Here is a 48,000-nt window from a genome sequence, read left to right as displayed (position 1 = left end):
CGCGCCGATGCGGTGCAGGGCCGAACCTGGGGCGTCAAAGGTGTCACCCCGGTGGTCCCGGTTCCCGGTCAGCGCCAGAGCATCAGCGCGGCTTCGGCGGTGAACAGCAAGGGCGGATTCTGGTTTGCTGTCTACAGCGGCGGCTTGAACGGTGGGAAGTTCGTGGAGTTGCTGCGGCAGATGATGAAAGGTCGTCGTCGGCCGGTCCATCTGGTGCTTGATGGTCTGCCTGCGCACAAGGCACGCGATGTGCGTGATTACGTTGACAGCCTGAAGGGCAAGCTGACGCTGCACTTCCTTCCCGGCTACGCGCCGGACTTGAATCCGGACGAGCTTGTCTGGAGCTACACCAAGCGAACCGGGGTCGCGCGAAGCCCGCTGCGTAGTGGCGAGAAGCTGGCCGATCGGGTCCATGCGCAACTGTCCGACATCAAGCTCCGGCCCGACCTGGTGCGCTCGTTCTTCGGGCATCCAAGTGTCGCCTATATTTCTGACTGATCAGTAATGGCCCCGGCGGCCGCTACATTTCATCGGCGGGCGTGGGCGTCCAACACGATTGCTATGTGTGGGAGAGGGGCTGTGTGCGTGCCGGGTCCAAAGACGACAGGGAATTGCCAAATTGGCTCATCCGTAAATGAGTGAATCACTGCATGTTTCTTATGTTGTCCTGGCTGGCGCCCAACGTTTGCCGAAGTGGCGGGGTTGTGGTCAGGGAAGTTCGGCTGGCGATGGGCAGAGGCCAGCGTTATGGTGGGCCGCTGGACAGCGAGGCAAGGCGCCGGCATGCACAAAGTCACTGGAATCGGTGGGTTCTTCTTCCGCGCCCACAGCCCGCAAGCGCTTGTGGCGTGGTACACACAACACCTCGGCATCGATATCGTCGAGGCGGTCTGGGAGCAGCGCGCCGGCCCTACGGTGTTCCATCCATTCAAGGCAGACACCGACTATTTCGGTCGGCCGGAACAGCAATGGATGATCAATTTCCGCGTCGACGATCTGGACGCGATGATCGCGCAGCTGCAGGCCGCCGGCATCGCCGTGGAGACCCGGCCGGACGAATGGGACTCGGAAGTCGGACGTTTTGCGCGCATCCATGATCCCGAAGGCAATCCCATCGAGTTGTGGGAACCGTCGCCGGGCAACGCATCCGGGGATCGCCCGCGCTGACCGCTTGCGCGCCGGGCGGGAGCGGGCCGGCCCAGGTCCAACAGGCGACCGGGAATCACGCAGGTCGATGTAGCGTCCATGGTCCTAGAATGCATGCCGACCAGGCGCCGGGATTGTGCTGGCTGGAAGCCGGCGCAGGCAGCCCATCGCGGTCGCCCTCCTTCCGGCCGGCAGGGCGGGCCGGCGTCTGCATCACACACCGCCCGTATCAGGAGAAGCAGGGATGTCCACGTTGCCCGATCACCTCAGGCTGTTCTTCCGCGACGAATCGATGCAGTCGGTGCTGTTGCCGCTGACCCGCGACGAGGAATCCGGCCTTTGTACGGTCGGTGACCGGGAAGTGGCTGTCGACCTGCCCAATGGCGAAACCATCAACGTCTACGCCGAAGTCGCCGAGCACGAGGGCGTCGCCGATATCAGCCTGTCGATCATCCAGGATGGCCGCGATTTCGACGTGCGCTGCCTGGGCGGCCTGATCGTCAACTACACCAGCGCCGGGGGCATGGACGTGCTGTGCCAGATCGGCACCGGGCCCTGGGATTAGGGCGGGATCCGGCCGGCGTTATCCGGGCAGGTCCAGGACCAGGCTGGCGATGCCGAAGTAGATGACGATGCCGCTGATGTCGGCGATGCAGGTGATCAGCGGCGTGCTGGCCGTGGCCGGGTCCAGCTTCAGCTTCGAGAACGCGAACGGCAGGCTCATGCCGATCAGGCTGCCGGCCATGACGGCGACGACCATGGTCAGCGCAACGGTAATGCCGATGGCGACGCCGCCGCGCAGCACGCCGAGGCCGGCAACAGCCAGTCCGAGCGCGATGCCCAGCGCCAGCGCGACACCGAATTCCTTGAGCAGCAGGCTGAACCAGTCACGCATCGACACGTCGCCGGTCGCCAGCGCGCGCACCATCAGCGTCGAGGATTGCGAGCCGGCGTTGCCGGCCGAACCGATCAACAGCGGCAGGAAGAACAGCAGCACGATGGCCGACGAAATCGTGCTCTCGTAATGCGCAAGCGCAGCGCCGCTGAAGATGTTGGCGAACACCAGCATCACCAGCCAGGGCACGCGCTTGCGGAACAGATAGAAGACGCTGGCGTCGCGCATGCTCAGTTCGACCGCGCCGACCGAGGCCAGGCGATGGAAGTCCTCGGTCGTTTCCTCTTCGGCGACGTCCATGACGTCGTCGACGGTGACGGTGCCGAGCAGCACGCCATCCTCGTCCACCACCGGCAGTGCTTCGAGGTCGTAATGCTGGATCAGGCGCACCGCTTCCTCGCGGTGTTCCTCGGGGCGCACGGAGATCGCCTCGCGTCGCATCAGCGTGCGCACCGGCTCGTCGAGCTTGCCGAGGATGAAGGCGCGCAGCGGCAGGTTGTCGAGCAGTTTGCCTTCCAGCTGCGTGACGTAGATGCGGTTGACCGACTCGCCGTTCTCGTTGGCGGCACGGATGTGGTCCAGCGCTTCGGCGATGGTCCAGTACGGGCGCACCGACACGAAGTCGGTGTTCATCAAACGGCCGACGCTGGATTCGTCGTAGGCAAGCAGCTCGCGGGTGTCTTCGCGTTCCTCGGCCGGCAGGTTGGCGATCAGTTCCTCGGCCTGCGGCGGCTCCAGTTCGTCGATCAGCGCGGCGCGGTCGTCGCTGTCCAGTTCGCCGACGATGGCCCGACGGCGTTCCGGACTGAAGGCGGCGAGGATCTGCGGCTGCAGGTTGAGGTCGATGTACGCGAACGTGCGGACCTGGCGGTTGTGGTCGAGCAGGCCGAACAGGACGTCGAACGGCGCGTCGCTGTCGAGCTCGCTGAACAGCTCGGCGACGTCCTGCACGCGCAGCGGTTCCAGCAGCGCGGCGAGGCCTTGCCGGTCGTCGGCCTCGATCAGGCCTTGCAGGTCTTCAAGCAGGTTGCGGATATCGTCCATGACGCGGTTCCTCGCGACGCGACCACTGGCAGGTCGCCGGGGCAGGCGAGGACAGGCGACACGCCATCACCGTGTGGCGGGGCCACAGGTGGCGGGTTCAGTCGAGCGGACGGAGGCCGGGTCGTGCGGAGGAGGCGCTCAGCGCATCAGGGCCCGCACGGACCAGGCGTTCGTTCGACACGAGTCGCTACTGTCCAAAGCGGGCCTCTGCGGCGGCGAAAACGGCGGCAAGTGTACTCAGCCGGCCGCCGCTTCGACAAGCAGCCCTCAGTTGCCACGCGAAGGCCGCTGCACCACTTCGATGTTGACGGTGAAGGGCACGCCGGCGCGCAGGCCGTCGACGCGTGCGCTCGAGCCGGGCACCAGGGCCGCTTCGAGCTGGCGCAGCACGTTCTGGCCGTCGAGGGCCTGGCCATCCAGATGCAGCAGCACGTCACCCGGCGCCAGCCCGGCTTCGGCGCCCGGGAAGTCGCGATAGACGCTGGTGACCTGGACGCCTCGCGGGGCGGTGCTCTGCGCGCCATCCTCGCTGGCGGTGGGCGTCGGCGGATCGCGGTAGTCCAGGCCCAGCCAGCCACGGGTGACGTAGCCCTGGGCGAGGATCTGGTCGAGCACGGCGCGCGCCGCCTGGGCCGGGATGGCGAAACCGATGCCCTCGCCGAAGCGGAACACCGCGGTATTGATCCCGACCAGCTGGCCATTGGCGTTCACCAGGGCGCCGCCGGAGTTGCCGTCGTTGATCGCCGCGTCGGTCTGGATGAAGTCGTCGTAGGTCAGCAGGTTGAGGTGGTCGTTGCCGATCGCGCTGACGATGCCCATGGTGACGCGCTGGCCGATGCCGAACGGGTTGCCGATCGCCAGCACCACGTCGCCGACCTGCAGCGTGCCCGGCTCGGCGAACTGGGCCGACGGCAGCTGGCTGCCCTCGATCTTGAGGACGGCCAGGTCGGTGTCGCGGTCGCTGCCGATGACCTGGGCGCGGGTGACGCGGCCGTCGTGCAGGGCGACCTGGATGTCGCTGGCCTGCGCGACCACGTGGTAGGTGGTCAGGACATGGCCGTCCGGGCTGACGATGACCCCGGAGCCCAGGCTCTGGTTGATGCGCTGGCGGGGCGCGCCGAGGCCGAAGGCGCCCGGGAACAGGTGGCGCATGTTCTCCGGTACCACCAGCGGGCGCTCGGTGACGATGCTGTTCGCATAGATATTGACCACCGCCGGGGTCGCCGCCCGCACCGCCGTGGCATAGGAGGCGGGACCGGTCGGGGCGACCGGGCTGTTCTGCGCGCCATTCGGCGCCGTTCCGCGTGCCGGGAAAAGTTGCGTGAGGACGAACGCTGCCGCCAGTCCGACCACGACGAACTGCAACAGAAACAAGACACTGCGGAGCACGCGGTTCAAGTGGAAGAGGCACTCGGGACGGTGGAGGACGAGCGTGGCACCAGGATCGGGCACGCCACCTGGTGTCCCGAAACTCTGTCTCCCCGCGACGGCTTTGGTTACACTAGCACGATTCAGGGGACACCCTTTCGCCCAGTAGCCACGTTGGAGCAGCAATGGCGGAACACAATGTGAATCAGGGCCGGCGACGGTTCCTGACGGCGACCACGGCCGTGGTAGGTGGAGTCGGGGCGGCCTTTCTGGCCGTGCCCTTTATCAAGTCCTGGCAGCCCAGCGCCAGGGCGCAGGCTGCGGGTGCGCCGGTCCGTGTCGACATCAGCAAGCTGGCCCCGGGCCAGCTGATGATCGAGAGCTGGCGTGGCCTCCCGGTGTGGGTCTATCGCCGTTCGCCGGAAATGCTCAGCGCACTGCCGACGCTGGCCAGCCACCTGCGCGACCCGGCCTCGGAGAACACCAGCCAGCAGCCCGCCTATGCCGCCAACGAATTCCGCGCCCAGCGTCCGGAAATCGGCATCTATGTCGGCATCTGCACCCACCTGGGCTGCTCGCCGACCTTCGTGCCGGAGCTGACCCCGCAGCCGTTCGATCCGGAATGGAAGGGCGGTTTCTTCTGCCCCTGCCACAAGTCGCGCTTCGACCTGGCCGGTCGCGTCTATTCGGGTGTGCCGGCGCCGACGAACCTGCAGGTTCCGCCGCATCGCTTCCTGTCCGACACGCTGATCGAGATCGGCGTTGATCCAGAAGGAGCTGCGTGATGGCCGGTTATCCGAATCCCAACGGCGCGCCGCAGAAGGGCCTGGTCGGCTGGATCGAGGAACGTCTGCCCGTCTTCAGTTTCATGAAGGCGCATACATCCGAGTACTACGCCCCGAAGAATTTCAACTTCTGGTACTACTTCGGTTCGCTGGCGCTGCTGGTGCTGGTGAACCAGATCGTCACCGGCATCTGGCTGACGATGCACTTCAAGCCGAGCGCCGCGGAGGCGTTCAACAGCGTCGAGTACATCATGCGTGATGTGCCCTGGGGCTGGCAGATCCGCTACATGCACGCGGTCGGCGCCTCGATGTTCTTCATCGTGGTGTACCTGCACATGTTCCGCGGCCTGATGTACGGCTCCTACAAGAAGCCGCGCGAGCTGCTGTGGGTCATCGGCATGTTCATCTACCTGGCGCTGATGGCCGAAGCCTTCATGGGCTACGTGCTGCCGTGGGGGCAGATGTCCGGCTGGGGCGCGCAGGTGATCATCTCGCTGTTCGGTGCCATTCCCGGCATCGGCGAAGGCCTGGTCGAGTTCATCCGAGGTGACTACCTGATCTCGGATGCGACGCTGAACCGCTTCTTCGCGCTGCACGTCATCGCGCTGCCGCTGGTGCTGCTGCTGCTGGTCGTGCTGCACCTGGGCGCACTGCACCAGGTCGGCTCCAACAACCCGGATGGCGTCGAGATCAAGAAGGGTCCGAAGGGCAACCGCTGGTCGCCGGAGGCGCCGGCCGACGGCATTCCGTTCCATCCGTACTACACGGTCAAGGACCTGCTGGGCGTCGGCTTCTTCCTGATGTTCGCCGCCTTCATCATCTTCTTCGAACCGACCTTCGGTGGCCTGTTCCTGGAGAAGGACAACTTCGTCCCCTACGACCCGCTGGTGACGCCGGAGCACATCGTGCCGGTGTGGTACTTCACGCCGTACTACGCGATGCTCCGCGTTGTGCCGGACAAGCTGCTGGGCGTGATCGTGATGTTCTCGGCGATCGCACTGCTGTTCCTGTTGCCCTGGCTGGACCGCAGCCCGGTCAAGTCCTGGCGCTACCGTGGAACCGCCTTCAAGGTCGCGCTCGGCATCTTCGCGCTGAGCTTCGTCTGGCTGGGCAAGATCGGCGGCGGCCCGGGTACCGACCCCGTCGAGACGCAGATCGGTCGCCTGCTGACCGTCCTGTACTTCGGTTATTTCGTATTCCTGTTCGTCTATACGCACTTCGGCTTCGAGAAGAGCAAGCCGGTGCCGGATAGGGTGACCACGCATGACTAAGGCACGTTTCCCGATGCGCCGTTTCACGTCCCTCCTGTTCGGCCTGGTGGTCAGCGCCTCGGTGTCCGCCGCGGGTGGCCATGAAGGCCTGGCGCCAGCCAATACGCAGGTCGCCAACAAGGCCATGTTGCAGCGTGGCGCCGCCATGTACATGAACTACTGTGCGGGCTGCCATTCGCTGAAGTACCTGCGCTATTCGCGCATGGCCGAGGACCTGGGCCTCACCGAGGAACAGGTGATGGAGAATCTCGCGTTCTCCGACACCGCGAAGTTCGGTGAGACCATCAACGCCGCCATGACGCCGAAGGATGGCGCGGCCTTCTTCGGCAAGGCGCCGCCGGACCTGTCGCTGAGCGCGCGGTCGCGGGGCGTGGACTGGGTGTACAACTACCTGAAGTCGTTCTACGTCGACCCGACGTCGGCGACCGGGTGGAACAACACCATCCTCGCCAACGCCAGCATGCCGCACGTGCTGTGGGAGCTGCAGGGCAGCCAGTCGGCGCATTACGGTGAAGCCAAGGAAGCCGGCGCGAGCCCGGCGGTGGAAAGCCTCGAGCTGACCACGCCCGGCCTGCTCAGCCCGGCCGAGTACGATGCCGCCGTGCGCGACCTCGTCACCTTCCTCGAATACGCGGCCGAGCCGGCAATCCTCCAGCGCCAGGCCATCGGCGTGTGGGTGCTGCTCTACCTTGCACTGTTCACCCTGATCGCCTGGCTGCTCAAGCAGGAGTACTGGAAGGACGTGCATTGACGCGTCGTGACCGGGCTTTCCCTGGGCAGGGCCTCGGCCCTAAGCTAGGCAACCGTTCGCCCCGGCGCCAACAAGGCGCCGGTGGCTCGACTTCAGCGCAAGGATTGATCGAGCAAGGAGGGTCGATGATGGCGAGCACCGCCCGTTCCCGAAATGTACTGACCTTGTATTCCGGCAAGGCCTGCCTGCGTTCCCACCAGGTGCGGCTCGTGCTGGCAGCGAAGGGCGTGAGCTACGACCTGATCCTCGTCGACCCGGCGAAGCCGCCGGAAGACCTCATCGATCTGAATCCCTACCAGTCCGTTCCGACACTCGTCGATCGCGACCTGGTGCTGCACGACGTCGACGTCATCTGCGACTACCTCGACGAACGCTACCCGCATCCGCCGCTGATGCCCGTCGATCCGAACTCGCGTGCGCGCCTGCGCATGGCCGAGCGTCGCGTCGAGTGGGAATGGCTGCCGCTGGTCGAGGAAATCCAGTCCGGCAACAAGGCCACCGCCGACAAGGCGCGCAAGCACCTGCGCGAAGCCATGCTGTCCAGCGCGCCGGTATTCAAGGCCGCGAAGTTCTTCCTCAACAACGAAATGAGCATCGCCGACTGCCTGCTTGCGCCGCTGGTGTGGCGCCTGCCGGCGCTGGGGCTGAACCTGGGCCGCGAAGGCCAGGCCATCCTCGATTATGGCGAGCGCATCTTCCGCAATCCCGGTTTTGCACGCAGCCTGACGCCCGACGAGCGCCAGATGCGCGAACTGCCGACCGGCTGACCTTCGAAAGCGCCCTCCGGTCATGGCCGAGATGACATCCAACCGGCCGTACCTGGTGCGGGCCCTGCATCAATGGATCTGTGACAACGGCCTGACGCCCTACCTGCTGGTGGATGCGCGGCGCCTGGGCGTGCGCGTGCCGCCGCATACTGTCAAGGACGGCAAGGTGGTGCTCAACATCGGGCCGAACGCGGTGGATCGCCTCGACCTGGCCGACGACACCATCAGTTTCCAGGCCCGATTCAACGGCGTCGCGACGCTGGTGCTGGTGCCGCTGGAAGCGGTACTGGCGATCTACGCGATGGAGAACGGGCAGGGCATGGTGTTTCCGCCGGAACCCTCGCTGTCGTCCGACGACGAGGGGCGCGACCAGGACCCGCACGCCGAAGGCAGCGACGGCGAAGGCGACGGTCCCTCCGGAGATCCACCGCCATCGCCTCCGCCGCGCGGTCGCGGCGGCCTGCGCGTCGTGAAGTAACCGCCTCACGCTTCCTCACCGATGTGGTGCCTGCGCCGCATCCATGTTCCCCAAGATTCCGCAGTCACGACCATGACCGTCCGTACCCGTTTCGCTCCCAGTCCCACCGGCTACCTGCATATCGGTGGCGCCCGTACCGCGCTGTACTGCTATCTGGAAGCGCGCCATCGCGGTGGCCAGTTCATCCTGCGCGTGGAGGACACCGATCGCGAGCGTTCGACCGACGAGGCGGTGCAGGCCATCCTGCAGGGCATGGAATGGCTGGGTCTTGAACACGACGAGGGCCCGTTCTACCAGACGCAGCGCATGGAGCGTTACCACGAGGTCGCGCAGGGCCTGGTCGCCGCCGGCAAGGCGTACTACGCCTACGAAAGTCGCGAGGAACTGGACGCCATGCGGGCGGCGCAGATGGAGCAGGGCCTGAAGCCGCGTTACAACGGCCGCTACCGCGACGATTCCTCGCCGCCTCGCGACGATCCCAACCGCGTCATCCGCTTCAAGAACCCGAAGACCGGGTCGGTCGTGTTCGAGGACCGCGTCAAGGGCCGCATCGAGTGGAGCAACGAGGAGCTGGACGACCTGATCATCTGGCGCTCCGACGGCTTCCCGACCTACAACTTCGCCGTTGTCGTCGACGACATCGACATGGGCATCACCGACGTCATCCGCGGTGACGACCATGTCAACAACACGCCACGCCAGATCAATCTCTACGAAGCGCTGGGCGCGAAGGTGCCGGCATTCTCGCACCTGCCGATGATCCTCGGCCCGGACGGGCAGAAGCTGTCGAAGCGGCACGGCGCGGTGAGCGTGCTGGCCTACCGCGAGGACGGCTTCCTGCCGGACGCGCTGCTGAATTACCTCGTCCGCCTGGGCTGGTCGCACGGCGACAAGGAAGTCTTCAGTCGCGAGGAAATGGTCGAGCTGTTCTCGGTCGCCGACGTCAATGTCGCGGCGGCACGCTTCGACCTCGACAAGCTGAAATGGCTGAACCAGCAGTACCTGATGAAGGCCGAACCGGACACCATCGCGCCGTTGCTGGAGAAACACCTGCGCGCCATCGGCGTCGATCCGGCGGCCGGGCCGGCAACCACCGATGTGGTGGTGGCGATGCGCGAGCGTGCGCAGACGCTGGCCGAGATGGCCGGGAAGTCCCGGCACTGGTATGCGCCGCTGCAGGGCTTCGACGAAGCGGCCGCCGGCAAGCACCTGGTCGCCGCCGCCGCCGCACCGCTGCGCGCCGTACACGCGAAGCTGGCGGCAGTTGACGACTGGCGCATCGACACCGTGCATGCCGCGCTTGTCGATGCCGCGGCCGAACTGCAGGTCGGCATGGGCAAGGTCGCGCAGCCGCTGCGCGTGGCCATCACCGGTTCGGCGGCCTCGCCGTCCATTGACGTCACCGTGTACCTGGCCGGCCGCGATCGGGCGCTGCAACGCATCGACGACGCGCTGGCGCGGATTTCCGGCTCGGACTGAGCGGGTCACGCCCGTCCGTATTACCATCCGGGCATGGTGCATCTTCACGAGCGGCCGACGCTGGCCGAGCAAATGGCGCAGGTCGAACAGGCCTGCGCGCGCCGCGGCCTGCGGCTAACGGCGCTGCGACGGCGCGTGCTGGAGCTCGTCATTGGACACGAAACGCCGGTGAAGGCCTACGACCTGCTCGACCTGATCCGCCAGGAGCGTGGCGGCGCCGCACCGCCGACCGTGTATCGCGCCCTGGATTTCCTGCTCGAACACGGCTTCATCCACAAGCTGGAATCGATCAACGCCTTCATCGGTTGCGATCACCTGCATGATGATCCGCCCGGACACCAGCCGCCGTTCCTGATCTGCGACGGCTGCGCGCAGACCGTCGAGCTGGAAGACAGTCGAGCCGCCGCGGCATTGGCGGGCGAGGCGCGCCGGCTCGGCTTCACGCCGCAGGCGCAGACCCTCGAGATCCACGGTCTCTGCTCGCGCTGCGGCAACACATGAAGATCCGCGTCCGACCGTTGTACTGGCTGGCTTTCGCCCTTGTATGGCAGGTGGCGCCGGCGCAGGTGTGGCCGCTGCCCGAGATGCCGGTCCAGGATCCGGTGCCGCTGTCGCAGCAGCCGGAACAGCAGCCGGAACAGCAGCCGGAGCTGCAGTCGGAGCTGCAGGCACCACCGCCGCCGGTCGTCGACCTGCCGGAGGACGCAGGGGAACCCCCGGCCGAAATGGCGGCATCGCCTGTTGGCGAGGGCGGGGACACGGTCCCCGACCGTGCCACGCTGCCGCAGGAGGCGGCGATCGAGGGCCAGGCCGTGCCGGCAACGCCCCTTACGCCGCCCGATCCGGAACAGTTCGTCGGGCCGCCACCGCCGGATCCCGAAGCCAACGAGTTCGGCGTTTCGCCGATGAAGATCCTCGGTGGCAAGGTCCTGCCCGGCACGCGCCAGCGCCTGAGCTGGACAACCGGCCAGTCGTTCTCCGGCAGTGTGATGGAAACGCCGGTCATCGTCGTCCACGGCGAGCGCACCGGTCCGCGGCTGTGTCTTACCGGCGGCGTACACGGCGACGAGCTGAACGGGGTCGAGGTCGTGCGCCGGCTGGCCTGGTCCATCGAGCCGGAAGAACTTTCCGGCACGATCATCGCGGTGCCGATCGTCAACCTGCTCGGTTTCTCCCGCGGCTCGCGCTACCTGCCGGATCGCCGCGACCTCAACCGCTTCTTCCCGGGCAGCCGCAACGGCAGCTCCGCCTCACGCATCGCCTACAGCTTCTTCGAGGCGGTGATCCGCCACTGCGATGCCCTGGTCGATTTCCACACCGGTTCCTTCGAGCGCGCCAACCTGCCGCAGGTGCGCGGTGACCTGACCAATCCTGCCGTGGTGGCCTTTACGCGTGGGTTCGGCGCAACCGCCGTACTGCACTCGCCCGGTGAAGCCGGCATGTTGCGCTATGCAACCAGCCATCGCGGCATTCCCGCCGTGACCTTCGAGATCGGCGGTCCGATGCGGCTTGATCCCAAGGACATCGAGCACAGCGTGCAGGCCATCGAAACACTGATGCACGCCATGGGCATGAGCGACGACCGTCGCCGCTGGGCCGAGCCGCAGGCGGTGTTCTACGAGTCGCGCTGGATCCGGGTCGACCACGGCGGCATGCTGTTTTCCGAGGTCGAACTCGGCGATCGCGTGCGCAGGGGGGACGTGCTGGGACGGGTGATCGACCCGGTCAGCAACCACGCCTCGCAGGTGCTTGCGCCCGAGGACGGCCGCATCATCGGGATGGCCCTGAACCAGCTGGTGCTGCCTGGATTCGCCGCCTACCACCTCGGCATCGCCGCCAGCGAGGAGCGCGTCGTGACCGAAGCGACCATGCAGGCCGAGCCGGACGACGAGCGTTTCCTTGAATATGACCAGCTCGATCCGGAGCCGGAGGCGGAGGGCGAAGGTGGCGGCGACACGCTGCCCCGCCAGCCGTCGACGCCCGATCCCGAGCGCGACCTCGAACGTGAGGACGGCTGATGTCGGCAAGAACGGTTCTGGGTGTTGCCCTGCTGACCCTCACCCTGGCCATCGGCCGCGCGCAGGCTGCGCCACCGGTTGAAGCGCCCATCGCGATCGCCATCCACGGCGGCGCCGGCACGATCGAACGTGCGGCCCTCGGCCCGGACCAGCGCAAGGCGATAGAAGTCGACCTGGCGCGCGCGCTGGAAGCGGGCCACAGCATCCTGCGCGAAGGCGGCAGCAGCCTCGACGCCGTCACCGCGGCGGTGGTCGTGCTGGAGGACTCGCCGTACTTCAACGCCGGCAAGGGCGCCGTCTTCAACGCCGACGGCCGCATCGACCTCGACGCCGCCGTCATGGTCGGCAGCCAGCAGCGCGCCGGCGCGGTCGCCGCGCTGACGCGCGTGCGCAATCCCGTCCTGGCCGCGCGTGCCGTGATGGAACAGTCACCGCACGTTTTCATGATCGGCGCCGGCGCGCAGCGTTTCGCGCGCGAACAGGGGCTGGCGATGGTGAGCCCGTCCTATTTCCGCACCGAGGCGCGCTGGCAGCAGTATCTTTCCGCCAGACAACGCGGCCGGGAAGCCACCGCGCTGGTGCCGGGCGTGAATCCCAGGCCCTACGGCACGGTGGGGGCTGTCGCGGTGGACCGGCAGGGCGAAGTCGCCGCCGCGACGTCCACCGGCGGCATGACGATGAAGCGTTACGGCCGCGTCGGCGACGTCCCCGTGATCGGCGCCGGCACCTGGGCCGAACCGGGCTGCGCGGTGTCCGCGACGGGCTGGGGCGAGTTTTTCATCCGCAGCAACGCGGCGCACGAGATCTGCGCGCGGGTGCGCCTGGCCGGCACGCCCATGCCGGAGGCCGCCAGCCAGGTGGTCGAAGGCGCCATCCCCCGTCTCGGCGGTGACGGCGGCGTGATCGCCATCGACGCCCAGGGCAACATCGCCATGCCCTACAGCAGTGCCGGCATGTATCGCGGCCGCATCTCGGTGGACGGCGCACGCAGTATCGCGATCTGGGCCGAGGGCGAGTAACGCGTGCCGGGGCGCATTCCCGAGTACGGCCTCGCGCGCGTGCTGAGCAAGCGCGGCGTCTGCTCGCGCAGCCAGGCCGAACAGTGGATCCGCGCCGGTCGCGTGTCGGTCGCGGGTCGGCCGTGCCGGGATCCCGAGCGCCGCACGGCCCTGGGCGCGACCGACATCGCGGTCGATGGCCAGCCGGTCGGCGCGGCCGCGCCGGTCTACCTGATGCTCAACAAGCCGCGTGGCCTGGTGACCACGCGCAGCGACGAGCGCGGTCGCGGCACGGTCTACGAATGCCTGGCCGATGCCGGCGCGCCCTGGATCGCGCCGGTCGGCCGGCTCGATCAGGCCAGTGAGGGCCTGCTGCTTTTCAGCAACGACAGTGCATGGGCGGCGGCGGTCACGCGCCCCGGCAGCGGTGTGCCCAAGCACTACCACGTACAGATCGACCGCGTCGCCGACGATGGCCTGCTTGGGCGCCTGCGCGGCGGGATCGACGACCGTGGCGAGCACCTGCGCGCGGTCAGCGTCGAGGTGCTGCGCACGGGCACGCGGTCAAGCTGGCTGGCGTTCGTCCTCGCCGAAGGGCGCAACCGGCAGATCCGGCGCATGCTGGCCGCCTGTGACGCCAACGTGCAGCGGCTGGTCCGCGTCGCGATCGGAACACTGGAGCTGGGCGAGCTGGCGAAGGGCGCGTGGCGCCCGCTGGTTGCGGCGGAAGTGCGGGCGCTGGCACCGGCCAGCGCGGCGCCACCGGCGCGCCCGCGGTCCCGCCCGGGCGCGCCTGGCAGGCCGAAGGCGTGATTGGCAACTTGTTGTCCAGGCGAGCAGTTGGCATCATAGCCGGCCGTCCGAGCCTGCCTTCCGTCCCATGCCGATGCCCCGTGCGATCTCTGAGGCCCGCGAGCGACTGCGCGGGTGTGGCATCGCCAGCGGCCTGCCGATGAACCTCGCCGGCGCCTGATCCAATGGCCAGCACTTCACCACGAGGGCCACGGCACCTGTGGCGAGCGTTCGGCTGGTCGCTGAAGGGCCTGGGCGCGGCGATGCGCCATGAGCCGGCATTCCGGCTCGAAATCTACCTTTTCGTCCTGTTCGCACCCCTGGCGCTCTGGCTCGGCCGGAGCGGTGTCGAGCGCGCCATCCTGCTGGGCAGCCTGCTGCTGGTGCTGATCGTGGAAATGATCAATTCAGCCATCGAGGCGGTCGTCGATCGCGCCTCGCCGGAGCGGCACGAGCTGGCCGGACGCGCCAAGGACATGGGTTCAGCGGCGGTGCTGCTGGCTCTGGTCAATGTGCTCGCGTGCTGGCTGCTGATCCTCGGACCCCGGCTCTTCTAGGAACGCATTCACCATGTTCGACTGGATATTCGACCCCAACATCTGGATCGCGTTGTTCACGCTGTCGGCGCTGGAAATCGTGCTGGGCGTCGACAACCTCGTGTTCATCTCCATCGTCGTCGGTCGCCTGCCTGCCGACCAGCGCCCCTTCGCGCGCAAGTTCGGCCTCGCCCTGGCCTGTGTGACGCGCATCCTGCTGCTCATCAGCCTGGCGTTCCTGGCGAGGATGGAGTCGACGCTGTTCTCGGCCTTCGGACAGGAAATCTCGATCCGCGACCTGGTTCTCATCGCCGGCGGCCTGTTCCTGCTCATCAAGGGCACGATGGAGATCCACGCCGCGGTCGAGGGCGAGGAGGAACAGCACGATTCCGCCATCGGCAAGGCTGGTACCACCTTCGGCATGGTGATCGCGCAGATCGCCGTCATCGACATCGTGTTCTCGCTGGACAGCGTCATCACCGCCGTCGGCATGGTCGACCACATCCCGGTCATGGTCGCGGCCATCCTGCTGGCTGTGGCGATCATGATCTTCGCGGCCAATCCGCTGGGCGATTTCATCGACACCCATCCAACGGTGAAGATGCTGGCGCTGTCGTTCCTGATCCTGGTCGGCATGGCGCTGATCGCCGATGGTTTCGACGTGCATATCCCGCGCGGCTACCTGTATTTCGCCATGGCGTTCTCGGCCGGCGTGGAGGCGCTCAACCTGTGGTCGAAGCGCCGCCAGGAGCGCAAGAAACGCGAGCTGACAGTGCACCCGAACCTGGACATGCTGTCCGACGACGACTACGTCGTGCGCGGTCACGACGACGCCACCAGCGGCACGCGCCGCTGATCCGCCTGTTGCATCCGCGCGCGCGCTTTGCTGTCATGGCAACCATGGACGACGACAGCCAGTACCTTCTCGATATCCGGGTGCAGACCCGGTTCCTCGACGACCAGTCACAGCCAGCCGACAACCGCTACGTCTTCGCCTACACGATCACGATCCAGAACACCGGCAACGTGCCCGCGCGCCTGATCAGCCGCTTCTGGCGCATCACCGATGCGAATGGCAAGGTCGAGGAAGTTTCCGGCGAAGGCGTGGTCGGCGAGCAGCCGTGGATGCGGCCCGGCGACAGCTTTGAATACACCTCCGGTGCGGTGCTGGAAACCGCCGTCGGCACCATGTGCGGCAGCTACCAGCTGCTTGCCGACGACGGCACACGGTTCGAAGCGCCGATCCCGCAGTTCACGCTGTCCGTTCCACGCACCCTGCACTGAACCGCCGACACCATGGCGGTCTATGCGATCGGCGACATCCAGGGCTGCCACGACGAGCTGGCCCACCTGCTCGACACCCTGCGATTCGATCCGGCGCAGGATCGCGTCTGGTTCTGTGGCGACCTGGTCAACCGCGGCGGACAGTCGCTGGAAGTGCTGCGCCTGGTGCAGGGCCTGGGCGAATCCGCCACCGTAGTGCTCGGCAACCACGACCTGAGCCTGCTGGCGATCGCGCACCGGCGCGAGGACGAGCAGGCGCGCGTGAATCCGGACCTGCGCCGCGTGCTGTTCGCCGACGACCGCGACAGCCTCGTCGAGTGGCTGCGGCACTGCAAGCTCGCCCATCACGATCCCGGCCTCGATTTCCTGATGGTGCATGCCGGTGTGGCGCCGTCGTGGACCGTGCAGGACACCCTGCGCCACGCCGCCGAGGTCGAGCAGCGCTTGCGCGGCAAGGAACCGCAGCGCCTGCTGCGACAGATGTTCGGCAACCGGCCGGACCTCTGGCATCCGCGCCTGCGTGGCGTCGAACGCTGGCGCGCGACCATCAATGTGCTGACGCGCATGCGCTACGTGACCCCGCGCGGCCGCCTCGACTTCAGCGAGAAGGGGCCGCCGGGTACGCAGAAGCCCGGCCTGTACACCTGGTTCGCGGCACCGGGTCGCAAGCCCATCGGCAGCCGCGTGGTCTGCGGGCACTGGTCGGCGCTGGGCCTGTTCATGGGGCTGGGCGTCCATGCCATCGACACCGGCTGCGTCTGGGGCGGCTACCTCACCGCATTGCGCCTGGACAGCCCGGTACCGCAGGTGGTCCAGGTGCCTGCGCGCCCCGAGCGGTTCCGCAATGGCGCGGACGACTGATTCCGGAGCGGGCGCGTTACGGCACTCCATGGGCGTTCCGGCCGTCTGGACGGTTTTCCTGATGGCAGCTTGCACCGCCTGCGTGGCCCCCGCCCTGGCCGATGAGCGACCGGCGGGTCACCCCGACACCGGCGAGGCGGCCACCGCCTGGCGATTCGAGCCGGACGACAGCCGCATCGACTTCGAGCTGGCGGCGCTGGGCATGATCGGCATCCATGGCCGCTTCCCGCGTTTCGAAGGTGGATCGACGTGGGATCCGGTCGCGCGTGCCTGGCGGATCGAAACCCGCATCGATGCCACCTCGCTGGAGATCTCGCCGGAACGCTACCTGTCCTGGGCGCGCTCGTCGGAGTTCTTCAGTGTCACCCGCCACCCCCTGGTCGTGTTCCGCTCGGATCCGGCCCCGGAATCGCTGCTGCGTGAGGGAGGCGTGCTGACCGGACAGCTTGTCCTGCGCGGCGTCGAACGCGCCGTGCGTTTCCGGGTCGCGCCGGCCCGGTGCCAGCCGGACCAGTCGGCGTGCATGATCGACGTCAGTGGCGAGATCAACCGGCGGCAGTTCGGCATGGAGAGCCGCCGCCTGACGCTGTCCTCGCAGGTGGCGCTGCGCCTGCAATTGCGGGCGGTCCGGGTCGATCCCTGAGCGCCGGTTTTCCCCGCGTTTTTTCTGCCCCGCTGCGCAGCGTGCTGCGGATCAGGGCGCGCGGCGGTAATCGACGACGTGGCAGGCGAAGGCGTGGCGCGTGTCGGCGTCGAGACGTTCTTCGCCGATGGCAATCCACTGCACAGGATCGAAATCCGGGAACCAGGCGTCTGCGTCGTCGATGGCGGTATCGACCCAGGTCAGGTGCAGGAACGAGGCGTGCGGCAGCGCCTGCTCGAAGACGTCGCCGCCGCCGATCACGAAGAGCGTGCGCGACCCGGCCATGGCGCGGGCGTCGTCCAGCGACGACACCGCCACCTGGCCGGTGAAGGGTGCGCGGCCGCTGCGCGTCAGCACCAGGTTGTCGCGACCGGGCAGTGCGAAGCCGATGCTTTCCGCCGTCTTCCGGCCCATCAGCACCGGCTGGCCCAGCGTCAGCCGCTTGAAGCGCTTCAGGTCTTTCGGCAGATGCCAGGGCAGGGCATTGCCGCGGCCGATCGCACGGTTGCGATCCAGTGCCGCCACCAGCGCCAGCGGCCCGCTCATACCGCCACCGGTGCCTTGATGGCGGGATGGAAGCGGTAGTCCTCGACGGCGATGTCCTCGAAGCGGAACGCGTCGATGTCTGTGACGCCCGGATTCAGCCGCAGGCGCGGCGGCGCATGTGGTTCGCGCCGCAGCTGTTCGTGCGCCTGCTCGACGTGGTTGTCGTACAGGTGCAGGTCGCCGAAGCTGTGCACGAAATCGCCGGCGGTGAGGCCGGTCACCTGCGCCACCATGTGCGTCAGCAGCGCGTAGCTGGCGATATTGAAGGGCACGCCCAGGAAGATGTCGGCGGAGCGCTGGTAGAGCTGGCAGCTCAGGCGGCCGTCGGCGACATGGAACTGGAACAGCGCGTGGCAGGGTTGCAGCGCCATGGCGTCGAGCTCGCCGACGTTCCAGGCGCTGACCAGCAGCCGCCGCGAATCGGGATTGCGACGGATTTCCCCGATCACGCGCTGGATCTGGTCGATCGAGCGGCCATCGGGCGTCGGCCAGGCGCGCCACTGGTAGCCGTACACCGGGCCGAGTCCGCCGTCCGCATTCGCCCATTCGTCCCAGATCGTGACGCCATGTTCGCGCAGGTAGGCGACATTCGTGTCGCCACGCAGGAACCACAGCAGTTCGTGGATGATGGACTTGAGGTGCAGCCGTTTGGTGGTCACCAGCGGGAAGCCCTGTGCCAGGTCGAAACGGATCTGGCGGCCGAACACGCTGCGCGTGCCGGTGCCCGTGCGGTCGCCCTTGGCGACACCGTTGTCGAGCACGTCGCGCAGCAGGTCGAGGTAGGTCTTCATGTCGGCCGCTCCGCTGGGCGAGGCATCGGCGACAGCGTCGGCGAGCGACGCGAGAGCCAGAGCAGCCAGAGGCCGACGGCGACCAGCGGCAGGCTCAGCAGCATGCCCATGGTCAGCCAGCCGCCGGCGATGAAGCCCAGGTGCGCATCCGGCTCGCGGACGAATTCGACGGCAAAACGGAACAGGCCGTACAGCAGCGCGAACATGCCGGACACCGCATACCGCGGCCGCGGCCGTGACGAGAACCACCACAGGATGGCAAACATCAGCGCGCCTTCCAGCGCCGCCTGGTACAGCTGCGAAGGATGTCGTGCCAGGCCTTCGAGCGCGCCGGAGGCCGCCAGCGATTGAAGCTCAGCGACCGGTACTGCCGGCACGCCCGGGGCGTGCGGAAAGATCACGCCGAGCGCGGAGCCGGTGCTGCGGCCCCAGAGTTCGCCACCGATGAAATTGCCGATGCGCCCGGCCAGCAGGCCCGTCGGCACCAGTGGCGCGACGAAGTCCACGGTGTCGAAGAAGTGCAGCTTGTGGCTGCGCGTCCACAACCACAGCGCGACCAGGACGCCGATCAGGCCGCCATGGAAGCTCATGCCGCCTTCCCAGACGCGGATGATCATCGCCGGGTCCGCGAGCCATTCGTTGAAGTTGTAGAAAAAGATGTAGCCGAGCCGGCCGCCCAGGATCACGCCCAGCATGCCGTGGAACAGCAGGTCGCCGAAGGCCTTGTCGCTGACCGGCAGGCGCCCCGCCGCCAGTCGGACCCGACCCAGCCACCAGGCCAGGCCGAACGCGACCAGGTACATCAGGCCGTACCAGTGGATGGAGAGCGGCCCGACGCTGATGGCGACCGGATCGATGGCGTGGACGTAAGGAGTCATGGGTTTCGCCGTGGCAAGGTCGCGATTATGCCGTGGACGCCCCCGGCTTCGCAGGAACTGGCCGGTCGGCGCCGCGCGCGGCTGGCGTAGAATGCCCGCACAGGTGCCGCCATGGGGTCGGCGCCGATCCAATCATCCCGGGAGATCGGTTCCATGAAGCAGTGGCGTGTGATGACGGTGGCAGCGCTGGTCTGTGCCGGTGGACTGGCAATGGCGCAGACGGCGGAGCAGCACGGCGAGGACATGCCGCTGGGCCGGCCCATCGGCATTGGCGCCGCGCTGGACAACGACAGCACCTGGACGGGTCGCTATGGCAAGTTCGAGGGGCGCGTCACCGAGGTCTGCCAGAACCGCGGCTGCTGGCTGGTGCTGGCCGAAGGCGACCGCCATGCGCGCGTCTTCACCGGGCACCGTTTTTTCCTGCCCCGGGATTTCCAGGGTGAGGCAGTGGTCTTCGGCCGGCTCGGCAAGCGCACGCTGAGCGAGGCGTTCGCGAAGCATCTCGCCGAGGATGGTGGTCGCGACCCGGACGAGGTCAGCGGCGAACAGGTCGAATACCGCATCGACGCACGCAGCATCCGGCTGCTGCCGGCGCCCTGAGCCCTGGCGGTCGCCATGATGCCCCGGATCACCGCTTTCTATCTCGCGCTGGCGGTCGTGCTGGTCATGCTGCTCACGGCCAGCGTCATTGCGCGCCGATTCGCCGCCCGGGCCGCCCTGGGCGACAACGGCGACCGCATCCTGGCCCGTCGCATCCGGGCGCACGCCAATGCGGTGGAATACCTGCCGCTGGCCCTGCTGCAGCTGCTGGTGCTGGAACTGATCTTGATTGCGCCGCTATGGCTGCATGTGTTCGGCGCCACCCTGTTGCTGGGCCGCGCGCTGCACGCGGTCGGCCTGAGCCGCAGCGGCGGGCCAGGCGCCTTGCGGATGGGCGGCATGATCCTGACGCTGCTGGCGATGGTGGCCATGGCGGTCGTGCTGCTCTACCAGTCGATCATGTGGTGGCTGACCGCGATCTAAGGTGTTCGATGCGCCGGTGGCAACGGCCGCACTGGCGCGACTTCCATGGGAGGTGGCAGATGGGAATCCGTTGGGGTTGGGCTCTGCTGATGGCGGGTCTGGCCGGCTGCGCCAGCCTGACGCCGGAGCAGTGCCATCAGGCCGACTGGTACGCGCTGGGTGAGCGGGACGCGCTGGGCGGCTTTGAGCCCGGTTCGATCAGCCGGCATGTCCGTGCCTGCGGCAAGGCCGGGGTGGTGCCCGACCACGGACTCTGGCGTGCCGGTTACCAGGATGCGTTGCCGCGCTTCTGCGCGCCGGACAACGGTTTCCGCCTGGGCGCGCGCGATGCCAACTATCACGGCCAGTGTCCGCAGGAACTGGACTACGGGTTCCTCGACGGCTACCGTCTCGGCCAGGACATTTACGACCTGCGCCGGCGCATCACTGAAGTGGAAGGGCGGATCTCCGAGCTGCGCGAGTCCATGAACGACGAACACGCCACCGATGTCAGCCGCGAGGCCGACCGGCACTGGCTGGATCACTACAAGGACGAGCGCCGGCGCCTGCAGCGACAGGTCTGGGACCTGGAGTCGCGCGCCCGCGAACGCGGCTATCCCGCCACGTACTGAAGGCGACGCATCCTCGCCGCTCCAGCGCGCTCGGCAGGCGTCGACCGTTGACCGCGACGGTGCCGTGCTGGCACCGTGCCGGTCATGCGTGAAACCAACCCCCTGGAACTTGAATTCGATTCGCTGGACGCGGCGCTGGCCGACGGCTGGCAGCTGGTCGACATCCGTACCGCGCAGGAGCGGCTGCAGCTGCCGGTGCCGGCGCCGCATCGCTGGGTGCCGATGGACGAGTTCCTCCGCGCGCCCGTCGATCCCGGGCCCGGCAGGCACCTTGTCATCTGCGCCCACGGTGTGCGCAGCCTTTATCTGGCGCAGTGGCTGCAGGCACAGGGCTTCGCGCAGGTCGCCTCGCTGCGCGGCGGGCTTGCCGGACTCGGCATCGGCCACTGAACGGCATGCGCGGCCGGACGATGGCCTGGCCCGCCATCGCCATTGCCATCGCCATTGCACGCCGGTCCGCGCCGGGTACCGGTTTACAACCGTTCGATCATCGAACGTGCCAGGGCGGTCGCCACGGCCTTGTTGCGATCCGGATCCTCTCCCAGGTCGACTTCCAGGGTGATGGCGCTGCCGTTGAGCAGTATGTGCAGCGCCTGTCCGTTCTTGCGCAGTTCCCACACCGCATCGTCCCCCAGGCCGGGGACATCCTCGATGGGCGAGACCTGCGCCAGTCCGGCGCCGAGGTCGCGGGCGACGGCCACGGCCGATGCATCCAGGCCACGGGCTTCGGCCTGCCTGACCGTCTCCGCCTGGATGCGCGCCACGGTTTCGGCATCGATCGCCTGGAAGCGGCTGCGGAAGAAGGCCGGCGTGATCCCGGAGCGGGGCACGCCCACGGTGATGCGATCGAAGGCGGGCACCTGCGATCCGGCATAGGCGATGGTGCGTCCGGTGTCCCACTCGTAGCGCAGCTGCAGGCCGCGGTTGTAGTTCACCGGGCGCGCGGTGGCGTTCTCGCGATCGGCGAGCCGGGTCGCGACGCCATGGGGCAGCAATTCATCCAGCCGGTCCATCCAGTCGGCGAATGAGGGACCGGACAAGGCGGCCGGCGCCTTGGCGAGGGCCGCGGCGGCATCGCCGGCAGGCGTTCGCGGTGCCGGATCCGGACGTCCGCCACAGCCGGCGAGTGCGGTAACAAAGGCGAGAATCAGCGGGCTGGATCGCATGGGAGCTCCCTGGAGTGATGGACCGTCATCCCCCTAACGCAGATCCCGGCGCCAGGCGGCCAGATCCGTCGATGTCCGGTTTGCCGGTCCATCCTGCGTACTGGAGGCATCCACCACCGGAGACCGTCCATGAAACTGCCTGCTTTCCTCGTCCTGTCGGCGCTGGCCGCCGCATTTCCCGCTTCGGCGCAGGAATCCGGTTCGGCCATGCTGGTGCTCGACGCCTCCGGCTCCATGTGGGGCCAGATCGACGGACGGACCAAGATCGAACTGGCGCGCGACGCCGTCGCCGGCCTGCTCGAGGACTGGCAGCCGGGCATGTCGCTGGGCCTGATGGCCTACGGCCACCGGCGCAAGGGTGATTGCGCCGATATCGAGGTGCTGAGGGAAGCGGACGGTTTCAATGCGGCCGCGCTGCGCGCCCAGGTGAATGCGCTGTCGCCGAAGGGCATGACGCCGATCACTGCTTCGGTCCGTGAAGCCGCCGCGCGCCTGCGCTTCGAGGAGCGCAGGGCGACCGTGATCCTGGTCAGCGATGGCGAGGAAACCTGCAACGCCGATCCCTGCGCGCTCGGCCGCGAGCTGGAGGAACTCGGCGTCGATTTCACCGCCCATGTCGTCGGCTTCGACATCCAGGACGGCAGCGCCGCGCACCGGCAGCTGCAGTGCCTGGCCGAAAGCACGGGCGGGCGCTATGTGCGCGCCGGCGATGGCCGGTCCCTGGTCGAGGCGCTGCAGTCCGTAGCAGTGGCGGAACCGCCGCCGGCCGCACCGGACCCGGCCATCCTCGCGCGTGAGGGCCAGGAATGGATGCCCGGGTTCGCGCTGGAACCCGACCTCGATGTCACGCTGGACAAGAACGCTGGCGCCACGGTCGGCCTGGACTTCGAAGTCGGTCAGCCTGCAGAGGACTGCAAGGCACAGTGCGACGCCAGCGCGACCTGCAAGGGCTGGCACTTCGAGCCCACCGGCAGCTTCTTCGTCGGCCATCCGCGCTGCCGTCTTTTCGGTGGCGGCTTTGCCGTGCGTCTGAAGCCCGAGGGATCGGACTGGGTGGCCGGCATCAAGCCGGGTGAAAAGCTGATCCTGGTGGAGGAGTCCGGGGAATGACCCTGAACGCGCGACTGATTGCCGTTCTTGCCGTTTCGACCCTCGTCGGCGCGCTTCATGCGCAGGAGTCAGCCCACACCCTGTTGTCCGAGGCCGAAATGGACGGCGGAATTCCGGCTGGCGCGTGGCAGGGCAACTGGCGGGTCGTGCGCGAAGATCCACGCGTCCACACCCGCGGCGGTGCCGAACTGGCGCGACTGCACGTCATCCACGATGCCGGCGCCCCGACCGCAGTGGTGCAGTGGGTGACCGGCCCGGCGGTCTGCGAAGACCCGCTGGCCGGGCCCTGCGAGTGGGTTGGCGCCCGTGGCGAGGCTGAAGCGGCTGCCGTGGCCGACACCGGCCTGTATGTCCTGATGCCGGTGTCGGCGGATGCCTCGGCGCCGCTGCTTCTGCATCTGTCGGCGCCCGTGGATGGCGCACGAGGCGTCGCGACCGACGGGCATCTGCACTACAGCCTGGTCGTGGAACGCGAAGCCGATTGAACGCGCCCCGTGCGGCGGCGAAGCCTGATCGATGCGCTCGCCGCCGCGGAAGCGTCCGGGCCGTCGGCCGGCGCATCTGGCGACCAGCGGTTGCCCTTCGGACGCTTCTTGATCTCGACGCCATCCGGGCCGCTGCATGCCGGGTGCAGATACTCGCGCCGCGAACCCGGGGCATTGCGCACGCGACGGGCAGCAACGCCCTCACCACGTCCGGCCGGTCGGTCGCCAGGCGTGCACGCCCCGGCCTCAGGCCCGCGGCCAACGTGGTGAAACGGGCGGCCCTCCTGCCAATCGATGCGCGACAACCGAGCCAAAGCCTGCGATGGCGGGAGGACGGGCCGGACGGGGGGCGGCGCGCCGCACCGGGTTCGGGTGGCGAAACCCTGTCCGTATGCGCGCCGCTTCATGCGCGATCGTGGCGTCGTGACTTCCCCGGCCAACGGGTCCGATGAAAACAGCAGGCGACACCCGCGCGCCTTGCCTTGTCGGGGCGTCTTGGCAATGCTGCACATCGCCGGGGACCGGGAGGATGGCAACGCGTGGGCGCAGAGATGACTGATCGGGAGACCTGGCAGCGCGTCGAAGCGCTGTTCGATGCCGCCTGGGAACGGCCGGCCGCCGAGCGGCGGGCGTGGTTGCAACGCCAGTCCTCCGGGCCGTCGATCATCGCCCAGGTCCTCAGCCTGCTTGATGCCGCGGAAGAAGCCGACGATTTCCTGGAAACGCCCGCCGCCGGACAGGACGAGTCCGAACCGCTGCTGGTGCCGGGCGAACGCGCCGGCTGCTGGCGGATCGAACGCGCCATCGGGCGTGGCGGCATGGGCGAGGTCTATGACGCGCAGCGCGATGACGGCCTGTTCGAACAGCGGGGCGCACTCAAGGTGATCACGGGCGCCGACGCCAGCGACTGGCAGCGCTTCGACGCCGAGCGCCAGATCCTCGCCAGCCTCGAACATCCCGGCATCGCGCGCCTGATCGACGGCGGGCTGCTGGCGACAGAGCGGCCTTTCATGGTGATGGAGTATGTCGACGGCCTGCCCATTGACGAATACTGCAGGCAGCGGCGGCTCCCGCTGCGTTCATGCATCCAGCTGGTGCGCCAGGTCGCCGCGGCGCTTGCCCATGCCCACGGCCGGCTGGTGGTGCACAGCGATCTCAAGCCGTCCAACATCCTCGTCGACGCCACCGGTCGGCCACGCCTGATCGATTTCGGCATCGCCCACCTGGTGGAAGGCGGCGGTGTCCACAGGCAGACGCGCCTGTCTCCCGACTATGCGGCGCCGGAACAGTTGCGCGATGGCGCGATCAGCACGGCAACCGATGTGTACGGCCTGGCCGCCGTACTCTTCAAGCTCGTGACCGGCGAACCGGTCCGCCGGACCGCCGGCCTGCCGACGCCCGTCGTCATGGCACGCATCGCCGATGCGGCGCCGGCTGCGGTATCGCAGTCGGGCAAGCTGGCGGAGGGCATCGCACGCGCCGAACACGGCCTGCTTGCCGATATCGATGCCATCCTCCGGAAAGCGCTCGCGCTTGATCCGGCAGCGCGTTACGCCAGCATCGAGGCCTTCGAAAAGGACCTCGCCCTTGCACTGGATCATCGGCCCGTCCGCGCGCGCCTGCACGAACGCGGCTACCTGGTGCGGCGCTGGCTGCGCCGGAACCTTCTGCCCATCTTGGCGACGACGGTGGTGGTGGCCAGCCTCGCCACCGGTCTGGCGATGGCAGTGGTGCAGGAGCGCGAAGCCTCCCGGCAGCGCGACGAAGCGGTGCGCGAACGCGCGCGCCTGGAAGCGATCCAGCAGGCGGTCTTCCACATGTTCCGCGTCGCTGGTGAATCGCGTGGCGCCGGCACGACCGCCAGTGAGGTGCTGGATGCGGCCGCGCAGCGCATCCAGGACGGCTATGCCCGCGACCCGGCCACGGCTGCGCCGACCCTGCATGCGCTGGGCGAACTGTATTTCCTGCTCAACGACTATGAAGCGGCGGCGCCGCTGCTGCGCCGCCTGGCGCAGGCCGAGCCCGGCTCGGTGGACGCGTCGCTGATCGCGGCGGCGCGTTACGACCTGGCGCAGGTGGAGCTTCGCCTTGGCGACACCGCTGCCGCCCGCGAACTGATCGCGCTGGCACAGGCGTTCTGGCAGTCCGACCCCGGACGCTGGCGTTCCAGGCTGGTGGACAGCCGCCTGGTGGAAGCGCAGCTGCTCAGGGAAGCGGGTGACACCGAAGGTGCCGTGCGCCTGCTGCAGGAAGGCCTGCAGGAACGCATCGAGTTGAGCGGCATCCGCCATCGCGAGACTGGCGTGTTCTACAACAACATCGGCGTGCAGAAGTTCGCGCTCGGCCAGTACGAGCCCGCGCGCGAGGCGTTCCGCACCGCCCGCGACATCTGGCAGGCCATCGAACTTGAACAGTCGCCGGATGCGCTCAACACCCTCAACAACTGGGGTGCGCTTGAAGTGACGGCCGGCGACTTCCTCGCCGCGGAGCCGCTGTTGCGCGAGGCGGTAGACCTTCGCCGGCGCAACTATGGCGCGTCGGCGGCGACGGCGGCGCTGTTGAACAACTATGGCAAGCTGCTCCTGCGCCTGGAGCGCGCGCCCGACGCCATTCCGGTGCTGGAGGAAGCGAGCGAGCAGGGCCAGCGGTTCGCGGGCAGCGGCAGCATGCTCCATATCGCCGCGCTGAGCGGACTGGCCGAAGCACAGCTCGGCGCCGGGCGCATTGCCGAGGCGCGGGACAGCGCACTGAAGGCGGGGCAGGCGGCGAGGGATCACCTGGGTGCGACCCATCCTGCGACGGCCCTGGCGAATCTCGCGCTTGCCCAGATCTACGCGCATGAAGGAGAAGCTGCCCGCGCCACCGCCTTGCTCGGGGACGTCGATGCCATCGCCGCGCAGTCCGGTCCCACCGGCGCGCGCCTTGCAGCGCAGGCGGCAGACGTCAGGAAACGTTATCGGCTGGAGGCGCCCCGGCCAACGCCTGGTACAGCCAGGCTTTCGCCTTGATCCAGTCGCGGCGCACCGTCCGCTCGGAGATGTCCAGCACGCGCGCGGTTTCCTCTTCCGAGTAGCCGGCGAAGAACCGGCACTCGATCAGGTGGGTCAGCCGCGGATTCAGTTGCGACAGCCGCTGCAGTGCTTCGTCCAGCTCGATCAGCTGCTCGTCGTTGGCGACCGGCGGTTCGAAGGGCAGTTCGTCGAGCGACTCGACGGCACCACCGCCGCGCTTGGCGGCCAGCTTCCGACGGGCGTGGTCGACCAGGATCTGTCGCATCGCCAGCGCCGCCGCCCTGAGGAAATGCGTCTCGCCCTGCCATGACGGGCTGCGGTAGAGCCGCAGGTAGGCCTCGTGGACCAGGGCCGTGGTCTGCAGGGTCTCGCCCGCGCGCAGCCGTCGCCGCTCGTGGCGCGCGCGCGTGCGCAGCTCGTCGAACAGCAGCGGCATCATCTGCTGCGCGGTCATCCGCACATCATGCGGATGATCGGTGCTGTCGAGCGGCCCGGCGCGCGCGCCGTCGGTATCCGATCCCGTCACGGACACCAGTGCACCTGCAGCGGGCCGTGGCCGGCCAATGCACAGCGAACCGACATGGAGCGCCAGTCTTCGTCGGTGAGTGCCTGTTCGAAGCTGCGCCGCCGGCTGGCACCCTGCAGGACCAGGAAACGCTGCCGCGCCGACTGGATCAGCGCTGGCGTCACCGTGATGCGCGTCGGCCAGCGACCCGCGCCTTCGCAGCCGAGCGCATCGATGGCGGCGTAAGGCTCGCTGCTGGCCAGCGCGTGGTCGATGCCACCGGCACGGGCGAAGAGGCCGGCGACATGGCCGTCATCGTCCATGCCCAGGACAACGGCGGACGGCACCATCGCCATCTCCTGCAGCTGCCGGGCGGCCTCGCGCGCAGCGAGATCCGGATCATCCAGGCGTTGCACCAACGGCAGCAGGGTCGCGTGCGCGGCCAGCCCGGTGAGCAGGGTGCCGCGGATCGCGGTTTCGTTGCTGTGCGTACTGCCCGGCGTCGTCCAGCGTTCTTCGGCCAGCGCGATGGTCACGCGATGCCAGGGCAGCGGCGCGGCGGCCAGCTTGCGGTAGATCGTGAGCGCGGTGTTGCCAGCGGCGACCACGAGCAGGGCGCGGCCCTCGTTTTCCAGGCCCTCCTGCAGCGCGGTGGCGACGGCATCGGCGGCGCGCCGCGCCCAGGCCTCCCGGTTGCCGTCGGCGTACCAGCGGACGGGATGGCTGCGAATCGCGTTGGGAAGTTCGATCATCAGGCGGCCAGTGGGTTGCTCTTGCTTGGAGTTCTACTCGTACTGCCGCCCGTCGTCGAGCCGGCGGCCATCGATGCCGTGGCGTGCGAAGAACAGGGCGGCGTAGACGCGCGGGTCGACATGCAGACCTTCCCGCATCTTTGCCGCGAGGAAGGTGCAGACCTCGGGCAGCGGTACCAGATGGACGGTGATGTCCTCGTTGCCATCGCCGCCGCCGGCATGGACGCGGCGCAGGCCGGTGGCGCGAACGAACGTCAGCTGCTCGCTGGTCATGCCCGGAGAACCCGGACCGGTCATGATCAGCGCGACATGATCGGCATCGAAGCCGGTTTCCTCGAGCAGTTCGCGGCGCGCGGCTTCGAGGATGTCCTCTTCGCCGGGCTGGTCGCCGGCCAGGCCCGCCGGATTCTCGATGGCGCGGCCCGAAAGGGGTTCGCGGTACTGCTCGACCAGCACGAAGCGGTCGTCGTCGGTGACGGCGACGATCACCGCCGCCCCGTGGGCGTTGACGCGCTCGGCGAACTCCCAGCGACCGCGGCGGCGCAGGGCGACGAAACGGCCCTCGTACAACGATTCGGTCGCGGTGTCGGCGGTTTGGCCGGTGTTGCGCTCCACTGCGGTATCCTTCGCCCCCGTCGGCATCCCGGACATGCTATCCCACATTGTCTCCGCCTGTTCGGATGCACGCCCGGAACCCAGGCCGGTTCCCGCTGTCCACCTCGCAGACACTCCAGTCTATTCAAGGTCCTGAACATATGAGTACAACAATTGCCCGGGCGCTGATGGCCGCGCTGGTCGGCCTGCTCCCGCTGCACGCATTCGCCCAGGGCGGCGACGCACCCTCCGATGTGCCGGAAATCCCGCTCGAGCAGGTGCAGGACACCGGCATGCTGGTCGGCCTGGCACAGCAGGCAGAGCGCAGCCAGGACTGGCAGGCCGCGGCGCGGATCTGGAAGCGGCTGACCGTACTGCGACCGCATCGCGGCGATTACCTGTACAACACCGCCGCGATGTATGCGCTGCTGGACCAGAAGACGCCGGCGTACGACGCGCTGTTGAAGTTGCAGACGTCCGGTCATGCCTATCGCCTCGACCAGGACAACCGGTTCGCCAACATCCATGGCACCGAATTGTGGGAGTACCTCGTTACCCTCAACAACGGTGCGCTGGATGTGTCCTTCGGCGAGGGGTCGGTGGCATTCGAACTGCCGGCCTCAGACCTCCTGCTGGACTCAATGACGTATGACCCGAACGGCAATGCATTCCTGTTCGGCAGCGCCCGAGATGGCAAGGTGTACCGCCGCAAGGAAGATGGCAGCCTGGAGGCCTGGGTCGAGCCGGATCCGGAGAACGCTGGCGCCATCACGGCGATGACCGTCGATGCGCGCAACAGCATCCTCTGGGTCGCCACCGCTGGAATACCGCACTTCAAGGGCTTCTCGGCCTCCCAAGCGGGCAAGGCACACCTCGTCAAGTATGACCTGCGCAACGGCCAACGGCAGGCGACCTATGCCTTCCCGAATGACCGCCTGCCGCATGTGCCAACTGTGCTGACGGTTGCCGACAATGGTCACGTCTTTATCGGTGAAGGCCTCCGTGGCCAGCTGTTCCGGTTCGATGGCCAGCAGATCCAGCCGCTGCTCGCCGAGCCCAAGCTGGGTGGCATTCGCGGCCTCGCGCTGCCGGGAAGCGGTCGCGTGTTGTATTTCGCCGATGTCGACCAGGGCATTTTCGGCCTCGACCTTGCCCGCAGCACGGCCTTCGATTTGAAGCTGCCGAAGAACGTGACCCTGTCAGGCGTCGAAGGGCTGTATGTCTACGAGGACCAGCTGGTCGCGGTGCAAAGCGGCATGTCGCCGCGTCGCGTCATGCGGCTGAAGCTCACTGAGGACGGCATGTCGGTGGACCAAGGCACGCCGATCGAGGCCAACAACCCGGCCTTCGAGGCGCCTACGTGGGGCGTCGTGCATGGCGACGAGCTCTATTTCATAGCCAACTCTCAGCGCAGCCACTACGACGGCTATGGCTTACCGAAGTCGAGCGCGGGCAAGGAAACACTCAAGATCTTCCGTACGCCGATCCGTTTCAACTGGGATTTCAAGCCGCCGCAGATGCCGGAAGGCGTGCGTGAGCGCTTGCTCGGCAAGCCACCTGGGCAATAAGCGCCTGACAGTCTAAATCGGGCCGGTCTGTGTGTCCTGCCCGATGGCCTCAGGGCCGGCTGTAGACCACGCCGGCCTTCATCACGAATCCGACCCGGCGCATCAGGCTGATGTCCGCCGTGGGATCGCCGGTCACGGCGACGATATCGGCCCACTTCCCTGCGGTGATGCTCCCCAGCTCGTCCCAGCGGTCGAGCAGCTGGGCCGCGTTGCGCGTGGCGCTCTGGATCGCCGCCGCGGCCGGCATGCCGGCTTCCACCATCAGCTCGAATTCGCGCGCGTTGTCGCCGTGGTAGAACACGCCGGCGTCGGTGCCAAAGGCGATCTTCACGCCCGCCTGCCAGGCGCGGCCGAAGGTGCGCTGGATCTGCGGCCCGACCGCCAGGGCCTTTGGCCGGACGATTTCCGGGTAGTAGCCCGGCTGCGCGGCGCGTTCGGCGACGAAGACGCCGGCGCTGATCGTCGGCACGTACCAGGTCCCTTTCTCCTTCATCAGCGCGATGACGCGGTCGGACATGTAGGTGCCATGTTCGATCGAGTCGACGCCGGCGGCAACGGCGCGGCGGATGCCTTCCTCGCCATGCGCGTGGGCGGCCACGCGGTATCCGTAGTCGCGCGCGGTCTCGACGATCGCACGGATCTCGTCTTCCATGAACTGCGGGTTGTCACCGCTGCGCGCGAACGACAGCACGCCACCGGTGGCGGTGATCTTGATCAGGTCGGAACCTTCCTTGTAGCGCTGGCGGACGGCGCGGCGGGCTTCGATCGGGCCGGCGACGACGCCGTCTTCCGGTCCCGGATAACCCAGCGAGGCGGCGAGTTCGCGACTGATGCCGTTGCGCGGGTCGGCATGGCCGCCGGTGGTGGCGATCGACTTGCCGGCGGCAAGGATGCGCGGCCCGCGGACCAGGCCCTGGTCGATCGCGTTGCGCAAACCCTGGGTGCGCTCGCCACCGAGGTCGCGGACGGTGGTGAATCCGGCCAGCAGCGTCTTCTCGGCGTAGCCGACCGAGCGGTAGGCGTGGTCTTCGGGATTGAGCCGGAAGCCTTCCGCGTAGGCTTGCGGGCTGGTCTGGCTGCCGAGGTGGACATGGGAGTCGATCAGGCCCGGCAGGCAGGTGTGTGCGCGCAGGTCGATGCGCTCGACGCCCTCCTGGGCCGGCACCGACGTGGCGACGGATTCGATGCGGCCATCGCGGACGACGATGCTGCGCGGCCCGGTGAGGCGCGCGTTTTCGGCATCGAATACATGGCCGCAGTCGATGATGGTGACGGAGCCGGCAGCCTGCGCCGTGAAAGGCAGCAGGGCGGCGACGAGCAAGGCAAGGCGCATGGCTTTCTCCCTCGGTGAGCCAGCGCCAAAGATAGCGCGGCGCCGCGTGGGGCCCGATGGCCTGCGCCGGGCCGCCGCCGGTCAGCGACAGGCCGACTGGCGGGCTGGCGAGCGGGCGGGCCTCAGGCGGATGGGCGCTTCTTGCGGATGTAGAGCTGCTTGCGGACGCGTGCGATCACTTTGCCCGTGCCGTCCACGACATCGGTGTCGAACCAGCGCAGATGGCGATGCCCGTCGGCCGTGGCGGCGCGAAGTTCCTCCACCGTTTCGCCGTCGAGCTCGAAACGGGCGTGGACATCACTGCGCCCCGGCGCCACGAAGTCGATTTCCGCCGCCTTGTCCCAGACCACGTAGTCGCGGCCCAGGCGCTGCATGACCAGCAGCATCCAGAACGGATCGGTCATGGCGAACAGGCTGCCGCCGAAATGGGTGCCGACGGCATTGCGGTTGTACCAGCGCCGGCGAAGGACCACCTCGGCACGGGAATAGTCGGCGGCGATCGCCCGGACGCGGACGCCGGTGAACAGGAACGGCGGCCACAGGTTGAGGATCCAGCGCATGCGGCGGGCGGAGACGTACATCGGGCGGGGCGGCTCCGGGGCGATGGCCGGGCCGTGCTGGACGGCCGGCAGGGGCGGGCGAGGTTGGCGGTTATTGTGCAGTGCGCTAGGCTGCGCGGTCCACGTTCAGCACACCGGTACCGTCATGCAGGAGCAGTACGAAGCCGCCGCCCTCGAGGCCGCCGCACAGGATTATTGGACGCGTACGCGCGCCTTCGAGGTCAAGGAGGACCCGGCGCGGCCGAAGTATTTCTGCCTGTCGATGCTGCCGTACCCGTCCGGCGCCCTGCACATGGGCCACGTGCGCAACTACACCATCGGCGACGTGATCAGCCGCTACCAGCGCATGCTCGGCAGGAACGTGCTGCAGCCGATGGGCTGGGATGCCTTCGGCCTGCCGGCCGAAAACGCCGCCATCAGGAACAACACCGCGCCGGCGAAGTGGACTTACGCGAACATCGAGCACATGCGCGAGCAGCTGCGTGCGCTCGGCTACGCCATCGACTGGTCGCGCGAATTCGCCACCTGCCGTCCGGACTACTACGTTCACGAGCAGCGGATGTTCGTGCGCCTGTTCAGGAAGGGGCTGGTGTATCGCAAGAACAGCGTCGTCAACTGGGACCCGGTGGACCAGACGGTGCTGGCCAACGAGCAGGTCATCGACGGCCGCGGCTGGCGCTCGGGCGCGCTGGTGGAGAAACGTGAGATTCCGCAGTGGTTCCTGAAGATCACCGACTACGCACAGGAGCTGCTGGACGATCTCGACCGCCTGGAAGGCTGGCCGGAATCGGTGAAGACGATGCAGCGCAACTGGATCGGGCGCAGCGAAGGCCTGGAGATCACCTTCAATGTGCGGGATGCCGAGGGCAATGATCTTGATCCGGTCACCGTCTTCACGACGCGCCCGGACACGCTGATGGGCGTGACGTTCATCTCCATTGCCGCCGAACATCCGCTGGCCCAGCGTGCGCGCCAGGACAAGCCGATGCTCGGCGACTTCATCGAAGAGCTGCGCAAGGGTGGCGTTTCCGAGGCGGAACTTGAAACGCAGGAAAAGCGCGGCATGGATACCGGCCTGCGCGCCATCCATCCGGTTACCGGCGAGGAGTTGCCGGTGTTCGTCGCCAACTTCGTGCTGATGAACTATGGCACCGGCGCCGTCATGGCCGTGCCCGGCCATGACCAGCGCGACTGGGAATTCGCCCAGGCTTACAGCCTGCCGGTGCGCATGGTGATCGTCGATGGCGGCGTGCGCGACGCCATCCGCGAGATCGGCCACGACCTGGCCAGTGGCGTCGGCGCCGATCCGATGCGCCAGGCACTGTCGGCCGGCAGCACGATCGATGCACACACCCTGGATGCGGCCGTGCACACCGTCGAGCGTTTCGAGCTGTCGATCGCCGAACAGGGCGCCTACACCGAGCGCGGCTGGCTGGTGAACTCCGGGGAATTCGACGGCCTGGATTTCCAGCAGGCCTTTGACGCCATCGCTGCGCGACTGGAAGCCGAAGGTGTCGGGCGTCGCCGCGTCAACTACCGCCTGCGCGACTGGGGCGTCAGCCGCCAGCGCTACTGGGGCTGTCCGATCCCGATGATCCACTGCGCCCGCTGCGGCGACGTGCCGGTGCCGGAAGACCAGTTGCCGGTGCGGTTGCCCGAGGACGTGGCGTTCTCCGGCGTCACTTCGCCGATCAAGGCCGATCCGGAATGGCGGAAGACCACCTGTCCGCACTGCGGCGGCGCCGCCGAACGCGAGACCGACACCTTCGATACCTTCATGGAATCGAGCTGGTACTACGCGCGCTACACCAGCCCGGGCGCGGACGACATTGTCGACGAGCGCGCCAATTACTGGCTCCCGGTGGACCAGTACATCGGCGGCATCGAGCACGCCATCCTGCACCTGCTGTATTTCCGCTTCTACCACAAGCTGCTGCGCGACTGTGGCTTCGTCGGCAGCGACGAACCGGCGGTCAATCTCCTCTGCCAGGGCATGGTCGTGGCGGAAACCTTCTTCCGGGACATGGCGAACGGCGGCAAGGAATGGATCAATCCCGCCGACGTCGACATCCAGCGCGATGAGCGTGGTCGCGTCACCGGCGCGACGCTGCGCAGTGACGGCGCGCCGGTGAGCATCGGCGCCACCGAAAAGATGTCCAAGTCGAAGAACAACGGTGTCGACCCGCAGGCGATGGTGGCGCGCTACGGCGCCGACACGGTCCGCCTGTTCTCGATGTTCGCGGCGCCGCCCGACCAGGGGCTGGAATGGAACGAGGCGGGTGTCGAAGGCATGGCGCGCTTCCTGCGGCGTCTGTGGTCGCAGGTGCGCCGCCATGTCGCGGCCGGCCCCGCGCCGGCGCTGGATGTCGCCGCGCTGACGCCGGCACAGCGCGACCTGCGCCGCAAGCTGCACGAAACCATCGTCAAGGTCGGTGACGACTTCGGTCGCCGCCTGGCGTTCAACACCGCCATCGCCGCGGTGATGGAACTGATGAATGCGCTGGCGAAGGCCGATGACGGCAGCGAGCAGGGACGCGCTCTGGCGCAGGAAGCCTGGGAGACCATCACCCTGCTGCTGAACCCGATCGCACCGCACGTCTGCCACGGCCTTTGGCAGGCGCTTGGGCACGGCGAAACCCTGGTCGACGACCAGCCGTTCCCGAAGGCCGACCCGGGGGCGCTGCAGCGCGCCGCGGTGACGCTGGCGGTGCAGGTCAACGGCAAGCTGCGCGCGACCATGGACGTGGCGGTCGATGCCGACCGCGACGGCGTGCAGGCGCAGGCACTTGCCTTGCCGGAAGTGATCCGCTTCCTCGACGGCCAGGCGCCGAAGAAGGTGATCGTCGTGCCGGGCAAGATCGTCAACATCGTGGTCTGAGTACGGACCGCATCGTGACCCTTCGAAGGAGCTTCGCCAACGTGTCCGTCCTGAAGCTGCGCGTCCCCTTCCTCGTCCTGGCCTGCGCCCTCCTGCTGGCCAGCTGCGGTTTCAAACTGCGCGGCGAAGCCGACCTTCCGGACAGCCTGCGCCAGTTGCGCCTGGACATGGCCGACACCGGGCCGCGCATCAAGCGCGAACTGGTGGCCGCGCTGGAGCGGGCCGGCGTCAGGCTGATGCCCGCCGATGCCCTGGACGTGGCCGTGCTGCGCGTCCCGGTCAACCGGGCCTATTCCGAAGCCCTGACCATCAGCGAGCAGGCGCGCGTGCGCGAGTACGCCGTCCGCCATCGCGTCGAGTTCGAGGTGCTGGGCGCCGACGGCAGCCTTCTGATGCCGAAGCAGGTGATCCTGCTGGAGCGCGACTTCGTCTTCGACGAGCGCGACGCGCTGGGCGTCGCCGGCCAGGAGGAAGCCCTGCGTGGTGACCTCGAACGCGAGATGGTGCGTGCGATCCTGCGCCGCATCGAAGCGGTGGGCACGAGCCTGCCGTGAACGTTCCGAAGTCCGCGGGAAGGATGACATCGTGGCCGTGAAGTCCGCGCGGCTGGAGCAGCTGCACCGACACCTGGAACGCGAGCCGCTGGCGCCGGTTTATCTGCTGGCCGGACAGGAGCCGCTGCTGCTGCTGGAGGCGGCCGACGCCGTGCGTGCCGCCGCGCGTCGCCAGGCCTTCATCGAACGCGAGGTGCTGGAAGCGGGCGAGAGCGGTTTCGACTGGGGACATCTTGCCGCCAGCAGCCAGCAGGGTTCGCTGTTCGGCGGTGACCGCAAGCTCGTCGATCTGCGCCTGCCCGGTGGCAAGCCCGGCAAGGAGGGCGCCGAAGCGCTCAAGGACTGGGCGGCGGCGATGCCGCCCGACACCGTGCTGCTGGTGACTTGCACGCAGTGGGGCAAGGCCTGGGAAACCGGCTGGGTCGAGGCGCTGGCGCAGCGCGGCTGGTATGTGCCGGTGTGGCCGGTGAAGCGCGACGACCTGCCGGACTGGATCGCCCAGCGTTCGCGTGCGCGTGGCGTCACGCTGACGCTGGATGCGGTGCAGCTGCTGGCCGAGCGCACCGAAGGCAACCTGCTCGCCTGCGCGCAGGAAATCGACAAGCTGGTGATGCTGGGCGAGCAGGGCAGCCTGGATGCCGACCGCCTGGACGCGGTGCTGGCGCAACAGTCGCGCCTGGATGTGTTCGCGCTCACCGATGCCGTGCTCGCCGGAGACGCCGCACGGGCCACGCGCATCCTGCAGGCGCTGCGCGCTGAAGGCGAACAGCCGGTGCCGATCCTTTCGTGGCTGGGCGGCCAGGTGGAGCTGCTGGCCCGTGTCGCCGATGCGGAAAGCGAGGGTCGTCCGACAGCGCAGGCGTTGCGCGCCGAGCGCGTCTGGGACAGTCGCGTGGCGCTTTACCAGCGCGCGTTGCGCCGCATCCGCGCCCCCGGCTGTCGCCGCGCGCTGCTGACGCTGTCGCGCCTGGACCGCATGGCCAAGGGCCGCGAGGCGGGCGATGTGTGGCTGGAAACCGAACGCCTGCTGCTGCGCCTCGCCGCCGGCGGTCGTCCCCGTGCCGCGGCACGCCACTGAGGACTGCGCAGGCATGGAAAGGCCGGCTCCCGTCGCCGTTTTCGGTGGCACCTTCGATCCGATCCACTTCGGCCATCTGCGGGTCGCCTGGGAAGTGTCGGAACAACTGGACTGTGAAGTCCGCCTGATGCCCTCGGCGCAACCGCCGCACCGCTCGGCGCCGGGCGGCAGCGCGGCCGATCGTGCGGCGATGATCGAGATGGCGCTGGCCGGACAGGGCCGGCTGCGCCTGGATCGTCGCGAGCTGGAGCGCACGGGCCCGAGCTACAGCGTGGACACGCTGCTGGAACTGCGCGAGGAACTCGGCCCTGATCGCCCGCTGATCTTCGTCCTCGGTGCCGATGCCTTCCGGGCGTTACCGGCCTGGCACCGCTGGCAAGAGCTGACCGGCCTGGCCCATCTGGTCGCGATGACGCGGCCACGACAGCGCCTGGACAAGCTCGAACCGGACCTGCACAACGCCATGGCCGGTCGCTGGACCGGCCTGGTCGAGCGCCTTCGCGGCGAACCGGCCGGGCGCGTGATGGTGATCCGCGTCACGCCGCTGGCGATTTCCTCCAGCCTCATCCGCGCCTCCCTCGCCGAAGGCCGCCTGCCGCGCTACCTGCTGCCGCAGCCGGTGCTGGACCACATCCAGGCGCGCGGCCTCTACCGCTGAACGGCGTCCGGACCCGACGCGGTCCGGACCGCGCTGCAGCGCTATACTGGCCGCCACTTTCAAGAGGTTGCCCGGTTGTCCCAGAACACCCAAGCCGTCATCGACGCGGCCAAGACATCGCCCGACCTGGATGAGCAGCGCGCCCGCGTCATCGCCGCGCTCGAAGATCTCAAGGCCAATGACATCCGCGAAATCGACGTTCGCGGCAAGACCAGCGTCACCGATCTGATCGTCATTGCGTCCGGCACGTCCAGCCGGCATGTGAAGTCGATTGCCGACGAAGTCGTGCGCCAGCTGAAGGGCCTGGGCGCGCCACCCATCGGCGTCGAAGGCGAGCGCGAAGGCGAGTGGGTGCTGGTGGACCTGGGCGACATCATCGTCCACGTCATGCTTCCGCGCGTGCGCGAGTTCTACGGTCTGGAGCGCCTCTGGGGCGTCGCCGAGGAAGCGCGCCAGGCCGCCGCGCAGGCGGCCGGGGACGAACACGCCGAAGCGTCCTGATGCGCTGGTGTCGTCGGGCGAGCGGGCGGCAGGTGCCGCAGTCCATATTGCGCGGCCAGCCAGCAGGGTGTTGCCGTGCGGTCGCCGATGCCTGTGTTTCGTCGCCGATGCTCCGCATTGGCCGGGCTGGGGATTGCGCCGCATTGGCGGGGACGTGCCAGTGACTGCCGCGCCCTCGCGCACTGCACTGGTCTGGCTCTGGCTGAGCGCGGTCCTGGTCGTCCTCGACCAGCTCACCAAGTTCTGGGCCGAATCCGTCCTGACGCCTTACCAGCCGGTGCCCGTGTTGCCGGTCCTGAACTGGACGCTGGTGTTCAACCAGGGCGCCGCCTTCAGCTTCCTCAGTGATGCCGGCGGCTGGCAGCGCTGGCTGTTCACGATCCTCGCCTTGGGCGTCAGCGTGTTGCTGGTGTACTGGCTGCGCCAGACGCCGCGCTCGCAGCGGCTGGTCGGGCTGGCCTACGCGCTCATCCTGGCCGGGGCCATCGGCAATGTCATCGATCGCATCCGTTACGGGCACGTCGTCGATTTCGTCGACGTGTACTGGAAGCACTGGCATTTCCCGGCCTTCAACCTGGCGGATGCCGCGATCACGCTTGGCGCCGTCGCACTGATCGCCAGCCTGCTGTTCCCCACGCGCGGCATCGGACGCTGAACCCGGGCGTCTGCCGCGCGATGCGGCAAGGCGTTCACGGGGTGCGATAATGCCCGCCATGGAAGTCCTGCTCGCCAATCCCCGCGGTTTCTGCGCCGGCGTCGACCGCGCCATCGAGATCGTCGACCGCCTGCTCGATGCCTTCGGTGCACCGATCTATGTGCGCCACGAAGTGGTCCACAATCGTTTCGTCGTCGACGGCCTGCGTCGTCGTGGTGCGATCTTCGTCGAGGAACTGGACGAGGTGCCGGACAACGGCACGGTCGTGTTCTCCGCCCATGGCGTCTCGCAGGCGGTGCGCGAGGAAGGCGGCAAGCGCGGCCTGCGCGTCTATGACGCCACCTGCCCGCTGGTCACCAAGGTGCACATCGAGGTCGCCCAGCACTGCAAGGCCGGCCGTGACGTGCTGATGATCGGCCATGCCGGCCATCCGGAAGTCGAGGGTACGCTGGGGCAGTGGGACGCCGGCAACTGCGGTGGCGCACGCATCCAGCTGATCGAGACCGTCGCCGACGCCGAGCAGGTCCAGGTGCGCGATCCGGCGCTGGTGGCATTCGTCACCCAGACCACGCTGTCCGTCGACGACACCCGCGAAATCATCGAGGCATTGCAGCGCCGTTTCCCGGCCATCGCCGGTCCGCGCCGCGACGACATCTGCTACGCCACCCAGAACCGCCAGGATGCCGTGCGCCGGCTGGCCGAGCACTGCGATCTGGTGCTGGTCGTCGGCTCGGTGAATTCCTCCAATTCCAACCGCCTGCGCGAACTGGCCGCCAAGGCCGGCATTCCGGCCTATCTGATCGACGGCGCCGACGATATCCAGACGGCGTGGCTGCAGGGGCGCGGTCGCATCGGCCTGACTGCCGGCGCCTCGGCCCCCGAGCGCCTGGTACAGGGCGTGGTGGACCGCCTGCGGGAACTGGGCGCCGACTCCGTCGAGGAGCTCGACGGCAAGCCCGAGGACGTGGTGTTCGCGCTGCCCCGCGAGTTGCGCGCGCAGCTGGTCTAGGCCGCGGATCATCGCCGGCGGGCGCGACCGGCACGGGCAGGGTTGGGACAGGCACCAGCGCAAGGGCGGTGCGCTGCGCCGGAGGCCGTGCAGTCCCTCCCATGCGCGCGTGATCCTGCCTTGACCCATGTGCACGTCGTCCAGCGCCTTCGTCCCGTCCCGTCCCGCTCTCGCGGGCGATGCTCCGCGGACTGCATCTCCAGGAATGCTCGCCGGCCGCTGCCGGCCGCGGCCGGACGTCTGGGGCCCACTTCCGAGGCCGAGGCGCCTGCCTTCCTTCCGCTGGTCGGGTGTCTTGTGCCGCCCATCGGGTCATACTTGCCCCGTTCTGGACGCGACGTCCAGACTGCATCCATCAGGGAGAGTCGTATGAATGCACCCTACCGCCCGCGACCATCGTCCCGACCAGCGCCGACGCGCCTGGCGGGTTTCACGCTGGTTGAATTGATGATCAGCATTGCCGTACTGGCCATCCTGCTTGCCATGGCTGTGCCCAGCCTGCGGGAGGTCGGACTGAACAGCCGCAGCTCCGGGATGATCAATACACTGCTGGCCGATCTCTCGACCGCGCGCAGCGAAGCGGTCAAGACGGCCCGTCCCACCTATATCGTCGCCATCGGTGGCGACTGGGCGAATGGCTGGAACATCTGGACGGATACCAACCTGAACGGCGCGCAGGATGGCGACGAGCCCACGCTGAAGAGCCAGGACCCGATCAATGGCGGTTACACCTCGGCCGAAACCGCGTTCCTTCTGCGTGCCATCGAGGGAGCCTCCGGCGGCGGCTCCAATGTCGCCCAGATCGCTTTCGGCGCCCAGGGCCAGACTGTTCTCCCGAGTACCGGCGCGCGTTTCGGACTCTGCCGGCCGGATGGTAACGCCGCACGTTCCACCGGCATCCAGGTGTCGGTTGCGGGACGGGCGCAGGCTGTGAAGGGTCTTCCGGGATTGACGATGGGGTGCAGCTGATGATCAATATTCCACCAGCCGGGTGCGGACGGAGCAGAGGTTTTTCGCTGCTAGAGGTGCTGATCGCGCTTGTCGTCTTCAGTGTCGGCCTGCTGGGCCTGGCGGCGATGATGGTGTCGGCGGTTCGCGGCAACCATCAGGCCTATCATCATTCGCAGGCCGTCTATGTCGCCACGGCGATGGCCGATGGCCTCCGCGCCAATCTCGCCGCGGTCAATGCGGGCGCGTACAACACCGACTGGATCTCCACCGCGGGTGGAAATGCTTGCACGAGTTGCAATGCGACAGATCTGGCCGCCCGCGATCTTGCGGCATGGGCACAGATGGCCAACCAGCGCTTGCCGGGTGGCGAGGTACGCGTCCAGTGCAATTCCATCGCGCCCAGCGGCTACGCTCCGGCCGCCTACAACGGCACCTGCACGCTGGGTGTTCGCTGGGGTGAGGTCGGTGACACCGGCCAGACGCAGGAATCCAGTCAACGAGCCTTCTCCTGGATCATCCAGCCATGATCAAGACGTTTCGACACCGAGGTTTCTCCCTGATCGAGCTGATGATCGCCATGGTCATCGGCCTGCTGCTGGTCATCGGCATCACTTCGCTGTTCACGACCACTTCCGGTATCAACCGGATGGAGAACGGACTGGCGCGCCTCCAGGAGAATGGCCGCTTCGCGCTCGACCGCATCGCCGAGGACATCCGGATGGCATCGGCTACGCGCGGCACGCGAAAAGCCAGCGAGGGAGGCGGTGGAAATCGCGTGAATCCGGATCGACCGATCCTCAGTTTCGCCGATTTCGGAAGTACCGACCTGCGACAAACGGGGTTGCCAGGTGCCAGCGAGTCCGGCGTCACAGGTGGTCGTTATTTCATCTCGCCAGCCTTCATGGTCCGCGGGACCGAATGTCGGACCAGCTGTTCACCTGCCAATATCGCCGTACCCAACCGGGGCTGGGACACCTTCAACGTGGCGGGTTTCGGTCCGGTGCCGGATGTCGGAACCACCGCTGGTTCGCGAGCCGCCGGTGCAGACGTTTTAACTCTGCGTTACCTGCGTGGGGTCGGCGTCCCACTCGCTGTGCGCTTTGTCGGCGTCATTGACAACAATGCCATCATCCTCAACTCACCACTTACAGTCGGGCCCAGCCGCATACTTGTCATGGGCGACTACGCCACGACGGCATTTGTCCCGGTGACGGCCTCAGGGACAGCAAGTTCATTTGTCGGTGGAGGGGCAAGCCTGCTAGCCGATGCCCAGGCGCCGTCGTTTGATGTATTCAATGATGTCAGGGTTTCGGATTTCGATACCGACTTCGTCACGGTCAGCTATTACCTGCGCCTGGAGAATGATCCGTCGCGACCTGGCCGAATGATCAGTGCGCTGCGCCGGCGCGAGAACGGCATCGATGTCAGTATCGCCGAAGGAATCGAACGTCTGGATTTCCTCTATCATGTCGAGGATAGGGCGGGAAATGTCCGTCCGATGACCGCCGACCAGGTCGCCACAGCGACCAACTGTCCGGACCCCTCAATGAATCCGCCGCTGTCTGCCGGTGCCGCTGCGCTTGACCTTGCGAATTGCGGATGGCGTTCCGTCAGGGCGATCGAGGTCTACCTGCTGGCCAACACGATCGATGATGCCGGTGAGCGTCAGGAGTCCTACCAGTACGGCTTTCTCGCCAATGGCACGGCGAACACCGCCAACGCCGTCGAAGTCGCCTGCGACCCGCAGTACAACAGCAGCTGTCCTGCCGGCGCCGTACAGGTCCTGCCGTCCGGGCTTCCTCCAGGGCGCATGCTCAGGCGTGAATTTCGGACCGTAGTGGCTTTGCGAAACAATGCATACTGAGGGCGCTATCGTGCACACCGTCATGCGGAAGTATCAATCCAGACAGCAGGGTATGGCGTTGGTGATCGGCCTGATCTTCCTGCTTATCACTTCACTGATGGCAATTACGGCGATGAGTGGCGTAGTCATGCAGGAGCGTATGGCCGGCAATCTGCGCAATGCTTCGATCGCGGAGGCCGGCGCTGAAAGCGCGCTGCGTGCCGGAGAGAAGTGGATTCGCGATTTCCATTCCCGCGGCGACCAGTTGATTGGTGCCTGTCGTACCAGTGACACCGTCCTGGCGCGTGAGGAAATCGACCCGGCGAACGTAAACGGCGACTGCGAGGATGCGATTGCGCTCGCCAATCAGTTTCGGTCCTTGCCGGACTGGAGCAGCACTTGGGGCGGGGAGTTCATCCATGATTACCCGTCCGAACTGATCGCCGACGGTGCCTTGTCCAGCCATGAAGGTGCGGGCATGGCACAGCGGCCCCAGTTCATGGTCGAGAACATGGGGGTTGTGCGCTGCACCGGCTGCGCTACGGGTGGCCAGGTGGGCTCATTCGGTGGCGTCGATGCCGCCGGCAGCGGCAGCGCCACTCCACCGCCCAATGTCTATCGCATAACCGGGCGCAGCGTCGGCTCGACAGCCAATGTCATGCGCGTCGCCGAAAGCTACTACATCGGCATCATGGGTGACGCGGAAGCGCCTACGCCCTGACACCTTTTTCCCATCCGGGAGGTTGAATCATGAAACTCTTCACCGTCGCAGTAGCGTTGACAGTATCGGCAAGTGCCGGTGCAGCCTCACTGGATCTTTCTCGAGTCCCTCCAAGCCTGAACGCTTCGGTGGCCCCCAATATCCTGATCAGTCTGGATGACTCGGGGAGTATGGCCTGGGGCCATATGCCCAGTGCAAGCCAGAACAGTCCTGGAACAAATTGTAGCTGGTACAACTCCGCTTCGAATTCGATGTACTTCAACCCGGCGCTTGAATATCCACCGCCGTTGCGCCCGGATGGAACTCCATATCCCAATTCATCATTGACGAATGCCTGGGTTGATGGCTTGAATACGACCTATGGCACGGTCAATCTGACAACTCGGTATAGGGTGACAAACAGCCAGAGTGCTGACTACTCCTCAGGGTGGAAAACGGACAATTTCCCGAGTGGTGTTGCAAGCGGCTCCAATCAGCGCGCCTTTTATTGCGTAGGTAACAGTGCGCCGGGTGATGTGCGCATCGTGGCGAGCCAGAGTGCTGCGATCCAGCAGAACTTCGCCAACTGGTTCTCCTACTACCGCTTCCGCAGTCTTGCGGCGCGAAGCGCGCTGTCGACTGCGGTAGCGAACATGGATCAGTCGGTGCGAGTGGCCTGGCAGAATTTCAATACCAACCAGTTGCCCGCCTCGACCGAGATCAAATCCCTTGTGCGACGTCGGGCCGACGGGACAGATGATACGTCTTGGCGAACGTCGTTCTACAACTGGCTCCGCACACCGAGGTACAACGGTGGCACTCCAATGCGGGCCACCTTTGCTCGGGCGGGGCGATTCTTTGAGCGTAGTTCTAGCAACGAGAGGAATCCCTATTGGGATGCAGGCTACGGTCGTGAGCTCTCTTGTCGCCAGAACTTTCACGTCATGATGACCGACGGTTACTGGAATGGCTCGGCGCCATCGGGTGTTGGTGAATATGACGACAGCGGGCGGGTGTTGGCGGATGGGCGGATTGTCCAGGGGAACGCTGCCGCAATCTATTTCAATCAATCGCAGCGTAATAATACAGTCCCAAATCTCGCAGATTTGGCTATGTATTATTACGCGAGAGATCTTCGCGATACTCTTGAGAATAACGTCCCCAGCCATATTGGAGATCGTCGAACCGGTATCGTCAGTGGCGCTACGGCTGAGGACGAGATCTATTTCAACCCGGCTAATGACCCTGCCAACTGGCAGCGCATGGTAAATTTTATGGTGACGTTTGGTGCCGGGTCGACGCTGACAAACGACGACGCGACTTTGCGCGCGCTACGTCGGGGCGAAATTCAGTGGCCGGGTGCGCGGGCAGACACCTCATCCGCCATTGATGACGCATGGCATGCGGCCGTTAACAGTCGCGGTTCGTTCCTCAGTGCCAATAACCCACAGGAACTCGTCAATGCGTTGTCGGCGATCATGGACAATATCAGTCGACGCCAAGGTGTTGTCGGCAGCGCCGGATCGACATCATTCCTCAGAAGTGATGCGGTGATGTACGAGGCTTCCTATGACACCGGGCGCTGGAGTGGTGATGTTATTGCTCGAGCAGTCAATATAGAAACAGGAGAGCCCACGGACGTAATGGAGTGGTCGCTCAGTGCCGGCGAGCAGTTGACATCCCGCACTCCCGGATCTCGCCGAATCCTGACGAATACGGCGGGCTCAGGCCCGGCCAGCCAGACCGAGTTCAGTTGGGGGAACTTGAGTGCTGACCAACGTGCTTGGCTGAGCATCAATCCAATGAGCAACTCCGAAGATTCGCTTGGCCAGAGACGAGTGGATTGGATTCGGGGCAATCGAAGTGATGAACAGCAGAATGGTGGTGTGCTCCGCAGTCGGGATTCCCTTCTGGGACCGATCATTGGTTCCAGTCTTATCAGCGTCAGCGCTCCGCGCTTCGGTTATCGTGGCCGCGTCGGCTTTGCCGAGGGGGGAAGTGCGTATGAGGATTTCCGACGCACACACCAGCGTCGACTGCCGATGCTATATGTTGGTGCCAATGACGGCATGCTTCATGCGTTCGAGGCCGAAACCGGGCGTGAATCTTGGGCATTCATCCCGAATCGCCTTGTCCCCAATCTCGCGCGCCTGACGTCACCCGACTACCAGTTCGTTCCCTTCGTGAACAACACGCCCATCGATCATGATGTCTATATCAATGACCAATGGCGCACCGTGCTGATTGGTACGCTTGGCTTGGGCGGTCAGGGCGTGTATGCCCTGGATATTACCGAGCCGGAGAATCCCAGGGTTCTGTGGGAATTCACAGACGAGGGTCATGCTCATCTCGGGTATACATATGGTCGACCAAACGTCTATCGCCTGAGTGACGGAACCTGGGTTGCTGTAGTTCCGTCGGGCTACAACAGTGAAGCGCGTTTCGATTACGCCACCCGCAATTTGCCTAACGAGCGGCCTGACACACACTTTGTTCCTGGAGGCGACAGTGACGGTATGGTGTTCGTCATCCGGATTTCCGATGGGCAGACCGTTGGAATTCCGGTGGCCGGTGCTCGTGGTCTTGCCACCGTTCAATTGGCGGACTACGAGCTCGACTACGAGCTGGATTTTGCAGTCGCAGGCGACCTTAACGGGAATCTTTTCCGTATCGACTTCAAGGGTCGGGGCTGGAGCGATGTGGGTGGCGCGCGTGTTGACCGCATGTTCACCGGTTCAAACACGCGACCCATTACATCCGGGCCGAGCCTGTTCGCGGATCCGACGACTGGTGAGATGATCGCGGTTGTAGGTACCGGCAAGTATCTGGAGGACCATGACCGTGAAACCGAGATTCCGCGCCAAGCCATCTACGGCATTCGCGAATGTGGCCCGGGCTGCGCGTCCTATCCCATTACACTCGCAAGTCTGGTGGAGCAGACGGTAAGCGTGCGCGCAGATGGCACCATCAGCATGGACCGGACCCGCCCCATCCCACAGAATCGGCGCGGCTGGTACATCCTGCTCGGAAATCCCGGCGCACCCGGTGGTGTAGTGGATGGCGAACGTGTGATCGACATGAGCTTGCCGGTGAGTTTCTCCAGCAACATCGTCGCGATCGGTAGCTACATCCCTTCCGACGAGCCTTGCTCGCCCCAGGGAAATTCAGCGGTGTACGTGCTGTCGGCGCTGACCGGCGGATTCGCCTTCCCAGGTGCGGCGAATGATGATGGTTCATTCTCGGCCGGCGGCGGTGCATTTGTTGACGGTCCCTTGAATCAGGTTGGCGAGCTGCGAAATGGTCCGGCCGACCTGACATCGTTCATTGATCCTAGTTCGGGCGTAATGGCCGTGATGGGCACGCGGATCAATGGTGTGCCCATCCGTCGCCGCAGCGGCTGGCGTGATATCCCGGTCCAGTAATCCGATGGTGCCGTTAAAGGAGTAAACCGCATGAAGCAAGCCAGTTTGAAAGGTGCCGCGGGTTTTACGTTGATCGAGCTGATGATCGTGGTGGCGATCATCGGCCTGCTGAGCGCGATTGCCTATCCCAACTACGTTGAATACGTGCGGAAGTCCAAGCGTGCCGATGGAAAGGCTCTCCTCAACCGGATCGCCGGCGAGCAGGAGCGTTTTTTCACCGCGCGCGGTCAGTACACCAATGCGCTGACGACGCCCAAGCCCAATGGTTTGGGTTTTGCGAACAACCAGTCTGAACAGGGTTGCTACACGGCGACCATCGCATTGGGTCCTGGCAACATGAGCTATACGCTCACTGCTACCCCGGCGAGCTCGGGCAGCTGCGGTAACCAGGCTCTCGATACCAAGTGTGGCACTCTTTCGATCAACAACCTCGGCGTCAAGGGCGCTACAGGCACCGACGGTCCCGGCCGTTGCTGGTAAGCGCTTGAAGCGGAAAGCAGAAACGCCCGGCGATGCCGGGCGTTTCCTTTTCCTGGTGCCGTTGAGAGGAGTCGAACCTCCGACCTACTGATTACGAATCAGTTGCTCTACCAACTGAGCTACAACGGCGTTGGGCCCGCGATTATACGGACCTCGGGCGTCGGCAACAATCCTTGCTGGAATTCCCTGGATGGCGGCCATCCGGCTGGCTGGAAGTAAGCGTCCGGTCGCGACACCTGTTTCCGCGCTGCTGATTGGTAAGCGTCTGCCGACGACACCTGTTTTCCCGGTCGCCAGCGGGGTTTGATGGGCACCCTCAATTCGATGGAGCCCCGTCATGCCCAGCAAGGGTACCCGATGGGCGGCCCATATGGCCGCCTGGCAATCCAGTGGCCTGAGCCAGTCGGCGTATATTGCCGGCGGCATGCGTTGTCGTTGGCCAGCTTCGGCTACTGGCGTCGGCAACTGCGAACGGATCGGGATGAAGCCGATTGCGCGGTGCCGGTTACGCGTTCGCTGGTGCCGATCCGGGTGGCGCCCGCCAGCATGACGCCCGTGACGTCGTCGATGATGGAGGTCTGCCTCGGCAATGGCCTGCGTGTGCGCCTGGCGGGTGTGCCTGATCCATCGGATGTCGCGGCGCTGGTGCGGGCCTTGTCGTCATGCTGACCCTGACCTCATGGTGGCTGGTGACGGCGCCCACCGACCTGCGCTGCGGCATGGATCGTTTGCTGGTTGCGGTACGAACGGTGCTGGACCGTGAACCGATCGAGGGCGAGGCGTATGTGTTCTGCAATCGCGCCGGCACACGGATCAAGCTGCTCAGCTGTGATCGGCACGGGGTGTGGCTGGCGGTGCGCCGCCTGCACCAGGGGCGATTCGTGTGGCCGCGGGCGGGCGCGACGAGCTGGACGCTGAGCGCCGAGCAGTTCGCATGGTTGAGCATGGGCGTGGACTGGCGACGGCTGTCGGATGCGCCAATATCTGGTTGTAAACAGATATAGAGTATGGCATACTACGCGCATGGATTGGTCCATGCTCGATGACATCGACGACCCCGTACAGCTGCGCGAGGCGGCCCAGGCGCTGCTGTCGTCGATGGCGGCGACGGTGCAGACCACCCAACGCGATCATGAGCGGGCGTGCGCCGAACGCGATGCCGCCCTGGAGACCGTTGCGCGTCAGCGCCAGGTGGTGCAAGAACGTGATCGTGCCATCGTGC

53 protein-coding genes and 1 tRNA gene are annotated in these 48,000 nt (G+C 66.8%); 42 read left to right on the top strand and 12 right to left on the bottom strand.

What is annotated here, in order from left to right; all coding sequences use genetic code 11:
• From EDC25_RS12550 to EDC25_RS12540, 3 genes are all read left to right on the top strand, one after another.
• Positions 1–498 (top strand): IS630 family transposase (locus EDC25_RS12550; protein ID WP_132577560.1); only part of this gene is annotated, 498 nt, incomplete at its 5' end.
• Between the two features lie 195 nt (positions 499–693).
• Complete coding sequence (locus EDC25_RS12545) at positions 694–1,167, top strand: VOC family protein (RefSeq protein WP_243695121.1); 474 nt, start codon at positions 694–696, stop codon at positions 1,165–1,167.
• 223 nt (positions 1,168–1,390) lie between these two features.
• Entirely contained in the window at positions 1,391–1,711 is a 321-nt protein-coding gene (locus EDC25_RS12540) for a ubiquitin family protein (protein ID WP_123520777.1), read from the top strand.
• A gap of 18 nt (positions 1,712–1,729) precedes the next feature.
• Here the strand turns inward: EDC25_RS12540 and mgtE are convergent, their stop codons facing one another.
• Both mgtE and EDC25_RS12530 read right to left on the bottom strand, forming a co-directional pair.
• A complete protein-coding gene (gene mgtE, locus EDC25_RS12535; protein WP_132577559.1) occupies positions 1,730–3,085 on the bottom strand; it encodes a magnesium transporter in 1,356 nt (451 codons plus the stop codon).
• Positions 3,086–3,352: 267 nt separating this feature from the next.
• Positions 3,353–4,459, bottom strand: coding sequence for a S1C family serine protease (locus EDC25_RS12530; RefSeq protein WP_240639561.1), 1,107 nt, complete (start codon positions 4,457–4,459; stop codon positions 3,353–3,355).
• Positions 4,460–4,638: 179 nt separating this feature from the next.
• On the opposite strand from EDC25_RS12530, the gene petA reads away from it, so the two are divergent.
• The 15 genes from petA to EDC25_RS12455 all read left to right on the top strand — a co-directional run bounded on the left by petA (position 4,639) and on the right by EDC25_RS12455 (position 17,116).
• Positions 4,639–5,238, top strand: a complete 600-nt coding sequence (gene petA / locus EDC25_RS12525; protein ID WP_123520780.1) for a ubiquinol-cytochrome c reductase iron-sulfur subunit — start codon at positions 4,639–4,641, stop codon at positions 5,236–5,238.
• Positions 5,238–6,509 (top strand): cytochrome b, encoded by a 1,272-nt coding sequence (locus EDC25_RS12520; protein WP_123520781.1) that lies wholly within the window; start codon positions 5,238–5,240, stop codon positions 6,507–6,509. The genes petA and EDC25_RS12520 overlap by 1 nt, the downstream gene beginning before the upstream one ends.
• The gene (locus EDC25_RS12515) at positions 6,502–7,260 is read left to right on the top strand and encodes a cytochrome c1 (protein WP_240639562.1); all 759 of its coding nucleotides are present in this window, start codon (positions 6,502–6,504) and stop codon (positions 7,258–7,260) included. Before EDC25_RS12520 ends, EDC25_RS12515 begins: the two co-directional genes overlap by 8 nt.
• A gap of 128 nt (positions 7,261–7,388) precedes the next feature.
• Complete coding sequence (locus EDC25_RS12510) at positions 7,389–8,027, top strand: glutathione S-transferase N-terminal domain-containing protein (RefSeq protein WP_123520788.1); 639 nt, start codon at positions 7,389–7,391, stop codon at positions 8,025–8,027.
• A 31-nt stretch (positions 8,028–8,058) separates the two neighbouring features.
• Positions 8,059–8,505, top strand: a complete 447-nt coding sequence (locus tag EDC25_RS12505; RefSeq protein WP_123520789.1) for a ClpXP protease specificity-enhancing factor — start codon at positions 8,059–8,061, stop codon at positions 8,503–8,505.
• A gap of 72 nt (positions 8,506–8,577) precedes the next feature.
• Entirely contained in the window at positions 8,578–9,984 is a 1,407-nt protein-coding gene (gene gltX / locus EDC25_RS12500) for a glutamate--tRNA ligase (RefSeq protein ID WP_123520783.1), read from the top strand.
• A 33-nt stretch (positions 9,985–10,017) separates the two neighbouring features.
• The gene (locus EDC25_RS12495; protein ID WP_123520784.1) at positions 10,018–10,485 is read left to right on the top strand and encodes a transcriptional repressor; all 468 of its coding nucleotides are present in this window, start codon (positions 10,018–10,020) and stop codon (positions 10,483–10,485) included.
• Complete coding sequence (locus tag EDC25_RS12490) at positions 10,482–12,002, top strand: succinylglutamate desuccinylase/aspartoacylase family protein (RefSeq protein ID WP_123520785.1); 1,521 nt, start codon at positions 10,482–10,484, stop codon at positions 12,000–12,002. The genes EDC25_RS12495 and EDC25_RS12490 overlap by 4 nt, the downstream gene beginning before the upstream one ends.
• A complete protein-coding gene (locus EDC25_RS12485; RefSeq protein ID WP_123520786.1) occupies positions 12,002–13,021 on the top strand; it encodes an isoaspartyl peptidase/L-asparaginase family protein in 1,020 nt (339 codons plus the stop codon). Before EDC25_RS12490 ends, EDC25_RS12485 begins: the two co-directional genes overlap by 1 nt.
• A gap of 3 nt (positions 13,022–13,024) precedes the next feature.
• Positions 13,025–13,813, top strand: coding sequence for a pseudouridine synthase (locus EDC25_RS12480; protein ID WP_132577558.1), 789 nt, complete (start codon positions 13,025–13,027; stop codon positions 13,811–13,813).
• Between the two features lie 164 nt (positions 13,814–13,977).
• Positions 13,978–14,349 (top strand): diacylglycerol kinase, encoded by a 372-nt coding sequence (locus EDC25_RS12475; RefSeq protein WP_123521001.1) that lies wholly within the window; start codon positions 13,978–13,980, stop codon positions 14,347–14,349.
• A 13-nt stretch (positions 14,350–14,362) separates the two neighbouring features.
• Complete coding sequence (locus tag EDC25_RS12470; RefSeq protein ID WP_123521002.1) at positions 14,363–15,184, top strand: TerC family protein; 822 nt, start codon at positions 14,363–14,365, stop codon at positions 15,182–15,184.
• A gap of 44 nt (positions 15,185–15,228) precedes the next feature.
• Positions 15,229–15,612 (top strand): Co2+/Mg2+ efflux protein ApaG, encoded by a 384-nt coding sequence (gene apaG / locus EDC25_RS12465; RefSeq protein ID WP_123521033.1) that lies wholly within the window; start codon positions 15,229–15,231, stop codon positions 15,610–15,612.
• A gap of 12 nt (positions 15,613–15,624) precedes the next feature.
• Entirely contained in the window at positions 15,625–16,473 is an 849-nt protein-coding gene (locus tag EDC25_RS12460; RefSeq protein ID WP_123521003.1) for a symmetrical bis(5'-nucleosyl)-tetraphosphatase, read from the top strand.
• A gap of 61 nt (positions 16,474–16,534) precedes the next feature.
• Positions 16,535–17,116, top strand: coding sequence for a YceI family protein (locus EDC25_RS12455; protein ID WP_165910907.1), 582 nt, complete (start codon positions 16,535–16,537; stop codon positions 17,114–17,116).
• A 51-nt stretch (positions 17,117–17,167) separates the two neighbouring features.
• Here EDC25_RS12455 and EDC25_RS12450 read toward each other — a convergent pair whose 3' ends face one another.
• The 3 genes from EDC25_RS12450 to lgt are packed head-to-tail and all read right to left on the bottom strand — an operon-like array spanning position 17,168 to position 19,331.
• Positions 17,168–17,662, bottom strand: a complete 495-nt coding sequence (locus tag EDC25_RS12450) for a dihydrofolate reductase (RefSeq protein WP_123521005.1) — start codon at positions 17,660–17,662, stop codon at positions 17,168–17,170.
• A complete protein-coding gene (locus EDC25_RS12445; protein ID WP_123521006.1) occupies positions 17,659–18,453 on the bottom strand; it encodes a thymidylate synthase in 795 nt (264 codons plus the stop codon). Before EDC25_RS12445 ends, EDC25_RS12450 begins: the two co-directional genes overlap by 4 nt.
• Positions 18,450–19,331 carry a prolipoprotein diacylglyceryl transferase gene (gene lgt / locus EDC25_RS12440; protein ID WP_123521007.1) on the bottom strand — a complete coding sequence of 294 codons (882 nt, stop codon included), beginning with the start codon at positions 19,329–19,331 and terminating at the stop codon, positions 18,450–18,452. Before lgt ends, EDC25_RS12445 begins: the two co-directional genes overlap by 4 nt.
• Positions 19,332–19,484: 153 nt before the next feature.
• Between lgt and EDC25_RS12435 the strand changes: the two genes are divergently transcribed.
• The 4 genes from EDC25_RS12435 to EDC25_RS12420 all read left to right on the top strand — a co-directional run bounded on the left by EDC25_RS12435 (position 19,485) and on the right by EDC25_RS12420 (position 21,355).
• Positions 19,485–19,931, top strand: coding sequence for a DUF4920 domain-containing protein (locus tag EDC25_RS12435; protein WP_164483901.1), 447 nt, complete (start codon positions 19,485–19,487; stop codon positions 19,929–19,931).
• Between the two features lie 15 nt (positions 19,932–19,946).
• Positions 19,947–20,354, top strand: coding sequence for an MAPEG family protein (locus EDC25_RS12430; protein WP_123521009.1), 408 nt, complete (start codon positions 19,947–19,949; stop codon positions 20,352–20,354).
• A gap of 59 nt (positions 20,355–20,413) precedes the next feature.
• Positions 20,414–20,965, top strand: coding sequence for a DUF2799 domain-containing protein (locus EDC25_RS12425; RefSeq protein WP_164483902.1), 552 nt, complete (start codon positions 20,414–20,416; stop codon positions 20,963–20,965).
• An 84-nt stretch (positions 20,966–21,049) separates the two neighbouring features.
• Positions 21,050–21,355 carry a rhodanese-like domain-containing protein gene (locus tag EDC25_RS12420; RefSeq protein WP_123521011.1) on the top strand — a complete coding sequence of 102 codons (306 nt, stop codon included), beginning with the start codon at positions 21,050–21,052 and terminating at the stop codon, positions 21,353–21,355.
• 83 nt (positions 21,356–21,438) lie between these two features.
• Here the strand turns inward: EDC25_RS12420 and EDC25_RS12415 are convergent, their stop codons facing one another.
• Positions 21,439–22,131, bottom strand: coding sequence for a hypothetical protein (locus tag EDC25_RS12415; protein ID WP_123521012.1), 693 nt, complete (start codon positions 22,129–22,131; stop codon positions 21,439–21,441).
• A 129-nt stretch (positions 22,132–22,260) separates the two neighbouring features.
• On the opposite strand from EDC25_RS12415, the gene EDC25_RS12410 reads away from it, so the two are divergent.
• The 3 genes from EDC25_RS12410 (at position 22,261) to EDC25_RS12395 (ending at position 26,734) form a co-directional block, all read left to right on the top strand.
• On the top strand, positions 22,261–23,241 hold the full coding sequence (locus EDC25_RS12410) for a vWA domain-containing protein (protein WP_123521013.1): 981 nt from the start codon (positions 22,261–22,263) through the stop codon (positions 23,239–23,241).
• Positions 23,238–23,726 carry a hypothetical protein gene (locus tag EDC25_RS12405; protein WP_123521014.1) on the top strand — a complete coding sequence of 163 codons (489 nt, stop codon included), beginning with the start codon at positions 23,238–23,240 and terminating at the stop codon, positions 23,724–23,726. Before EDC25_RS12410 ends, EDC25_RS12405 begins: the two co-directional genes overlap by 4 nt.
• Before the next feature lie 551 nt (positions 23,727–24,277).
• The gene (locus tag EDC25_RS12395; protein ID WP_123521016.1) at positions 24,278–26,734 is read left to right on the top strand and encodes a serine/threonine-protein kinase; all 2,457 of its coding nucleotides are present in this window, start codon (positions 24,278–24,280) and stop codon (positions 26,732–26,734) included.
• On the opposite strand, the gene EDC25_RS12390 is transcribed toward EDC25_RS12395, so the two are convergent.
• The 3 genes from EDC25_RS12390 to EDC25_RS12380 form a co-directional block, all read right to left on the bottom strand.
• Positions 26,670–27,191 (bottom strand): ECF-type sigma factor, encoded by a 522-nt coding sequence (locus EDC25_RS12390; protein ID WP_123521034.1) that lies wholly within the window; start codon positions 27,189–27,191, stop codon positions 26,670–26,672. The genes EDC25_RS12395 and EDC25_RS12390 overlap by 65 nt on opposite strands.
• A gap of 68 nt (positions 27,192–27,259) precedes the next feature.
• Positions 27,260–27,994, bottom strand: coding sequence for a 6-phosphogluconolactonase (locus EDC25_RS12385; protein WP_123521017.1), 735 nt, complete (start codon positions 27,992–27,994; stop codon positions 27,260–27,262).
• A 33-nt stretch (positions 27,995–28,027) separates the two neighbouring features.
• Positions 28,028–28,609 carry an NUDIX hydrolase gene (locus EDC25_RS12380; RefSeq protein ID WP_240639576.1) on the bottom strand — a complete coding sequence of 194 codons (582 nt, stop codon included), beginning with the start codon at positions 28,607–28,609 and terminating at the stop codon, positions 28,028–28,030.
• 140 nt (positions 28,610–28,749) lie between these two features.
• On the opposite strand from EDC25_RS12380, the gene EDC25_RS12375 reads away from it, so the two are divergent.
• A complete protein-coding gene (locus tag EDC25_RS12375; RefSeq protein WP_132577556.1) occupies positions 28,750–30,156 on the top strand; it encodes an NHL repeat-containing protein in 1,407 nt (468 codons plus the stop codon).
• A gap of 49 nt (positions 30,157–30,205) precedes the next feature.
• Here the strand turns inward: EDC25_RS12375 and EDC25_RS12370 are convergent, their stop codons facing one another.
• Together EDC25_RS12370 and EDC25_RS12365 are read right to left on the bottom strand one after the other, a co-directional pair.
• On the bottom strand, positions 30,206–31,489 hold the full coding sequence (locus EDC25_RS12370; protein ID WP_123521020.1) for a metal-dependent hydrolase family protein: 1,284 nt from the start codon (positions 31,487–31,489) through the stop codon (positions 30,206–30,208).
• Between the two features lie 122 nt (positions 31,490–31,611).
• On the bottom strand, positions 31,612–32,070 hold the full coding sequence (locus EDC25_RS12365; protein ID WP_123521021.1) for a DUF4442 domain-containing protein: 459 nt from the start codon (positions 32,068–32,070) through the stop codon (positions 31,612–31,614).
• Between the two features lie 124 nt (positions 32,071–32,194).
• Between EDC25_RS12365 and leuS the strand changes: the two genes are divergently transcribed.
• From leuS to EDC25_RS12300, 13 genes are all read left to right on the top strand, one after another.
• On the top strand, positions 32,195–34,927 hold the full coding sequence (gene leuS, locus EDC25_RS12360) for a leucine--tRNA ligase (RefSeq protein ID WP_123521022.1): 2,733 nt from the start codon (positions 32,195–32,197) through the stop codon (positions 34,925–34,927).
• A gap of 14 nt (positions 34,928–34,941) precedes the next feature.
• A complete protein-coding gene (locus tag EDC25_RS12355) occupies positions 34,942–35,481 on the top strand; it encodes an LPS-assembly lipoprotein LptE (RefSeq protein WP_164483903.1) in 540 nt (179 codons plus the stop codon).
• Between the two features lie 31 nt (positions 35,482–35,512).
• Positions 35,513–36,559: a DNA polymerase III subunit delta gene (gene holA / locus EDC25_RS12350; RefSeq protein ID WP_240639577.1), complete on the top strand. Its 1,047-nt coding sequence runs from the start codon at positions 35,513–35,515 to the stop codon at positions 36,557–36,559.
• 13 nt (positions 36,560–36,572) lie between these two features.
• Positions 36,573–37,217 (top strand): nicotinate-nucleotide adenylyltransferase, encoded by a 645-nt coding sequence (gene nadD / locus EDC25_RS12345; protein WP_123521024.1) that lies wholly within the window; start codon positions 36,573–36,575, stop codon positions 37,215–37,217.
• 99 nt (positions 37,218–37,316) lie between these two features.
• Positions 37,317–37,718 (top strand): ribosome silencing factor, encoded by a 402-nt coding sequence (gene rsfS / locus EDC25_RS12340; protein ID WP_123521036.1) that lies wholly within the window; start codon positions 37,317–37,319, stop codon positions 37,716–37,718.
• A 154-nt stretch (positions 37,719–37,872) separates the two neighbouring features.
• Positions 37,873–38,373: a signal peptidase II gene (lspA, locus tag EDC25_RS12335; protein ID WP_425480605.1), complete on the top strand. Its 501-nt coding sequence runs from the start codon at positions 37,873–37,875 to the stop codon at positions 38,371–38,373.
• A gap of 58 nt (positions 38,374–38,431) precedes the next feature.
• Complete coding sequence (ispH, locus tag EDC25_RS12330; RefSeq protein ID WP_123521025.1) at positions 38,432–39,382, top strand: 4-hydroxy-3-methylbut-2-enyl diphosphate reductase; 951 nt, start codon at positions 38,432–38,434, stop codon at positions 39,380–39,382.
• A 369-nt stretch (positions 39,383–39,751) separates the two neighbouring features.
• Complete coding sequence (locus EDC25_RS12325) at positions 39,752–40,351, top strand: GspH/FimT family pseudopilin (protein WP_123521026.1); 600 nt, start codon at positions 39,752–39,754, stop codon at positions 40,349–40,351.
• Complete coding sequence (gene pilV / locus EDC25_RS12320; protein WP_240639578.1) at positions 40,351–40,860, top strand: type IV pilus modification protein PilV; 510 nt, start codon at positions 40,351–40,353, stop codon at positions 40,858–40,860. The genes EDC25_RS12325 and pilV overlap by 1 nt, the downstream gene beginning before the upstream one ends.
• On the top strand, positions 40,857–42,197 hold the full coding sequence (locus EDC25_RS12315; RefSeq protein WP_123521038.1) for a PilW family protein: 1,341 nt from the start codon (positions 40,857–40,859) through the stop codon (positions 42,195–42,197). Before pilV ends, EDC25_RS12315 begins: the two co-directional genes overlap by 4 nt.
• Positions 42,187–42,897: a pilus assembly PilX family protein gene (locus tag EDC25_RS12310; protein WP_123521028.1), complete on the top strand. Its 711-nt coding sequence runs from the start codon at positions 42,187–42,189 to the stop codon at positions 42,895–42,897. Before EDC25_RS12315 ends, EDC25_RS12310 begins: the two co-directional genes overlap by 11 nt.
• A gap of 29 nt (positions 42,898–42,926) precedes the next feature.
• Positions 42,927–46,298: a pilus assembly protein gene (locus EDC25_RS12305; RefSeq protein WP_123521029.1), complete on the top strand. Its 3,372-nt coding sequence runs from the start codon at positions 42,927–42,929 to the stop codon at positions 46,296–46,298.
• A 30-nt stretch (positions 46,299–46,328) separates the two neighbouring features.
• A complete protein-coding gene (locus tag EDC25_RS12300) occupies positions 46,329–46,778 on the top strand; it encodes a type IV pilin protein (protein WP_123521030.1) in 450 nt (149 codons plus the stop codon).
• A 53-nt stretch (positions 46,779–46,831) separates the two neighbouring features.
• Here EDC25_RS12300 and EDC25_RS12295 read toward each other — a convergent pair.
• Positions 46,832–46,907, bottom strand: a tRNA-Thr gene (locus tag EDC25_RS12295).
• Positions 46,908–47,084: 177 nt separating this feature from the next.
• On the opposite strand from EDC25_RS12295, the gene tnpA reads away from it, so the two are divergent.
• The 3 genes from tnpA to EDC25_RS12280 form a co-directional block, all read left to right on the top strand.
• Complete coding sequence (gene tnpA / locus EDC25_RS12290; protein WP_132577555.1) at positions 47,085–47,447, top strand: IS66 family insertion sequence element accessory protein TnpA; 363 nt, start codon at positions 47,085–47,087, stop codon at positions 47,445–47,447.
• Complete coding sequence (tnpB, locus tag EDC25_RS12285; protein ID WP_123521032.1) at positions 47,441–47,782, top strand: IS66 family insertion sequence element accessory protein TnpB; 342 nt, start codon at positions 47,441–47,443, stop codon at positions 47,780–47,782. The genes tnpA and tnpB overlap by 7 nt, the downstream gene beginning before the upstream one ends.
• Before the next feature lie 31 nt (positions 47,783–47,813).
• The coding region (locus EDC25_RS12280) for a hypothetical protein (RefSeq protein WP_132577554.1) at positions 47,814–48,000 on the top strand (187 nt) is incomplete at its 3' end.

This window comes from Pseudofulvimonas gallinarii (genome assembly GCF_004343305.1).
GTDB classification, from domain to species: Bacteria; Pseudomonadota; Gammaproteobacteria; order Xanthomonadales; family UBA2363; genus Pseudofulvimonas; species Pseudofulvimonas gallinarii.
Note: the sequence above shows the minus strand (reverse complement) of the source record. Positions and strands in the feature narration are given on the sequence as shown.

Coding starts and splice junctions, on each gene's coding strand:
- EDC25_RS12540 (WP_123520777.1), top strand. CDS start 1,391: ATGTCCACGTTGCCCGATCACCTCAGGCTGTTCTTCCGCGACGAATCG.
- mgtE (WP_132577559.1), bottom strand. CDS start 3,085: ATGGACGATATCCGCAACCTGCTTGAAGACCTGCAAGGCCTGATCGAG.
- petA (WP_123520780.1), top strand. CDS start 4,639: ATGGCGGAACACAATGTGAATCAGGGCCGGCGACGGTTCCTGACGGCG.
- EDC25_RS12520 (WP_123520781.1), top strand. CDS start 5,238: ATGGCCGGTTATCCGAATCCCAACGGCGCGCCGCAGAAGGGCCTGGTC.
- EDC25_RS12515 (WP_240639562.1), top strand. CDS start 6,502: ATGACTAAGGCACGTTTCCCGATGCGCCGTTTCACGTCCCTCCTGTTC.
- EDC25_RS12510 (WP_123520788.1), top strand. CDS start 7,389: ATGGCGAGCACCGCCCGTTCCCGAAATGTACTGACCTTGTATTCCGGC.
- EDC25_RS12505 (WP_123520789.1), top strand. CDS start 8,059: ATGACATCCAACCGGCCGTACCTGGTGCGGGCCCTGCATCAATGGATC.
- gltX (WP_123520783.1), top strand. CDS start 8,578: ATGACCGTCCGTACCCGTTTCGCTCCCAGTCCCACCGGCTACCTGCAT.
- EDC25_RS12495 (WP_123520784.1), top strand. CDS start 10,018: ATGGTGCATCTTCACGAGCGGCCGACGCTGGCCGAGCAAATGGCGCAG.
- EDC25_RS12490 (WP_123520785.1), top strand. CDS start 10,482: ATGAAGATCCGCGTCCGACCGTTGTACTGGCTGGCTTTCGCCCTTGTA.
- EDC25_RS12485 (WP_123520786.1), top strand. CDS start 12,002: ATGTCGGCAAGAACGGTTCTGGGTGTTGCCCTGCTGACCCTCACCCTG.
- EDC25_RS12475 (WP_123521001.1), top strand. CDS start 13,978: ATGGCCAGCACTTCACCACGAGGGCCACGGCACCTGTGGCGAGCGTTC.
- EDC25_RS12470 (WP_123521002.1), top strand. CDS start 14,363: ATGTTCGACTGGATATTCGACCCCAACATCTGGATCGCGTTGTTCACG.
- apaG (WP_123521033.1), top strand. CDS start 15,229: ATGGACGACGACAGCCAGTACCTTCTCGATATCCGGGTGCAGACCCGG.
- EDC25_RS12460 (WP_123521003.1), top strand. CDS start 15,625: ATGGCGGTCTATGCGATCGGCGACATCCAGGGCTGCCACGACGAGCTG.
- EDC25_RS12455 (WP_165910907.1), top strand. CDS start 16,535: ATGGCAGCTTGCACCGCCTGCGTGGCCCCCGCCCTGGCCGATGAGCGA.
- EDC25_RS12450 (WP_123521005.1), bottom strand. CDS start 17,662: ATGAGCGGGCCGCTGGCGCTGGTGGCGGCACTGGATCGCAACCGTGCG.
- EDC25_RS12445 (WP_123521006.1), bottom strand. CDS start 18,453: ATGAAGACCTACCTCGACCTGCTGCGCGACGTGCTCGACAACGGTGTC.
- lgt (WP_123521007.1), bottom strand. CDS start 19,331: ATGACTCCTTACGTCCACGCCATCGATCCGGTCGCCATCAGCGTCGGG.
- EDC25_RS12435 (WP_164483901.1), top strand. CDS start 19,485: ATGAAGCAGTGGCGTGTGATGACGGTGGCAGCGCTGGTCTGTGCCGGT.
- EDC25_RS12430 (WP_123521009.1), top strand. CDS start 19,947: ATGATGCCCCGGATCACCGCTTTCTATCTCGCGCTGGCGGTCGTGCTG.
- EDC25_RS12425 (WP_164483902.1), top strand. CDS start 20,414: ATGGGAATCCGTTGGGGTTGGGCTCTGCTGATGGCGGGTCTGGCCGGC.
- EDC25_RS12420 (WP_123521011.1), top strand. CDS start 21,050: ATGCGTGAAACCAACCCCCTGGAACTTGAATTCGATTCGCTGGACGCG.
- EDC25_RS12415 (WP_123521012.1), bottom strand. CDS start 22,131: ATGCGATCCAGCCCGCTGATTCTCGCCTTTGTTACCGCACTCGCCGGC.
- EDC25_RS12410 (WP_123521013.1), top strand. CDS start 22,261: ATGAAACTGCCTGCTTTCCTCGTCCTGTCGGCGCTGGCCGCCGCATTT.
- EDC25_RS12405 (WP_123521014.1), top strand. CDS start 23,238: ATGACCCTGAACGCGCGACTGATTGCCGTTCTTGCCGTTTCGACCCTC.
- EDC25_RS12395 (WP_123521016.1), top strand. CDS start 24,278: ATGACTGATCGGGAGACCTGGCAGCGCGTCGAAGCGCTGTTCGATGCC.
- EDC25_RS12390 (WP_123521034.1), bottom strand. CDS start 27,191: ATGACCGCGCAGCAGATGATGCCGCTGCTGTTCGACGAGCTGCGCACG.
- EDC25_RS12385 (WP_123521017.1), bottom strand. CDS start 27,994: ATGATCGAACTTCCCAACGCGATTCGCAGCCATCCCGTCCGCTGGTAC.
- EDC25_RS12375 (WP_132577556.1), top strand. CDS start 28,750: ATGAGTACAACAATTGCCCGGGCGCTGATGGCCGCGCTGGTCGGCCTG.
- EDC25_RS12370 (WP_123521020.1), bottom strand. CDS start 31,489: ATGCGCCTTGCCTTGCTCGTCGCCGCCCTGCTGCCTTTCACGGCGCAG.
- EDC25_RS12365 (WP_123521021.1), bottom strand. CDS start 32,070: ATGTACGTCTCCGCCCGCCGCATGCGCTGGATCCTCAACCTGTGGCCG.
- leuS (WP_123521022.1), top strand. CDS start 32,195: ATGCAGGAGCAGTACGAAGCCGCCGCCCTCGAGGCCGCCGCACAGGAT.
- nadD (WP_123521024.1), top strand. CDS start 36,573: ATGGAAAGGCCGGCTCCCGTCGCCGTTTTCGGTGGCACCTTCGATCCG.
- ispH (WP_123521025.1), top strand. CDS start 38,432: ATGGAAGTCCTGCTCGCCAATCCCCGCGGTTTCTGCGCCGGCGTCGAC.
- EDC25_RS12325 (WP_123521026.1), top strand. CDS start 39,752: ATGAATGCACCCTACCGCCCGCGACCATCGTCCCGACCAGCGCCGACG.
- pilV (WP_240639578.1), top strand. CDS start 40,351: ATGATCAATATTCCACCAGCCGGGTGCGGACGGAGCAGAGGTTTTTCG.
- EDC25_RS12315 (WP_123521038.1), top strand. CDS start 40,857: ATGATCAAGACGTTTCGACACCGAGGTTTCTCCCTGATCGAGCTGATG.
- EDC25_RS12310 (WP_123521028.1), top strand. CDS start 42,187: ATGCATACTGAGGGCGCTATCGTGCACACCGTCATGCGGAAGTATCAA.
- EDC25_RS12305 (WP_123521029.1), top strand. CDS start 42,927: ATGAAACTCTTCACCGTCGCAGTAGCGTTGACAGTATCGGCAAGTGCC.
- EDC25_RS12300 (WP_123521030.1), top strand. CDS start 46,329: ATGAAGCAAGCCAGTTTGAAAGGTGCCGCGGGTTTTACGTTGATCGAG.
- tnpA (WP_132577555.1), top strand. CDS start 47,085: ATGGGCACCCTCAATTCGATGGAGCCCCGTCATGCCCAGCAAGGGTAC.
- tnpB (WP_123521032.1), top strand. CDS start 47,441: ATGCTGACCCTGACCTCATGGTGGCTGGTGACGGCGCCCACCGACCTG.